This is a genomic window from Halomonas dongshanensis (assembly GCF_024790395.1).
In the GTDB taxonomy this organism is placed as follows: Bacteria; Pseudomonadota; Gammaproteobacteria; order Pseudomonadales; family Halomonadaceae; genus Vreelandella; species Vreelandella dongshanensis.
Map to the genome: position 1 here is coordinate 1 of NZ_JAJISC010000010.1, position 57,103 is coordinate 57,103.

Annotated in this window: 54 protein-coding genes and 1 tRNA gene (1 of these 55 cut by a window edge); 18 read left to right on the top strand and 37 right to left on the bottom strand. The window is 60.6% G+C overall.

The window, feature by feature from the left end; all coding sequences use genetic code 11:
* The 5 genes from LLY24_RS17420 to LLY24_RS17440 all read left to right on the top strand — a co-directional run.
* The coding region (locus tag LLY24_RS17420; RefSeq protein ID WP_259037585.1) for a YadA-like family protein at nt 1-4,166 on the top strand (4,166 nt) is incomplete at its 5' end.
* A gap of 10 nt (nt 4,167-4,176) precedes the next feature.
* The gene (locus tag LLY24_RS17425; protein ID WP_259037586.1) at nt 4,177-5,001 is read left to right on the top strand and encodes an OmpA family protein; all 825 of its coding nucleotides are present in this window, start codon (nt 4,177-4,179) and stop codon (nt 4,999-5,001) included.
* A gap of 110 nt (nt 5,002-5,111) precedes the next feature.
* Complete coding sequence (locus LLY24_RS17430; RefSeq protein ID WP_259037587.1) at nt 5,112-5,480, top strand: hypothetical protein; 369 nt, start codon at nt 5,112-5,114, stop codon at nt 5,478-5,480.
* 66 nt (nt 5,481-5,546) lie between these two features.
* A complete protein-coding gene (locus LLY24_RS17435; protein WP_259037588.1) occupies nt 5,547-5,855 on the top strand; it encodes a DUF6447 family protein in 309 nt (102 codons plus the stop codon).
* A gap of 60 nt (nt 5,856-5,915) precedes the next feature.
* A complete protein-coding gene (locus LLY24_RS17440) occupies nt 5,916-6,884 on the top strand; it encodes an SH3 domain-containing protein (protein ID WP_259037589.1) in 969 nt (322 codons plus the stop codon).
* A gap of 145 nt (nt 6,885-7,029) precedes the next feature.
* On the opposite strand, the gene LLY24_RS17445 is transcribed toward LLY24_RS17440, so the two are convergent.
* Nucleotides 7,030-7,845 carry a M48 family metallopeptidase gene (locus tag LLY24_RS17445; RefSeq protein ID WP_259037590.1) on the bottom strand — a complete coding sequence of 272 codons (816 nt, stop codon included), beginning with the start codon at nt 7,843-7,845 and terminating at the stop codon, nt 7,030-7,032.
* Between the two features lie 95 nt (nt 7,846-7,940).
* On the opposite strand from LLY24_RS17445, the gene LLY24_RS17450 reads away from it, so the two are divergent.
* Entirely contained in the window at nt 7,941-8,804 is an 864-nt protein-coding gene (locus tag LLY24_RS17450; protein ID WP_259037591.1) for an ATP-binding protein, read from the top strand.
* Nucleotides 8,805-8,807: 3 nt separating this feature from the next.
* Here the strand turns inward: LLY24_RS17450 and LLY24_RS17455 are convergent, their stop codons facing one another.
* The 15 genes from LLY24_RS17455 to trmJ form a co-directional block, all read right to left on the bottom strand.
* Nucleotides 8,808-9,422 carry a hypothetical protein gene (locus tag LLY24_RS17455; RefSeq protein WP_259037592.1) on the bottom strand — a complete coding sequence of 205 codons (615 nt, stop codon included), beginning with the start codon at nt 9,420-9,422 and terminating at the stop codon, nt 8,808-8,810.
* A 237-nt stretch (nt 9,423-9,659) separates the two neighbouring features.
* The gene (gene der / locus LLY24_RS17460) at nt 9,660-11,063 is read right to left on the bottom strand and encodes a ribosome biogenesis GTPase Der (RefSeq protein ID WP_259037593.1); all 1,404 of its coding nucleotides are present in this window, start codon (nt 11,061-11,063) and stop codon (nt 9,660-9,662) included.
* Nucleotides 11,060-12,259: an outer membrane protein assembly factor BamB gene (bamB, locus tag LLY24_RS17465; RefSeq protein WP_259037594.1), complete on the bottom strand. Its 1,200-nt coding sequence runs from the start codon at nt 12,257-12,259 to the stop codon at nt 11,060-11,062. Before bamB ends, der begins: the two co-directional genes overlap by 4 nt.
* Nucleotides 12,259-12,915, bottom strand: coding sequence for a YfgM family protein (locus LLY24_RS17470; RefSeq protein WP_259037595.1), 657 nt, complete (start codon nt 12,913-12,915; stop codon nt 12,259-12,261). Before LLY24_RS17470 ends, bamB begins: the two co-directional genes overlap by 1 nt.
* A 43-nt stretch (nt 12,916-12,958) precedes the next feature.
* A complete protein-coding gene (hisS, locus tag LLY24_RS17475; protein ID WP_259037596.1) occupies nt 12,959-14,257 on the bottom strand; it encodes a histidine--tRNA ligase in 1,299 nt (432 codons plus the stop codon).
* 56 nt (nt 14,258-14,313) lie between these two features.
* Nucleotides 14,314-15,426 carry a flavodoxin-dependent (E)-4-hydroxy-3-methylbut-2-enyl-diphosphate synthase gene (ispG, locus tag LLY24_RS17480; protein WP_259037597.1) on the bottom strand — a complete coding sequence of 371 codons (1,113 nt, stop codon included), beginning with the start codon at nt 15,424-15,426 and terminating at the stop codon, nt 14,314-14,316.
* Nucleotides 15,427-15,434: 8 nt separating this feature from the next.
* Entirely contained in the window at nt 15,435-16,397 is a 963-nt protein-coding gene (locus LLY24_RS17485; RefSeq protein WP_259037598.1) for a RodZ domain-containing protein, read from the bottom strand.
* A gap of 48 nt (nt 16,398-16,445) precedes the next feature.
* Nucleotides 16,446-17,174, bottom strand: a complete 729-nt coding sequence (gene pilW, locus LLY24_RS17490) for a type IV pilus biogenesis/stability protein PilW (RefSeq protein WP_259037599.1) — start codon at nt 17,172-17,174, stop codon at nt 16,446-16,448.
* Between the two features lie 76 nt (nt 17,175-17,250).
* A complete protein-coding gene (gene rlmN, locus LLY24_RS17495; protein WP_259037600.1) occupies nt 17,251-18,444 on the bottom strand; it encodes a dual-specificity RNA methyltransferase RlmN in 1,194 nt (397 codons plus the stop codon).
* 81 nt (nt 18,445-18,525) lie between these two features.
* Nucleotides 18,526-18,951, bottom strand: coding sequence for a nucleoside-diphosphate kinase (gene ndk / locus LLY24_RS17500; RefSeq protein WP_259037601.1), 426 nt, complete (start codon nt 18,949-18,951; stop codon nt 18,526-18,528).
* Nucleotides 18,952-19,129: 178 nt separating this feature from the next.
* Nucleotides 19,130-19,456, bottom strand: a complete 327-nt coding sequence (locus tag LLY24_RS17505) for a HesB/IscA family protein (protein ID WP_259037602.1) — start codon at nt 19,454-19,456, stop codon at nt 19,130-19,132.
* Between the two features lie 30 nt (nt 19,457-19,486).
* The gene (locus LLY24_RS17510) at nt 19,487-20,653 is read right to left on the bottom strand and encodes an aminotransferase class V-fold PLP-dependent enzyme (protein ID WP_427854577.1); all 1,167 of its coding nucleotides are present in this window, start codon (nt 20,651-20,653) and stop codon (nt 19,487-19,489) included.
* Between the two features lie 86 nt (nt 20,654-20,739).
* A complete protein-coding gene (locus LLY24_RS17515) occupies nt 20,740-21,207 on the bottom strand; it encodes a Fe-S cluster assembly transcription factor (RefSeq protein ID WP_259037604.1) in 468 nt (155 codons plus the stop codon).
* 75 nt (nt 21,208-21,282) lie between these two features.
* Nucleotides 21,283-22,176 (bottom strand): serine O-acetyltransferase, encoded by an 894-nt coding sequence (cysE, locus tag LLY24_RS17520; protein WP_259037605.1) that lies wholly within the window; start codon nt 22,174-22,176, stop codon nt 21,283-21,285.
* A 183-nt stretch (nt 22,177-22,359) separates the two neighbouring features.
* The gene (gene trmJ, locus LLY24_RS17525; RefSeq protein WP_259037606.1) at nt 22,360-23,127 is read right to left on the bottom strand and encodes a tRNA (cytosine(32)/uridine(32)-2'-O)-methyltransferase TrmJ; all 768 of its coding nucleotides are present in this window, start codon (nt 23,125-23,127) and stop codon (nt 22,360-22,362) included.
* Between the two features lie 214 nt (nt 23,128-23,341).
* Between trmJ and LLY24_RS17530 the strand changes: the two genes are divergently transcribed.
* Nucleotides 23,342-24,136, top strand: coding sequence for an inositol monophosphatase family protein (locus LLY24_RS17530; RefSeq protein ID WP_259037607.1), 795 nt, complete (start codon nt 23,342-23,344; stop codon nt 24,134-24,136).
* A gap of 119 nt (nt 24,137-24,255) precedes the next feature.
* On the opposite strand, the gene secF is transcribed toward LLY24_RS17530, so the two are convergent.
* From secF to queA, 5 genes are all read right to left on the bottom strand, one after another.
* Entirely contained in the window at nt 24,256-25,179 is a 924-nt protein-coding gene (gene secF, locus LLY24_RS17535) for a protein translocase subunit SecF (protein WP_259037608.1), read from the bottom strand.
* 9 nt (nt 25,180-25,188) lie between these two features.
* On the bottom strand, nt 25,189-27,042 hold the full coding sequence (secD, locus tag LLY24_RS17540) for a protein translocase subunit SecD (RefSeq protein ID WP_259037609.1): 1,854 nt from the start codon (nt 27,040-27,042) through the stop codon (nt 25,189-25,191).
* Nucleotides 27,043-27,175: 133 nt separating this feature from the next.
* The gene (gene yajC, locus LLY24_RS17545; protein WP_259037610.1) at nt 27,176-27,502 is read right to left on the bottom strand and encodes a preprotein translocase subunit YajC; all 327 of its coding nucleotides are present in this window, start codon (nt 27,500-27,502) and stop codon (nt 27,176-27,178) included.
* A 72-nt stretch (nt 27,503-27,574) separates the two neighbouring features.
* Nucleotides 27,575-28,693, bottom strand: a complete 1,119-nt coding sequence (gene tgt, locus LLY24_RS17550; RefSeq protein WP_427854578.1) for a tRNA guanosine(34) transglycosylase Tgt — start codon at nt 28,691-28,693, stop codon at nt 27,575-27,577.
* A 52-nt stretch (nt 28,694-28,745) separates the two neighbouring features.
* Nucleotides 28,746-29,777, bottom strand: coding sequence for a tRNA preQ1(34) S-adenosylmethionine ribosyltransferase-isomerase QueA (gene queA / locus LLY24_RS17555; RefSeq protein WP_259037612.1), 1,032 nt, complete (start codon nt 29,775-29,777; stop codon nt 28,746-28,748).
* Nucleotides 29,778-29,889: 112 nt separating this feature from the next.
* On the opposite strand from queA, the gene LLY24_RS17560 reads away from it, so the two are divergent.
* Nucleotides 29,890-29,976, top strand: a tRNA-Leu gene (locus LLY24_RS17560).
* A gap of 122 nt (nt 29,977-30,098) precedes the next feature.
* Here LLY24_RS17560 and LLY24_RS17565 read toward each other — a convergent pair.
* Nucleotides 30,099-30,389 (bottom strand): DUF1330 domain-containing protein, encoded by a 291-nt coding sequence (locus LLY24_RS17565; protein WP_259037613.1) that lies wholly within the window; start codon nt 30,387-30,389, stop codon nt 30,099-30,101.
* Nucleotides 30,390-30,472: 83 nt separating this feature from the next.
* Here LLY24_RS17565 and ribBA point away from each other — a divergent pair, with 83 nt between their 5' ends.
* On the top strand, nt 30,473-31,573 hold the full coding sequence (gene ribBA, locus LLY24_RS17570) for a bifunctional 3,4-dihydroxy-2-butanone-4-phosphate synthase/GTP cyclohydrolase II (RefSeq protein WP_259037614.1): 1,101 nt from the start codon (nt 30,473-30,475) through the stop codon (nt 31,571-31,573).
* A gap of 142 nt (nt 31,574-31,715) precedes the next feature.
* Here ribBA and LLY24_RS17575 read toward each other — a convergent pair whose 3' ends face one another.
* The 7 genes from LLY24_RS17575 to LLY24_RS17605 all read right to left on the bottom strand — a co-directional run bounded on the left by LLY24_RS17575 (nt 31,716) and on the right by LLY24_RS17605 (nt 36,969).
* Nucleotides 31,716-32,273 (bottom strand): NUDIX hydrolase, encoded by a 558-nt coding sequence (locus tag LLY24_RS17575; protein ID WP_259037615.1) that lies wholly within the window; start codon nt 32,271-32,273, stop codon nt 31,716-31,718.
* 10 nt (nt 32,274-32,283) lie between these two features.
* Complete coding sequence (locus LLY24_RS17580; RefSeq protein ID WP_259037616.1) at nt 32,284-33,021, bottom strand: GntR family transcriptional regulator; 738 nt, start codon at nt 33,019-33,021, stop codon at nt 32,284-32,286.
* 87 nt (nt 33,022-33,108) lie between these two features.
* Complete coding sequence (gene pcaC / locus LLY24_RS17585; RefSeq protein WP_259037617.1) at nt 33,109-33,492, bottom strand: 4-carboxymuconolactone decarboxylase; 384 nt, start codon at nt 33,490-33,492, stop codon at nt 33,109-33,111.
* Nucleotides 33,493-33,531: 39 nt separating this feature from the next.
* The gene (locus tag LLY24_RS17590; RefSeq protein ID WP_259037618.1) at nt 33,532-34,038 is read right to left on the bottom strand and encodes a flavin reductase family protein; all 507 of its coding nucleotides are present in this window, start codon (nt 34,036-34,038) and stop codon (nt 33,532-33,534) included.
* Between the two features lie 20 nt (nt 34,039-34,058).
* Nucleotides 34,059-35,534 (bottom strand): aldehyde dehydrogenase, encoded by a 1,476-nt coding sequence (locus LLY24_RS17595; RefSeq protein ID WP_259037619.1) that lies wholly within the window; start codon nt 35,532-35,534, stop codon nt 34,059-34,061.
* Nucleotides 35,531-36,355 carry an alpha/beta fold hydrolase gene (locus LLY24_RS17600; protein WP_259037620.1) on the bottom strand — a complete coding sequence of 275 codons (825 nt, stop codon included), beginning with the start codon at nt 36,353-36,355 and terminating at the stop codon, nt 35,531-35,533. The genes LLY24_RS17595 and LLY24_RS17600 overlap by 4 nt, the downstream gene beginning before the upstream one ends.
* Before the next feature lie 14 nt (nt 36,356-36,369).
* Complete coding sequence (locus tag LLY24_RS17605) at nt 36,370-36,969, bottom strand: amino acid synthesis family protein (protein WP_259037621.1); 600 nt, start codon at nt 36,967-36,969, stop codon at nt 36,370-36,372.
* 461 nt (nt 36,970-37,430) lie between these two features.
* Here LLY24_RS17605 and LLY24_RS17610 point away from each other — a divergent pair, with 461 nt between their 5' ends.
* Genes LLY24_RS17610 through LLY24_RS17620 form a run of 3 tightly spaced genes read left to right on the top strand, consistent with a single transcriptional unit; the run spans nt 37,431 to nt 41,593 of the window.
* Entirely contained in the window at nt 37,431-39,008 is a 1,578-nt protein-coding gene (locus LLY24_RS17610) for a BCCT family transporter (protein ID WP_259037622.1), read from the top strand.
* Nucleotides 39,009-39,030: 22 nt separating this feature from the next.
* Complete coding sequence (locus tag LLY24_RS17615) at nt 39,031-40,074, top strand: LLM class flavin-dependent oxidoreductase (RefSeq protein WP_259037623.1); 1,044 nt, start codon at nt 39,031-39,033, stop codon at nt 40,072-40,074.
* Nucleotides 40,075-40,129: 55 nt separating this feature from the next.
* Entirely contained in the window at nt 40,130-41,593 is a 1,464-nt protein-coding gene (locus LLY24_RS17620) for an NAD-dependent succinate-semialdehyde dehydrogenase (protein WP_259037624.1), read from the top strand.
* A gap of 56 nt (nt 41,594-41,649) precedes the next feature.
* Here the strand turns inward: LLY24_RS17620 and LLY24_RS17625 are convergent, their stop codons facing one another.
* From LLY24_RS17625 to purU, 8 genes are all read right to left on the bottom strand, one after another.
* Complete coding sequence (locus tag LLY24_RS17625) at nt 41,650-42,267, bottom strand: helix-turn-helix domain-containing protein (RefSeq protein WP_259037625.1); 618 nt, start codon at nt 42,265-42,267, stop codon at nt 41,650-41,652.
* Between the two features lie 188 nt (nt 42,268-42,455).
* Nucleotides 42,456-43,238: an IclR family transcriptional regulator gene (locus LLY24_RS17630; protein WP_259037626.1), complete on the bottom strand. Its 783-nt coding sequence runs from the start codon at nt 43,236-43,238 to the stop codon at nt 42,456-42,458.
* Between the two features lie 23 nt (nt 43,239-43,261).
* Nucleotides 43,262-43,954, bottom strand: a complete 693-nt coding sequence (locus LLY24_RS17635) for an aminomethyltransferase family protein (RefSeq protein ID WP_259037627.1) — start codon at nt 43,952-43,954, stop codon at nt 43,262-43,264.
* Nucleotides 43,955-43,957: 3 nt separating this feature from the next.
* A complete protein-coding gene (locus tag LLY24_RS17640; RefSeq protein ID WP_259037628.1) occupies nt 43,958-46,906 on the bottom strand; it encodes a 2Fe-2S iron-sulfur cluster-binding protein in 2,949 nt (982 codons plus the stop codon).
* Nucleotides 46,903-47,199, bottom strand: a complete 297-nt coding sequence (locus tag LLY24_RS17645; RefSeq protein WP_259037629.1) for a sarcosine oxidase subunit delta — start codon at nt 47,197-47,199, stop codon at nt 46,903-46,905. The genes LLY24_RS17640 and LLY24_RS17645 overlap by 4 nt, the downstream gene beginning before the upstream one ends.
* Before the next feature lie 16 nt (nt 47,200-47,215).
* Nucleotides 47,216-48,454, bottom strand: coding sequence for an FAD-dependent oxidoreductase (locus LLY24_RS17650; RefSeq protein ID WP_259037630.1), 1,239 nt, complete (start codon nt 48,452-48,454; stop codon nt 47,216-47,218).
* A 33-nt stretch (nt 48,455-48,487) separates the two neighbouring features.
* Nucleotides 48,488-49,393 carry a bifunctional methylenetetrahydrofolate dehydrogenase/methenyltetrahydrofolate cyclohydrolase FolD gene (gene folD / locus LLY24_RS17655; protein ID WP_259037631.1) on the bottom strand — a complete coding sequence of 302 codons (906 nt, stop codon included), beginning with the start codon at nt 49,391-49,393 and terminating at the stop codon, nt 48,488-48,490.
* Nucleotides 49,390-50,256 (bottom strand): formyltetrahydrofolate deformylase, encoded by an 867-nt coding sequence (purU, locus tag LLY24_RS17660; protein ID WP_259037632.1) that lies wholly within the window; start codon nt 50,254-50,256, stop codon nt 49,390-49,392. The genes folD and purU overlap by 4 nt, the downstream gene beginning before the upstream one ends.
* A 532-nt stretch (nt 50,257-50,788) precedes the next feature.
* Here purU and glnT point away from each other — a divergent pair.
* The 6 genes from glnT to LLY24_RS17690 form a co-directional block, all read left to right on the top strand.
* The gene (glnT, locus tag LLY24_RS17665) at nt 50,789-52,123 is read left to right on the top strand and encodes a type III glutamate--ammonia ligase (RefSeq protein WP_259037633.1); all 1,335 of its coding nucleotides are present in this window, start codon (nt 50,789-50,791) and stop codon (nt 52,121-52,123) included.
* A 45-nt stretch (nt 52,124-52,168) separates the two neighbouring features.
* A complete protein-coding gene (locus tag LLY24_RS17670) occupies nt 52,169-53,083 on the top strand; it encodes a class II glutamine amidotransferase (RefSeq protein ID WP_259037634.1) in 915 nt (304 codons plus the stop codon).
* 2 nt (nt 53,084-53,085) lie between these two features.
* Nucleotides 53,086-53,763 carry a GltB/FmdC/FwdC-like GXGXG domain-containing protein gene (locus LLY24_RS17675; protein WP_259037635.1) on the top strand — a complete coding sequence of 226 codons (678 nt, stop codon included), beginning with the start codon at nt 53,086-53,088 and terminating at the stop codon, nt 53,761-53,763.
* Between the two features lie 43 nt (nt 53,764-53,806).
* Entirely contained in the window at nt 53,807-55,132 is a 1,326-nt protein-coding gene (locus tag LLY24_RS17680; protein WP_259037636.1) for an FMN-binding glutamate synthase family protein, read from the top strand.
* Between the two features lie 352 nt (nt 55,133-55,484).
* On the top strand, nt 55,485-56,816 hold the full coding sequence (gene amt / locus LLY24_RS17685; protein ID WP_259037637.1) for an ammonium transporter: 1,332 nt from the start codon (nt 55,485-55,487) through the stop codon (nt 56,814-56,816).
* Between the two features lie 100 nt (nt 56,817-56,916).
* Nucleotides 56,917-57,103, top strand: partial view of a RidA family protein gene (locus LLY24_RS17690; RefSeq protein WP_259037638.1) — the 5' portion only. 170 nt of this gene lie beyond the right edge of the window; only the first 187 of its 357 coding nucleotides appear in the window; its start codon is at nt 56,917-56,919; its stop codon lies off the right edge, out of view.

The following is a 57,103-nucleotide window of genomic DNA, read 5'->3' on the forward strand; positions in this document are numbered from 1 at the left end:
TGGGCGGTAATAACCCCATCCTAGTGAGCGGCGACAGCGGCACTATCGAAGGACTGACCAACGTCGATCTCGATGGCGCCGACTTTGCCAATGCAGGCCGCGCCGCTACGGAAGAGCAACTGAGCCTCGTCAACGATACCGCCAATGCCGGCTGGAACCTGACAGGTGAAGGTGCAGACGCAGTGAACATCGGGCCGAACGGCGCGGTGGACTTCCAGGGCGACCAAAACATCAGCGTAGCGCAGCATGGCGTGGATCAGGATGGCGTGATCGACATTACCCTCGAGCGTGATCTTGATTTAGACAGTGTGACCACTGGGGACACGGTGTTGAGCAACAGCGGCGTAGCGGTGGGTAACGATGTCACCCTAGGCAGTACAGGGCTCGAAATTGCCGGTGGCCCGAGCATGACCACCGGTGGTATCAACGCGGGCGGTTTGGTGATCACGAACGTCGCCCCCGGCGTGGATGGTACGGATGCAGTGAACGTTGACCAACTCGCCAACCTGGCCAACACCCCCATCACCTTCGGCGGCGATACAGGCGAGACCGAACGTCTGCTGGGCGAACGCCTGGATATCGTGTCCACCAACGGCAACCTCAGTACCGAAGTCACCGACAACGAAACGCTGGAAATTGCGCTGAACGATGACCTAGTGCTCGACAGCGTCACCACCGGCGATAGCGTTTTGGACACCGACGGCCTGACTGTCGATGACGGCACCGGTAACCGTACGCAAGTGGGTGCAGGCACCATCGACATAGCGGATGCCAACGGCACCACCACCATCGGTGGCAATCAGATTACGGTGGGCGGTAATAACCCCATCCTAGTGAGCGGCGAGAGCGGCACCATTGGTGGTTTGACCAACACCACCTTCGACCCGAACAACTTCACTGGCGGTCAAGCAGCGACGGAAGACCAGTTGAGCCAGGTAAGCACTGACTTAACGGCGGAAGGCCTGAACTTCGTAGGCGATGATGGCCAAATGGTACACCGTGATTTGGGTGAAACCCTATCGATCACAGGTGGCGCAGATCTGGACGAACTGAGCGAAGGCAACATTGGTGTAATCCAAGATGGCGAAGGTGGTCTGTTGGTCGAGCTGGCGAAGAACATTGACCTGGGAGAAGACGGCAGCTTGGCAATTGGCGGCACGACGGTCCATAACAACGGCCTGTCCATTGTCGATGGCCCGAGTGTCACCGTAAGTGGTATCGATATGGCCAACAACCGAATCACTAGCCTCGCCCCTGGCGTGGATGGCAGTGATGCGGTGAACGTCGATCAGTTGGGTGAGGTTAGTGAAGTCGCCAACCGTGGCTGGAACGTCAGCGCCAATGGAGAAAATAGCCAGAATGTGGCTCCTGGCGACTCGGTCGATTTCTCGGATGATGGCAATGTGCTGGTCAGTAACGCAGTGGATGCCAACGGCAACCACACAGTCAATGTGGCACTCGACAGCGACCTGACCGATCTTGACAGCATCGGCCTGAACGGCCGTGATGGCCAGGATGGCCTGACCATCGTGGGTGGCGAAGGCGCACCTGGCGTAGGCGGCGCCGACGGCATTACGCGGATTATCTATACCGATGAAGGCGGCAATGAGCGTGAAGTGGCCACGATGGATGATGGCCTGAACTTCGCCGGTAATACAGGCGATAACATTGCTAAGAAACTAGGTGAAACATTGACTATCTCGGGTGGGCTGGAAGGGGCCGATGACGCCACCGGTGCTAACTTGCGTGTCGATAGTGCAGACGGCCGGTTGAACATCGTGATGGCGCAAGACCTGATCGACCTGAATAGCATCACCATCAACGACGGCCCGGTGATCAACGGTGACGGTATCAATATGGCCGACAACCGCATCACCAATCTCGCCCCTGGCGTGGATAGTGCTGATGCAGTGAACGTCGATCAGTTGGGTGCAGTCAGTGAGGTCGCCAACCGTGGCTGGAACGTCAGCGCTGATGGCGGTGATACAGAAAACGTCGCTCCTGGCGCTTCAGTAGACTTCGGCAACGATGATGGCAACATCGTTATCACCCGTGACGGTACCGATCTAACCTTTGATCTGGCCAAAAACATCGACCTAGGTGAAGACGGAAGCGTCACCACTGGTGACAGTGTTTTGGACACCGACGGCCTGACTGTTGACGACGGTGCAGGCAACCGCACACAAGTGGGAGCAGGTGCTATCAATGTAGCTGATGCTACCGGCACCACCGCCATCAGTGGTAACCAGATGGTGGTGGGTGGTGAAAACCCCATCCTGGTGAGCGGGGATAGCGGCACCATCGGCGGTCTAACCAATACTACCTTTGATCCGGATAACTACACTCCTGGTCAAGCGGCGACCGAAGATCAGCTTGGGCAGGTATACGGTGTCGCTAGCATGGGCTGGTACGTTAGCGCCAACGGTGAAGAGGAGCCGACTAATGTGGGCCCAGGCAATACGGTGGACTTCAGCAGCGATGGCAACGTCGTGATTGATCGTGAGGGTACTGACCTAGCCTTCAGCCTAGCCGATAGCATTACTTTGGGCGAAGGCGATAGCGCAGTCACCGTGGATGGTGAGAACGGTAGTATTAGCACTGGTGATACCGTATTGAACGGTGGTGGTGTTCAAGTGGGCGATAGCGTCAGTCTGGGCGATACCGGTTTGGTGATTGCGGATGGTCCCAGCGTGACCATCGAGGGCATCCATGCTGGCGACCGGGTGATCACTAATGTGGCACCGGGTGAGATCAGCGAGACCAGCACCGATGCCATTAACGGTAGCCAGTTGTGGCAGGTTCAGGATATCGCCAATGCAGGCTGGAACCTGAGTGGCTCTGGCGAGAACTCGGTCAATATTGGGCCGAATGGCACGGTGGACTTCCGTGGCGATGCAAATATCACAGTGGCTCAGACTGGGGAAGACCAGGGCGGCGTGATCGAAGTGGCTCTGAACGACTCCATTACTCTGGGTGAGGGCGATAACGCCATTACTGTAAATGGTGAAAATGGCAGCGTGACCACTGGCAATACCGTACTGAATGGTAACGGCGTTCAAGTGGGCGATAACGTTAGCCTGGATGAGACTGGCTTGGTCATTGCCGGTGGCCCAAGCGTAACGGTTGGTGGTATCAACGCCGGCGGTATGCAGATCTCCAATGTAGCCAGTGGCCTGGGTGGCCGGTCTATCGATCAAATCAGCGGTGATGACCTGCGGAATGCCGTGAACGTGGGCGATCTTCAGCAGGTGGCGGGTGATATCGGTAGAGATGTGGCGGCGGCCAGAACCGAAGTGGAGGCGGGCAGCAATATCAGTGTCAGCCAAACAACCGGGGAAGATGGTCAAACTATCTATACCGTAGCCACTGAACGCGAGGTGGACTTCGACCGTATCGATGTCGGTAGCGTCACGATTGACCAAGGTAATGTCGATGAAAATGGCAATACCATTATCGCGGGAGTGGGCCGTGGTGAGATCAGCGAGACCAGTACCGATGCGGTTAACGGTAGCCAGTTATGGGACGTGACGCAGGAACTTGGTGATATCCACACTTCGCTGGAAGGCGGCATGGACTTTGCTGCTGATGAAGGTGAGGCGGTGAACCGTAGGCTGGGTGATACCGTTGCTATTACCGGTGATGAAAATATCACGACGCGGACCTCTGGTGATGGCGTGCAGGTGACCCTGAACCGTGACTTGGATGTCGATAGCGTAACGGCTGGTAATACGACGATCAGTGACCGGGGTGTGACTATCGCGGATGGCCCGAGCATGACCGTTGATGGTATCGACGGTGGCGGTATGCGGATCACCAATGTGGCACCAGGTATAGACGCTAACGATGCTGTAAATGTTGGGCAGATGATGGAGCTCAATCAGCGCTTTGCGAATGAGATCGTTAATGTTCATGGTCGTATCAGTGATGTAGAGCGTAACGCTAATGCAGGTACGGCAAGCGCGCTTGCAGCTTCTACAGTGCCCCAGGCATGGATGCCCGGTAAGAGTATGGTGGGTGTAGGTGCTGGTACCTATGAGGGCGAGTCTGCCATTTCCGTTGGTGTATCTCGCCTTTCAGACAATGGCCGCTGGGTCATCCAGGGCAAAGTAACGGGTGACTCGCAAAGTAACTTTGGCGCTGGCATTGGTGCTGGCTGGCACTGGTAAGGAGAAGGTAGTGAATAACGCTTATCGTACGTTTAAAACAGCAGCCCTTGGGGCTGCTGGTATCGCCGCAACTTTGATGCTTTCTGGATGTGTCAGCCCGCCAAACAACGACCGTACCGATATCCGTGAAGCAGGGGATGGATTCCCTGCATTGGATAGCAACTGGTATGACGGTGGTCGCTTTGTGAAGCCACAAAATATTTTGCGTATTCGTGAGGGGCAGACCAAGGATCAAGTGCGTCAGCTAATTGGCAACCCACACTTCAGTGAAGGTTTTTTTGGCGTTCGCGAGTGGAACTATGTCTTTAACCTGTATACCGGGGAAGTAGGCGGTAACTATATTACCTGCCAGTATCAGGTTGAGTTCGACCGTGATATGGCACTGGAGAGTAGCCGTTGGCGCGATGCGCAGTGTCCGGATCTATTGCTGCCTATTGAACGCCAGGAAGAGCTCAATGGTGAGAAGTTGATATTGTCAGGCGATGTGTTATTCGACTTCGACAGTGACCAGCTTTCCTTGGAAGGGAAGCGGGCGCTGGACCGTGTTACCCAGGCAATTCAGGATGGGTTTGAGTCTCCTGAACTACTGATTGTGGGCTATACGGACCGTTTTGGTAACGATGCCTATAACCTCGGCCTTTCGCAGTCACGCACCTTGACGGTAGCTGATTACCTGGCTGGAAAAGGTATGCGCCGTGATGACATGCGAACAGCGGGCTTGGGCTCATTGGATCCCGTAGTCGAATGTCCCGGAGCAACGCCGACACGCAGTGTTACAGACTGTCTGCGACCTAATAGACGGGTAGAAATCACTGTAATTGAGCGCGCTCTATAGCAGTGAAGAAACTGAATGAGGATGGCCTACGAGTGTTAGGTCGTTCTCATTGTTGTCATGGTGGACTTTTTAATAAGCTTACTTGTTGATAGTTGCGAGGAAAGATTAGGGTGAAGTTTATAGGCTATATTACGACCTTTGTGCTTGCGGTGGCAGTTGCTGTTACGCTGTCGGTCTTTAGTTTAATGACGTTAGCCGCACAGGATGAGTCTCAAAGAGGGCACGTTGACCAGGGGCAGGTGTGTGTTGCTACCAGTGATGAAGAAGCACTTGGTTGCCCTGACGGTGGTTTGTTTATGGCGCGTTTGCCGGTTACTGGGGAAGATATTCAAACCCCATTAAGGTTGGAGAACAGGCTGTTAAATACGATGGCGTTATATTGTGATACCAATCACGAAATTCATCGCACGCAAACCGGTGTGATCTGTGTGTTGACCCATGAGCGTATCAGCGCTGCGGCATCGGATGAAGATGCATAATCATTACTAGAACAGCGCTAAGCATAAACGCTAGCTAGTAGTAGCAATTAGTAGGTAGAGGTCGATATGAGCAAGCATCAACGCAGTCGAAATACCAAGCAACCTTCAGGTCAGACAGAGCAGCCCGATATCAGGACCAAGGAAGGAGCTCCGCAGGGCAGTGCACAGCCATCCAGCCCAACAGTAACAATTGATGGAATGATGTATACGCTGGAGAGCCTGGGCCAGAAGGGCCGGGAGCAGTTGCGTAATGTGCGTGTCACCGACCAGGAAATTCAGCGTTTGCAAGACCAGTTGGCGATGATCCAGACAGCACGCAATACCTATGCTCGCTTGTTGTCTGAGGCAATTAAGAATGCCGCACCAGTAGGATGATACTAGCGCCTTGACGGGCTGATCTTAAAATTATTCGGCATGCTAAGGCATGCCGTTTTTGTGCTTCAGGTGGACAATAATATGCGGATGGGTATTTGGTGGGGAGTTGCGTGGTTAGGGGCTGCTTTGAGTGCCAGCTCGTTAGTATATGCCAACTATAGTACGGGGCTGGCTGAGTATAGAAAAGGGAATTTCGCCTCTGCAATCCATGAGTGGCGTATGGAGGCTGAGCGTGGTGATGGGGAATCCCAGTTTGCGTTAGGCCAGATGTATGAGGCGGGTAGCGGAGTACGTGAGAATCTGGAAGAAGCCTATAAATGGTATCGGCTAGCTGCCGATAACGAGGTGCTGGATGCTCAGGTGCGCTTGGCCGAGCTGTTGCTGAGTAGACGAATCGATGGCCGTGGTGTGGAAGATGCGGTGGAGTGGTTGGAGCGTGCGGCGACCAATGGGCATATCGATGCTCAATTCCAGTTAGGATTGTTGAACCTTGAGGGATATGGCACTGAGGAAGATGCAGCGCAAGCGGCACGCTGGTTCGAGCTGGCGGCAGAGCAGGGGCATATTTCAGCGCAGAATAATATCGGTAGTATGTACGAAAGTGGTCGTGGCGTTGAGCAGGATTTCTCGCGTGCCTTTGCGTATTTCACTCAGGCCGCGCGTCAGGGAGATCCCATGGCACAGAATAATCTAGGAGCACTGTATGCCCGTGGACGTGGAGTAGAGCGTAATCATGCATGGGCAGTGTTTTGGTACACCGCAGCTGCACGCAGTGGTAACGATGTGGCTAAGGGAAATATTCAGTCTAGTTTGGACTATCTTGAGGAAAGTAGCATCGCTGCCACGCGGGTTAATGTTCGTTCAGGGGCAGGGACTCAGTATCCTTCAATAACACAACTTGACCGGGGGGAATCGGTTTACGTATTAGGAGAAATGGAGGAATGGAGTCAAGTCTATTTTGAAAATAGCGGTGAGCCCCAGTTAGGTTGGATATCATCACGTCTTTTACAGTCTTCAAATGCTTATTAGTTATAAGCTAGCCTATGACATTTCTTGTAACTATTATGTGAAGACGATGTGGTAATGATCTTCTTAGACGTTTTCCCATCCTTAAACGGATGGGAAAACTAAGCAGTGAGAACCTCAAATATATGATAAAACTTTAGATGTGGCCTCAAGAACGCTGGCAGTTAGGCGCGCGCCCTTGGGCGCGTGCCTGCTCGTAGGTCGCCATTGCTTGATCCATATTGGCCTGTAGGCCCTGAATGCGCTGTCCCTGGCTTGGGTGGGTCGACATCCAGGCGGGCGGTTCGCCGCCACTGGAGGCGGCCTGCATGTTCTCCCATAGCGTAACGCTTTCGCGCGGGTCGAAGCCGGCCTCGGCCATCAGCTGCAGGCCGATGGCATCGGCTTCGCTTTCGTGACGCCGCGAGAAGGGCAATGCGATACCATATTCGGCGCCCATACCCAACACCCCCATGAGCTGCTGGCCCGCCGGTGTTTGCATGCCCGAGGCGCTGGAAATCACCGAGAGCCCAAGCGATGTCGCGCTCTGCGTCGAGGCGCGCTCGTTAGCGTGGCGTGCCAGCACATGACCGATCTCGTGGCCGATGACCGATGCCAACTGGTTCTGGTCGGTGGCGATGTCCAGCATGCCAGTATTGACCCCCATATAGCCGCCGGGCAGCGCGAAGGCGTTAGGCTGGTCAGCGCGGAAGACGCGGATCTGCCAGTCCTGGTTACGCTGGTCATCGGGCAGTACATCGATGATGGCTTCGGTGATGCACTGCACGTAGCGATGGCTTGCCTGGTCGGCAGTGGGGATGTCGCGTTGATACTGAGCGAACGCCTGCTGGCCCATCTCGTTGAGCTGGCTATCGGGGAGCAGTAGCAGCTGCGAACGGCCAGTGGGCGAAGTGGAGCAGGCCGCAATGGAGGCGCAGAGTGTGGTGACGGCTGCCGTCATGGCAAGGGGGCGAAGCCAACGCATGATAGAATTCCTTTGCTGGTGATATCCCTGGACACGATAACCGCTCAAGACGGTAACGCAATCCACCTTATGATAACGCACGTTGAGGCACGAATATGGATGCTGAATTAACGCAGCGCCTGCTGCGCTTGCTCGATCAGGCCGAAGCTTGGCTGCCTCCGGCGGCCGAACCCGTTGACTGGAGCCATCATGTAGCTGCGCTATGGCAGCGCTATCCGCTAGGTGGGCGCTTGGTTCCAGTGCCGCCGCGCGACGCCATGACCATGGACGATCTGCTTGGCATCGAGCGGCAAAAACGCGCGCTGATCGACAATACCCGCGCTTTCTTACAAGGTCTACCGGCCAACCATGCGCTGTTGTGGGGCTCGCGCGGCAGCGGTAAATCCTCGATGGTGCGTGCGCTGCTCAATAGTCTGAGCGGCGAAGGTCTACGCTTGGTGCAGGTCGACCGTCACGATCTAGCGGCGCTGCCGCTACTGGTCGAGCAGCTTCGCCATGTGCCACACCGCTTCGTGGTCTACTGCGACGACCTCTCCTTCGAAGGCAACGACGACGCCTACAAGGCGCTTAAGAGCGTGCTCGATGGAACCCTGACCGGACCGCCCGAAAACGTGCTGCTCTACGCCACCTCCAACCGTCGCCACCTGCTGCCGGAGTCGATGGCAGACAATCAGGCGACCCAGTTGATCGGTGAAGAGCTTCACCATGGCGACGCCGTGGAGGAGAAGATCTCGCTCTCCGACCGCTTCGGCCTGTGGCTGGCCTTTCATCCGTTCAATCAGGCGAGCTACCTCGACGCCTGCGCCCACTGGGTCAAGCGCTTGGGCCGTGACGATGAGTGGACCGATGCTGCACGCGACGAGGCCATTCGTTTTGCCACGCTACGTGGTGGGCGTAGCGGGCGCGCCGCTTGGCAGTTTGCCGCCCAATGGGTCGGTCAAGCGCGCCTTACCGACTGAGCGTTAACGAACCGGGGTGAGCTGGCCGTCGGGGCCGACGTTGAGGCGAATCGTCGGCGTCAATAGCCCGGAAGGCAGCGTCATCCCCAGCCCACGCAGATCCCCTGGGGTAATGGCAAGCTCGCTGCCTGCCGGTAGCTCGCCTTGGGAGGCCAGCTGGTTGACCAGATTGAGCATGGGGCGCATACGCTCGCTGTTGGTCGCCAGCAGGTCGAACCCGACAGGTAGGCGCAGGTTGGTGTCGTCGCCGGGGGTGAGCGTCACGTCCTGCTGGTAGTTACCGCTGACGGGCTCGGTGCCCGGCATGTCGAGCGTCCAGCGAAACCCCGACATCTCCACCGGCGGCATGCCTGCAGGAAGGCCAAGGCCCATGGCAAGCGTTGCCTGCACCGGTAGACTACCGGCGCCGAGGCTCGATAGCAGCAGGCTGCTGAGGTCGTTGGTATCGAGCCCGGCGTTGATCTGATAAGGCCCCACGCGCACGTTTTCGACGCCAAGCGAGGTGACCGCAAGACGAAAGGCAAAAAGCCCGGTTTGCGGCAGCGCCAAGCAGCCGGAGAGCAGGGCGGCAAAGCCAAGGGTGGCGAGCCAGCGCCATCGACGAAGCAGAGAGTGCATCGAATTCCTCCCGAAAGGAGAGCGTTGAGGGAAAAGCGCGGCTATTTGAGGGCCGCGCCTGCGGCGTGTCAAGATAATTTGGCAGTGGCCCCGAGGCGGTGGCATCGAAGCGCCATTGACCAGCGTATCGGATGGCGTATCGGGCAGCAAAACGCCCGCCAAATGGCGGGCGTCGAAGGCCTACGATAACGTCGCTGAGGCGTAACTGAGAGTAACTGAAACATAGCTGAAACGGCCTTAGCGGCGGCTCTTACGCGCCTCCTTGGTGCGGTTGAGCTCGCGTTTCTTGGCCTTTTCCTTGTCGCTGGCGCCTGCCATGGGATCGAAGGGGTTGCTGCCCGAGCGGAACTCGAAACGCATGGGCGTACCGCGCACCTTCAGCACCTTACGGAAGGTGTTGATGAGAAAGCGCTTGTACGCCTCGGGAAGGGCGTTGGTCTGGTTGCCGTGGACCACGATGATCGGCGGGTTGCTGCCGCCCTGGTGAGCCATACGCAGCTTGATGCGGCGACCCTGGACCAGGGGAGGCGGATGCTGGCTAACGGCGTCTTGCAACAGCGTCGTCAGGCGGTTGGTCGACCAGTGGGCGTTGGCGGCGTTGAAGGCGCGCTCGATGGAGGGGTAGAGGTCCCCCACGGCGGTGCCATGCAGCGCCGAGATGAAGTGAAGCTCGGCGTAGTCGGCAAAGCCCAAGCGACGTTTGACGTCGGCGCGCATCTTCTCCTTGGCTTCGTTCTCGAGGCCATCCCACTTGTTGACCGCAAGCACCAGCGCGCGCCCTGTGGTGAGCACGTAGTCGAGCAGATGCAGATCCTGCTCGACCAGCCCCGTGCGCGCATCCAGCACCATGATCGCGACGTGGCACTCCTTGATCGCGTCCAGGGTCTTGATGATCGAGAACTTTTCGGCAATCTCGCGGACGTTCTTGCGCCGCCGAATACCCGCCGTATCCACCAGCACATAGGGCTTGCCGCGCCGCTCGAAGGGAATCTCGATAGCATCGCGGGTGGTGCCCGCTTCATCGAACACCACCACGCGCTCTTCGCCGAGCAGGCGGTTGACCAGCGTCGACTTGCCCACGTTGGGGCGGCCGATGACGCCGATACGAATGCCCTTGGTACCGGTATCGGCGGGAATGCTCTCGTCGCGCTCGGGGAAGGGCGAGAGCACTTCGTCGATCAGGGTGGTGACGTTGCGTCCGTGGGCGGCGGCAATCGGGTAAGGATCGCCCAGGCCCAGCGACCAGAAGTCGGCCATGGCCGAATGCTCTTCCAGGCCGTCGGTCTTGTTGACCACGAGCCACGTCTTCTTCTGGTTGACGCGCAAGTGGTTGGCGATGGCTTCGTCGGCCACGTTCAAACCCGCACGAGCGTCGACCAAAAACAGCACGATATCGGCCTCGTCGATGGCGGCCAGGGACTGCTCGGCCATGGCGGCATCGATACCCTCCTCGTCGCCGCTGATGCCGCCGGTGTCGATTACGGTATAGACCTTGTTGCCTAGCAGACCGTTACCGTACTTGCGATCGCGAGTGAGGCCGGGAAAGTCAGCCACCAGCGCGTCACGCGAACGCGTCAGGCGGTTGAACAGAGTCGATTTTCCCACATTGGGACGCCCGACCAAGGCAATGACAGGTGTCATGGACGTACTTCCAGGGTTTCCAGGCGACCGTTGTTCGCCAGGACATGAATGGTGTTGCCGTCGGTCACCGGCGGGACGCTAATGCCCGAGCGGTGAACGCGCGTGCGCCCAACGATCTCGCCGGAGGTCGCGTCTAGCAGGTGCACGTAGCCTTCGAAATCGCCGAAGACCAGGCGGCCATCGACGAAAGCCGGTGAGGTGAGCCAGCGGTCTTCGAGGTCGCTGTTGCGCCAGAGCTCCTGGCCACTGGAGGCGTCCAGTGCCACGACCACGCTCTCATCGGTGGTGACGAACAGCGTGTTGCCGATCAGCACCGGCGTCGAGCGGCTAGAGAGGTTGCTCTCCCACAGCAGGCCACCGCGGGTCGCTTCCACGGCCACCAGACGGCCGTTGTAGCTGGTCACGAACAGGCGGCCATCGGGGCTCAGCGTGGGCTGCCCGGCGAGATCGACCAAACGCTCGACTTCGCTAGTACCGCGCGGTGTCGCCACCTGCATTTCCCACAGCGGTTGGCCACTACGGTTGTCCAGGGTGACTAAGCGGCCGTTGGCGAGTCCGGCAAAGGTGACCGGATCGATGACCATCGGCGTGCCGGTACCGCGCAGGGTCAGTGCAGGCTGGGAGCTGGTATAGGCCCAGCGCTCTTCACCGCTTTGACGATCGAGGGCGATGATCTGCCCATCGACGCTCTGCACCAACAGCAACTGCTGGTTGGCCTGCGGGGCAGCGAGCACCTCGCTGGACACCCGAGAGCGCCAGCGTACGCTGCCGTCACGCTGACTCAGCGCGATGATTTCACCGTTGCGCGTGCCTAGATACACGTCGCCCGCAATGGCGGTCAGGGCGCTCGAGATCGGTGTTTCCAGATCGATTCGCCAGCTGCGCTCACCGGTGTCGGCGTTCATCGCCATGACGATGCCGTCGGCGTCGGCGGCGAAGACGGTGTTGCCTTCGCGTGCCGGGGCGATGGGGTAGCGGGCTCGGCCGAGGCCGTCACCAACGCTTTGGCGCCACTCGCTTTCGAGCGTAGAGGTTTCATTGAAGGAGGTCAGCTCCTTCGGCGTATAGGCCGACTCGCCCTTGCTGGCACAGCCTGCCAACAGCATAAGCGCGGCTAGGCCCAGGCCTGCGGTGAGCGCGCGGTTACGCGAAGAAGAAGTGGAGCGGGCCGTACGGGATTGCCATAGGGTGATCATTACATCGCCTCCTCAGCGCCAAGATCGTCCAGCTTGAACTGCACGCCGTATAGCGGCTGGTCATGGGTTTGTGCCAGTTCGATCGCTTCCTGCCAGGCCGTGCGGGCCTCGTCGCTACGATCAAGGGCGGCATAGGCGTCGCCTCGCGCCTCGGCCTGCTGCGCCGAAAGCGCGGCGCTGATGGGTTCCTCGAGCAGTTCGAGCGCCCGCTCGGGGTTGCCTGCGGCGATCTCTACCCGCGCCAGACGTAGCCACGCCAGGCTCTGCAGGTAACGCCGCGAAGAGCCCTCGGCTACCCGCGAAAGCGAGTCGCGAGCGGCGTCGTAGTCGCCCTGCTGGGCAGCCAGACGCGCATCCTGTAACAGCGCCAAGTCGGCGTAGAGGGTCTTGCCGTAGTCATCGGCAATCTCACCGGCGAGCTCGTGCGCGGTGGCGCGCTGCTCGTCGGCGAGGGTGGGTTGGCTCGAGAGCGCCATCAACTGCTGATAGCGCGCCGAGGCGGCGGCGGCTTGGCCTTCCTGATGGTTCTGCCAGGCGTGCCAGCCGAATACGCCCGCCGCTGCCAGAGCAACGCCCGCGATCAGCGAAACGCCGTTGTCTTTCCACCAGCGCTTGATGACGTCCAGCTGTTCTTCTTCGCTTCTCAGATCCGCCACGGGCGGTCTCCTCTATACATGCGAGCGCCGATGCGCTCAGCGATCAACGGGTTGCCAGCTGCGTGGCGAGGGTATCGATAAGCTCGGCGCGGGCGAGCGTTTGCTGCTCGCGCTCTTCGCGCAGGTACTTGAGCGCTACGCTATCGTTGGCCAGCTCGTCTTCGCCCAGCAGCAGCGCCAGCGTCGCGCCGCTCTTGTCGGCTTTCTTGATGCGGCTTTTGAAACTACCGCCACCGGCGTGCAACTGCACGCGCAGCGCAGGCAGCGCTTCGCGCAGCTGCTCGGCAAGCAGCAGGGCCGAGGCGGTCGCGGCGTCGTCCATGGGCACGAGGTAGACATCGACGCCGCCAAGGGCCTCGGCGGGCACCAAATCCAGCGTATCGAGCAGCAAGATCAAGCGCTCGATGCCCATGGCGAAGCCCACCGCCGGGGTGGGTTTGCCACCGAGCTGCTCGACCAGGCCATCGTAGCGGCCACCGGCACAGACGGTGCCCTGGCTACCCAGCGCTTCGGTCGTCCACTCGAAGACGGTGCGTGAATAGTAGTCGAGCCCGCGTACCAAGCGTGGATTGACCACGTAGCCGATACCGGCGGCGTCGAGCATCGCCTTGAGCTGGTCGAAGTGCGCACGCGATTCGGCGTCGAGGTGATCGAGTAGCTGCGGCGCGCCGTCGAGCATCGACGCCATGGCCGGATTCTTGGAGTCCAGGATGCGCAGCGGGTTGCTGTGCAGGCGACGCTGGGAGTCTTCGTCGAGCAGCTCGGCGTGCGCCTCGAAATAGGCGATGAGGGTGTCACGATAGGCCGCACGCGCCTCAGTCGAACCCAGCGAGTTGAGCTCCAGGGTGACATGGTCAAGCAGCCCCAGCTCCTTCCATAGTCGCGCCGAGAGCAGGATCAGCTCGGCATCGATGTCCGGACCGTCGAAGCCGTAGGTTTCCACGCCAACCTGATGGAACTGGCGATAGCGTCCTTTTTGCGGGCGCTCGTGGCGAAACATCGGGCCTTGGTACCAAAGCCGCTGGGTCTGGTTGTGCAAAAGCCCATGTTCCATGGCGGCGCGCACGCAGCTGGCGGTGCCCTCGGGACGCAGGGTGAGGCTGTCGCCGTTGCGGTCCTCGAAGGTGTACATCTCTTTTTCGACGATATCGGTGACTTCGCCGATGGAGCGGGCAAACAGCGCCGTTTGCTCGACGATGGGCGTGCGAATCTCGTCGAAGCCGTAGCGCTGCATCAGGCGCCGCACGGTCGCTTCGAAAAACTGCCAGCGGGGACTATCGCTGGGCAGCAGGTCGTTCATGCCACGAATGGCCTGGATTTTCTTGGTCGCGGACTTGCTCAAGGGGGTCTCCTGATCGTACCGGGCGCGTAGCCGGGCATCGCATCCCTGGGGCGTCGTTAGACGCGGGCGATAGTATCTTTCTCTTTTTGCTGTTTTTCGCGAATCTTGTCGCGAATCAGCTTCTCCAGGTCGTCGACCAAGTGGTCGTTGCGCAGCTTGCTCGCTGGCTTGCCATCGATATATACCAGGTTAGCGGGGTTGCCGCCGGTCAGACCGATGTCGGTCTCCTTGGCCTCGCCCGGGCCGTTGACCACGCAGCCAATGACCGAAACGTCGAGCGGCGTGGTGACGTCCTCCAGGCGCTGCTCCAGCTGGTTCATTGTGCTGATGACGTCGAAGTTCTGACGCGAGCAGCTCGGGCAGGCGATGAAATTGATCCCCTTGGCGCGCAGCTTGAGGCTCTTGAGCATGTCAAAGCCGACCTTGATCTCCTCGACCGGATCGGCGGCAAGCGAAACGCGGATGGTATCGCCAATGCCGTCCATGAGCAGCATGCCAAGGCCGATGGAGGATTTGACCGTACCCGAGCGCAGGCCACCGGCTTCGGTGATGCCCAGGTGCAGCGGCTGTTCGATGCGCGTGGCGAGATCGCGGTAGGCGGCCACGGCCATGAACACGTCGGAGGCCTTGACGCTGACCTTGAAGTCGGGAAAGTCGAGGCGATCGAGGTAGTCGATGTGGCGCATGGCCGATTCGACCAGCGCCGCCGGGGTGGGCTCGCCGTACTTCTTCTGCAGATCCTTTTCGAGCGACCCGGCGTTGACGCCGATCCGAATCGGAATGCCATGCTCGCGTGCAGCGCTCACGACCGCCTTGACGCGATCTTCACGGCCAATGTTGCCGGGGTTGATGCGCAAGCAGTCGACGCCGAGCTCGGCCACCCGCAGTGCGATCTTGTAGTCGAAGTGAATATCCGCCACCAGCGGTACCTCGACCAGGCGCTTGATCTTGCCGAACGCTTCGGCGGCGTCCATATCGGGCACGGAGACGCGCACGATGTCGGCACCGGCGCGCTCGAGCTGCTGGATCTGACCCACGGTGGCCTCGACATCCAGCGTGTTGGTGTTGGTCATGCTCTGCACGGCGATGGGCGCATCACCGCCCACGGCGACCTTGCCAACGTGAATCTGACGAGAAGGGCGACGCTTGATGGGAGAAGGGGCGTGCATATGACGGGTCACTCTCCAAGGGTGAATCGGGCGACGTTGTTGGCACCGGCGCGGGCGGCGAGATCGACCGTCTCGCCCTGATAGATGAGCTCGACGCCGGAGGCGTTACCCACGGTCAGGCGAAAAGGCGGCTGGCCCTCTACCGAGGCGGTCGTGCCCGGGGCCTGCAGGCCCACGAAGACGCGTTGGTTACCGGCATCGAAGATCTCGGTCCAGGACTGCTCGTTGAAGGTCAACTCCAGCGTGTTGGCGCCTGCGCTAGCAGCGCTCTCTTCACTGGCGTCATCGTCGTTTGCGGCCTCTTCGTCAGCGGCGGCGGTGTCTTGCGCGTTTGCCAAGACGTCAGGATCTTGCACGATGGGCGGCGTGCTTTGGGTATCGATGCCTTCCATCGCCTCGTCTGCCTCACCCGCTTCGGGCGGTGGCGCCGGCGCATCGACGGGCGCGCTCGTGGTCGGCGGTGTGGTCGGCGCGCCGGTCTCGGGGGCGACGCTTGGCGTTGGGCTCTCCTCTTCCATCGTGGGCGAAGACCCCATGCCGGGCGGCTCGTTGCCGCCACGGCTTTGCCACCACATCACCGTAAGGCCAATCAAGGCAGCGATGATGATCAGCGTTACCAGTTTGAACAGCCAAGCGCCCACGCGCGAGGGCGGGCGCGTGACGGCGACCGGGGCGAGCTTGCGTTCGGGTTCTACGCTGCCGTGACGGGCTTGGTAGGCGTCGAGTACCTGGCGGTCATCCATGCCGAGGTATTTGGCATAGGTGCGTAGGTAGCCACGGCGGTAAGCGGGTACGGGAATTTCGTCGTACTGATCGCGTTCGAGACCGTCGATGACCGCCGGGCGCAGGTTGAGCGCGCGCGCCGCCTCGGTGAGCGAAATGCCTTTTTCTTCGCGCTGGCGCGAGAGCAGCTCACCCGGTGAGGCGCTGGTAGTGGGAGTGACGCTATCGTGTGACTGTGTTTCGCTCATGGCTGAGCATCCTTCATCAAATAAGCGGTGAAACAGGGCGTCGTAACGTTAAAAATGGTCGAGCTGCTGGCGGTAGTGGTCGGCCGCCGTGGTGTCGCTACGTGCGGTGGCGATCTCTACGGCCATCTCCAGTGCCGGGCGGTCCGCGCCTGCCAACTGGAGGTAGCGCTGTAGCGGCGCCCAGGCCTCGACGTAATTGCCCTGGGTAACTTCCAATTCGGTCAACATCCAATAGCCGCGCGAATAGCGCGGGTCGATCGTCAGTGCGCGCTCGAGGCTTTCGCGAGCGCGCTGTGTCTGTCCAAGTGCGGTGTAGCACTGGCCCAGGTTGGTAAATAACTGGGCGCGATTAGCGTATTGTGTGTCTTGGGCGGCGAGTTCGAGCTGCTCGCAGGCCTCGGTATAGCGGCTATCGGCATAGAGAAAGGCCGCGTAGTTATTGCGCGTACGGGTAAGCGAAGGCGCGGCGTTAAGCGCTCGACGAAAGGTCGCATCGGCAAGCTCGCCTTCGCCCTGCTGCTGGTAGACCAGCGCCAGTGCCTGTAAGGCTTCGCCATGGTGCGCATCGAGCGAAAGCGCGCGGTCGAGCGCATCGCGGGCGCGACCGACGTTACCCTGCTCGAGGTAGGCAGCACCCAGTTGGGCATAGGCGTCGGCGGCCTCGCGTTGATCGCTTCGCTGGGGTGACGAGGCGCACCCGGCTAGCGCCATGCTAGCCAGTGTCAGCAGCAGTAGCGGCAAGCGTCGCGATGTGCCGAGCCCCCAACAACCGATCATTTATGTCCTCTCGTTCACAGCGTAAAAAAACGTGTCCATCAAAGCGCTGTGGCAAACGGAAGTCAAGAAGCCCCCGTCAGTCTGCATCCAATTGAATGGATTGAATATAGCGTGCGTGACGCTTGGTGCGATCTTTCACCCGGCCAACCAGCTGACCGCAGGCGGCGTCGATGTCGTCCCCGCGAGTGGTACGCACCGTGGCGTTGTAGCCAAGGTCGTAGAGCCACTGCTGAAAACGCATGACCTGGTTGCGTGACGGCTTTTCATAGCCGGAGTGCGGGAAGGGGTTGAACGGAATCAGGTTGATCTTGCACGCCAGCTCCTTTAGCAGCGCGGCGAGCTGCTCGGCGTGCTCCTGCTGGTCGTTGATGTCTTTGATCAGGGTGTACTCGATGGTGATCTGCCGATTCTCCGGCGACTTGGCCAGATAACGATGGCAGGCATCCAGCAGTGCACGGATGTTGTACTTACGGTTGAGCGGCACCAGTTCGTTGCGCAACTCGTCGGTGGCGGCGTGCAGCGAAATGGCCAGGCTCACGTCGATCTCGTCCCCCAGCTTGTCGAGCATGGGCACGACGCCGGAGGTGGAGAGCGTGACGCGACGCTTGGATAGGCCGTAACCGTCGTCGTCGAGCATCAGCTTCATCGCCGGGACGACGTTGTCGAAATTCAAAAGCGGCTCGCCCATACCCATCATCACCACGTTGGTGACCGGGCGATTGGCGGTATCGCGGCGCGGGCCCACGCTTCGCTGGGCGACCCACACCTGGCCGATGATCTCGGCGGCGGTAAGGTTGCGCTGAAAGCCCTGTTTGCCGGTGGAGCAAAAGCTGCAGTCCAGCGAGCAGCCCACCTGCGAGGAGACGCAGAGGGTGCGGCGCTTGCCGTTCTCGGCCGGGATCAGCACGGTCTCGACGTAGCTGCCATCCTCCACTTCCAGCACCCACTTGCGCGTGCCATCGGAAGAGGTGCCTTCGTAGACCACGCCCGGCCCACGAATCTCTGCCACCCGAGCGAGTTTGTCGCGCAGGGCCTTGGAGAGATTGGTCATGGCGGCGAAGTCGTCGCAGCCCTCGTGGTGAATCCACTTCATCACCTGGGCGGCGCGAAACTTCTTCTCACCGATGGCGAGAAAGAACGCCTCCATCTGCCCACGCGACATGCCGAGCAGGTTCTGGCGCTCGGGTGCGGCAGCGCTCGCTGGGCTTTGGGCCTCGCGGTGCTGAGCGTCGGCGGTGGGGGCAGGCGTATGTTGGGCTACGGTGGTCATGGCGATTGGTGTTCGTCGAAGAGGCGGGGGCAGGGCCCCCGCAAAAGTGGCCGGCAACGAGACGTTGAAACGGCGACGCGCTTAGCGCGGGCAGATTTCGTCGTTGCCGAAGAAGTAGTTGATTTCACGCTCGGCGCTTTGCGCAGAATCGGAACCATGGACAGCGTTGGCGTCGATTGTTTCCGCGAAGTCGGCGCGGATGGTGCCTGGCGCTGCTTCTTTGGGGTTGGTGGCACCCATCAGTTCACGGTTCTTGGCGATGGCGTTGTCGCCTTCCAGCACTTGAACCACGACCGGACCAGAGGTCATGAAGCCAACCAGATCCTTGAAGAAGGGGCGCTCTTTGTGCTCGGCGTAGAAACCGCCCGCTTTCTCGTCGGATAGGTGCAGCATCTTGGCTGCAACGACTTTGAGACCGGCTTTTTCGAAGCGGGCGATGATCTCACCGATGGCGTTCTTGGCGACGGCATCGGGCTTGATGATGGAGAGCGTACGTTCAGTTGCCATGCAAAAAATCTCCTGGAAGGGGATGTAGCAAAAACCGCCGCCACGGTGGCCCGGGCGGCGCAGAGAAATACGGGTCAGCAAGAGCGTGGCGAACCACCGGCTGCCGAGTGGGCGCGATTATAGCGCCTAAGCGGGGGGATGAATACCGCGCGAAGATGAATAGCGGCGCGCCCTGTGGCTAGACGGTAAAGCTCTCGCCGCAGCCGCACTCGTCCTTGACGTTGGGGTTGTTGAAGCGAAAGAAGCGGTTGAGCCCTTCGCTGACGTAGTCCACTTCGCTACCGTCGAGCATGGTCAGCGCGTCCTGGGCGACGAAGACGCTAGCGCCGTTGTCGTCGAAGCGTACTTCACCGTCGTGTGTGTCATCGGCAAAGTCGAGTACGTAGCTGTAGCCCGAGCAGCCGCTGGGTTTGACGTTGACGCGCAGGCCAAGGCCGGTGCCGCGCTCGGCTAATACACGCCGGATCTGGTCGGCGGCGGCGGGGGTGATCGAAAGCGTTGCCATGGGGTTCCTCCTCTAGACAATCGTGACCGCTCAGCGGGGACGCAAACCGCTGACCGCGTGGCGAATAAGGGTAAGGGCGTGGTCGATATCGGCCGTCTGGGTAAAGCGGCCAAAGCTAAAGCGCAGTGACGCCAGGGCGAGTGCGCGCGGTACACCCACCTCCAACAGCACGTAGGAGGGATCGACGCTGGCCGAATTGCACGCCGAGCCGGTCGAGACGGCGACATCGCGCAGCGCCATGAGCAGTGACTCCCCATCGACGTCGGCGAAGGCCAAGTTGACGATGTTGGGTACCACCTCGGCCTCGGCCTCGGGCGAGTTGAGACGAGCGCCCGGCACCTCGGCAATGCCAGTGAGAAAGCGGGCGCGCAGCTGGGCAATGCGCGTTTGTTCGGCTTCGGCTTCTTGGGCGAGCAGGGCAAAGGCTTCGCCCATGGCGGCGATCTGATGGGTCGGTAGCGTGCCCGAGCGCATGCCGCGCTCGTGCCCGCCGCCATGAATCAGTGCCTCGATACGCATCTCGGGGCTGCGCTTGACGTAGAGCGCCCCCACGCCTTTGGGGCCATAAGCCTTATGCGCCGAGAGCGACATCAAGTCGATGCCTTGGGCCACTACATCGAGAGCTATGCGCCCGCTCGCCTGGGCGGCATCGGTATGAAAGCAGGCGCCGAATTCATGGGCGACGGCGGCGAGCCCGGCAATATCGTTGATGCTGCCGAGCTCGTTGTTGACCGCCATCAGCGAGACCAGTGCGGTGTCGTCGCGCATCGCCGCGCGTAGCTGCGCAGGTTGAATACGGCCATCCGCTCCCGGCGCAAGCCAGGTCACCTCGAAGCCTTCGCGCTCAAGCGCCTTAGCGGTGTCGATGACGGCCTTGTGCTCGATGGTCGAAGTGACCAAGTGCATACCGCGTTCGCGATTGGCGCGCATGAAGCCGGTGAGGGCGAGGTTGTCGGCCTCGGTGGCGCCGCTGGTCCAGACGATCTCGCGCGGGTCGGCATTGATTGCATCGGCGACCTGGCGGCGCGCCTGCTCGACCGCCTGTTCGGCCTGCCAGCCCAGCATATGGCTGCGTGAGGCCGGATTGGCGAACAACTGATCGACGGTCAGGTAGCGCTGCATCACCGCGGCCACGCGCGCATCCACCGGGGTGGTGGCGGCGTAGTCGAGGTAGATGGGAAGCGGGGGTGTGGTCATCGTCATGGTCAGCCGTTATGAAGTAAAGCCAATGTCTGCAGCCAGTATAGGCACAAGGAACAAGAGATAAGCGGTTGAAGGAGTGGTCAGCTCGACGAGGCGAGTACGCCGGTTTCCAGGTGGCGCTGCTGGCGCGTGGCGACCTGAATCACATCCGGGCGCTGCATCAACTGGGCCAGGGTCACGTCATCGAGGAAGTGGCGAATCTGGCTCGACAGGTCGCACCACAGGTGGTGGGTCAGGCAGGTGTCGCCCTGCTGGCAGTCGGACAGGCCCTGGCAACGCGTGGCATCCAGCGTTTCACTGACCGCATCGATGACCTGGGCGACGCTGATCGTCTCGGGCGGCTTAGCCAAGCGGTAGCCGCCGCCTGGGCCGCGCACGCTGCTGACCAGCCCCGCTCTACGCAGGCGCGCGAACAGCTGCTCCAGATAGGAGAGCGAAATCTGCTGGCGCTGAGCGATGTCGCTCAGGCAGGTAGGGCAGTGCTGGGCGTTCAGCGCCAGATCCAGCATGGCGGTCACGGCGTAGCGGCCCTTGGTGGTCAGACGCATGTCGGGTACCTCGGCGCTGCTCGAAAGCGCTCAACGCAAGTGTGCCGCCATTATGTGAAAGACCAAGTAGTGTGGTCAACCATTACCCCGCGTCGGCGGCTCGTGATCCCTCGACGTTGTCTCTTCCAGCGAGGCTTTTTCCGACGACGCTTTTTCCGCTGAGGCTTTAGTGCCCCCGCAGACACTAGAGGCTTCATCAAGCACGCTGGCGAAATCTTCGCTGCGAAGCTCGGGGAGCTGGCCATCGCGGTAGCTGGCGTCGAGCTTGCGCAGGGTCGAGCACATACGCTCGATGCGCTCGTCGACCATCTGCATGTGATCGAGCATGGCCTGCATCGAGCGGGCAACCGGGTCGGGCATGTCCTGGCTCACGCCATAGGCATCGAAGCCGAACTTCTGTTTGATCGCTTCGCGCCGGGCGGGATCGACCTCCAGCGCCTCTTCGACGTCGGGTTCGGCGCGCTGGACGATCTTGCCGGGAATGCCCACCACCGTCGCGCCCGGCGGCACTTCTTTTGTCACCACGGCATTGGAGCCCACCTTGGCGCCTGCGCCGACGACGAAGGGCCCTAGAATCTTGGCGCCTGCGCCGACGATCACGCCGTCGCCAAGGGTGGGGTGGCGCTTGCCTTTGTTCCAGCTGGTGCCGCCTAGGGTAACGCCATGGTAGAGCGTAACGTCGTTGCCGATTTGGGCGGTCTCACCGATGACCACCCCCATGCCGTGGTCGATAAAAAAGCGACGGCCGATCTGAGCGCCAGGATGGATTTCGATGCCGGTGAGCCAGCGCGCCAGCGTGGAGTTGGTTCGCGCCAGCCATTTGATGTTCTTGGTCCACAGCCAGTGATTTACCCGGTGCGCCAGCAGCGCGTGAAGCCCCGGATAGTTGGTGAGGACCTCGAAGAAGTTGCGCGCCGCCGGATCGCGGTCGAAAACGCTGTTGATGTCCTCACGGAGGCGATCGAACATGAAAGGTTCCTTGAAACGAAAAGGCGGCGGCGGAAAACCTGGCGCAACCGATGCACAGAAGATTGGCGTACAGCGTGGCAGCGGCGTTTAAAGTGAATCACTCAACGTGGGGGCGCGTGTTACCGGCTTCAAGCCTACGCCCTCTTCCATCGGGGCTTATTCCTCTGGGAGTATGCCCTGAGTCTAGTGGTTGGCGCCGCTGCCTGCTTTATTGCTAGCCGCTTTCTCCGTGGCCGAGAGAATGCCGCGCAGAATGTTCATCTCCATCTTCTCGACCCGGGCACGCAGGTAAAGGCGGCGCAGTCGGGCCATGAGCTGGCGCGGCTGGGCAGGATCATGAAAGCCGACGGTGACTAGCGTACGCTCCAGATGCTCGAAGTAGCGCTCGAGCTCGGCATGCGTGGCAGGCGCTTCCTCGGTATCCGGTGTTTCTTGTGCAGACGGCTCTTCCTGTTGGGCAAGCCAGGCCATACGGCACTCGTAGACCATTACCTGTACGGCGGCTGCCAGGTTGAGCGAGCTGAAATCGGGGTTGGTAGGAATGTGCACGTGAGCGTGGCAGCGCTGCAGTTCGGCGTTGCTCAGGCCGCTGTCCTCGCGCCCGAACACCAGCGCCACGCGGGCATCTTCACTTTGGCACTCCTGGGGTAAGCGCTCGGCCAGGGTGCGCGGCGTGACCATCGGCCAGGGCAGGGTGCGCGAACGGGCGCTGGCCCCGACTGCCAGGGTGCAGTCGGCCACCGCCTCTTCGAGGGTCGGGTACACGCGGGCGTTATGTAGCAGGTGATCGGCGCCTGAGGCGCGCGAAATGCTCTCCTGGGTGATGACGTCGCAGCGCGGCGCCACCAGCGCCAGATCCGTAAGGCCCATGTTATGCATGGCGCGGACCACGCCGCCGATGTTGCCAGGGTGGCTGGTGCCGATGAGGACGATGCGAATACGCTCAAGCATGATGAGACCCGGAAATGACCTGAAGATGAAAAGACCCGAAGGCGATGCGCGGGAAGTTTAGCATGCCCACGTAGCGTGGCCGAAAGCGCTCTGCTAGAATTGCCGCCCAATTGACGCTCGATCTGTTGGCACTGGGTACGTGAGTGCTGGCGCTTGGCATCGAGGCTTAGCGCGTCAACCCCGTTCTTTAACATCACTGTCACAAGGTCCGATCATGAGTCCGATGATCCAGTACACGCTGCGCGCCGCGCGTAGCGCCGTCGAACATTTTTTGCGTATCCGCGAGCGCATCGAAAACGCGCACGAGGAGTCCAACCTCGACCGCCTGCTCGAAGACGCCGCGCGCAAAGCCGAAGGCACCATCGTCCACCAGCTGGAGCGTGGCTACCCGCAGCATGGCGTTAGCGGTCGCTACACTCCGTTCAAGGCCGGTGAAGGCGAAGGCGCCGACATCGTATGGAAAATCGAACCGCTCCACGGCTACTCCGCGCTTTCTGTCGCGGGTAAGGGCTTCGCCCTGTCGGTGGTGTGCTTGGTCAAGAATCGCCCCGAGCACGCGGTCGTGATCGCACCTTTCAGTGATGATGAATTTCTCGCCAGCCGCGGCCGCGGCGCTCAGCACAATGGCAAGCGTATGCGCGTGAGCAAGGCCAGTGCCATTGGCGCGACGCGCCTCTCCATGAGCCTGCCCGAAAGCTGGCTTCGCCCGCGTCACCTGCCGACCTACCTGACCCTGATTCAGCAGCTAGCCCCCCAAGTGGATACGCTCTTCGCTACCGGTAGCGGCCTGCTCGATATTCTCGAAATGGCCAGCGGTCGTACCGATAGCGTTTTCGTCCTGGGTCTCGAAGAGCAGGATCTTCAAGTCGGTAGCTTGGTGCTCAAAGAAGCCGGTGCGCTTAGCGGCACACCCAGCGGCCAACCAAGCCTGCAGGCGGAGGGCCAGCTCATGGCTGCCAATCCGCGCCTCTACAAGGCGCTGCTCAAGCAGCTGGCGCCGCACGTCTAAGCGCTAGCCGCCTATAGAAGACCGTGCAAACAAAAGCCCCTGGCGAGTCATCCTCGCCAGGGGCTTTGCTTTTGCTAAGCGCAGCCGTCGTTCGCTAACGGCTGCGCCAAGAGCGCCGGTTAGGGCAGCTCCTCCTCTTCATCGTGCGCTTTCTTGGTCGGGATTAGGTCTTCGCGGCTGAGCTTGAGCGGGATCAAGAGCGCCCCCGAGATGTAGATCGACGAGAACGTGCCCACGCCGATGCCGATGAGCAGCGCGATGGCGAAGTTCTGGATCATGTCGCCGCCCAGCACCAGCAGCGCTAGCAGTACCAGCATGGTGGTGCCAGAGGTCGCCAGGGTGCGTGAGAGCGTGGCGTTGATCGCTTCGTTGAAGATCTGCGCCATATCGTCGATGCGTGACATGCGGATGTTCTCGCGAATGCGGTCGTAGACGACGATGGTGTCGTTCAGCGAGTAGCCGATGACGGCAAGGATCGCGGCCAGCACGGTCAGGTCGAAGTCGAGCTGGAACAGCGCGAATACGCCCACCACGATCACCACGTCGTGCAGCAGCGCGAGCAGCGCGCCGATGGCGAACTTGTACTGGAAGCGAAAAGCGACGTAGACCATTACCACGCCGAGCGCGACGAGCAGGCCAAGGCCGCTCTGGTCACGCAGCTGATCGCCCACCTGAGCGCCGACGAACTCAGCGCGCACCAGATTGACGGCGTCGCCATCGGCGCGAAGGATATTGGTCACCTGGTTGCCAACGTCGGAATCGAAGGCCTGCTGCAGACGGATCAGAATTTCGTTGGATGCACCAAAGGTCTGTACTGAGACGTCTTGAAAGCCACTGCCTTCGAGTAGCTGGCGCACGGTATCGAGCGAGGGCGCGACGTCATAGCGCACCTCGACCAGGGTGCCGCCGGTGAAGTCCAGGCCCAGATTGAGCTGCATGAATAGCACAGCACCAATGGAGATGACCAGCATGAGCGCGGAGGCGATGAACGCCAGCTTGCGCCGCCCCATGAAGTCGATATGCAGTTGTGATAGGGGTTTCATGGCCACCTCTTAAATCCAGAGCTTGGCGACGGGCTTCTTGCCATAGGTCAAGTTGACCATGGCGCGAGTGACCATCAGTGCGGTGAATAGCGACGTCAAAATGCCGATGGAGAGCGTCACGGCAAAGCCCTTGACCGGTCCGGTGCCGATGGAGAACAGAATCACCGCCACCAGTAGGGTGGTGATGTTGGCATCGACGATGGAGGTGAAGGCACGCTCGTAACCGGCGTGAATCGCCTGTTGAGCGGATAGACCGTTACGCATCTCTTCGCGTATACGCTCGAAGATCAGCACGTTGGCGTCCACCGCCATCCCCAGCGTCAGGACGACACCGGCGATGCCGGGCAGCGTGAGCGTCGCACCCAGCAGCGACATGATCGCCACCAAAAGCGTCAAGTTGAAGGCGAGAGCGATATTGGCAAAGAGGCCAAATACCTTGTAGCGCACCAGCATGAAGAGCACGATCAAAAGTAGGCCTACCTGTACCGAGAGCAGGCCGCGCTCGATATTCTCAGCACCCAGGCTCGGGCCGATGGTGCGCTCTTGGGCGAAGTAGATCGGCGCCGCCAGTGAGCCCGAGCGCAGGAGTAGTGCCAACTCGCCCGCTTCGGTGGGCGAGTCGAGCCCGGTGATGCGGAAGCTGTTGCCCAGCGCACTCTGAATGGTGGCAAGGCTGATGATGCCGCGCTCGACGTAGGGCTCGCGGATGGTGATCTGCTCGCCGGTTTCAGGGTCGACGGAGACGGTGTCTTCGCTACGGTGCTCGATGAACAGCACCGCCATATTACGCCCGAGGTTGGTGCGCGTGGCGCGGTTCATCAGCGTGCCGCCGGTGCCGTCGAGGTTGATGTTGACCTGCGGACGACCGTTTTCATCGAAGCTGCGGCTAGCGCTGGAGACGCTGTCGCCGGTGATGATGACATCACGCATCAGCTCGGCGCTGCGCGAGGCGTCGTTACGAAACGCGAGCGTTTCGGTTTCGTTGCTGGGTGTGTCGGGGCGCGCTTCTAAGCGGAATTCGAGGTTGGCGGTGGCGCCGACGATGCGCTTGGCCGCCACGGTGTCCTGCACGCCGGGCAGTTCGACCACGATCTGGTTAGGGCCTTGGCGCTGCACCATGGGCTCGGCAACGCCAAGCTCGTTGACCCGGTTGCGCAGGGTGGTCAGGTTCTGGTTGACGGCGTAGTCCTGAATTTCGTTGACCTGTTGATCGGTCAGCGACATCACCAAGCGTGCGGCACGACCGTCGCCTTCGTTGGTGTACTCGAAATTGGGAAAGTCGCGGCTGATCAGGCGGCGAGCCGTATCACGATCTTCGGGGCTGGCGAAATCGACCGACAGCGTACGGCCCTCCACCTCGGTATTGCGGTAGCGAATACGCTCGCCGCGCAGAAGCTCACGAATAGCGCTGGCATTGACTTCCAAACGCTGGGTGAGGGCTGCTTCCATATCGACTTCGAGCAGGAAGTGAACGCCGCCCCGCAGGTCGAGCCCCAGGGTCATGGGTGATGCGGAGAGCGATTGCAGCCAAGCGGGTGTGGCCTCGGCGAGGTTGAGCGCGACGGTGGCGTCGTTGCCGAGCGTTTGGGCAGCGATATCGCGGGCACGCAGCTGGTCGTCGGCGTGATTGAGGCGAATCAGCCACTGATCGTTGAGGGATTCGACGGCCTTGATGCCGATGCCTTGCTCGGTCAGCGCGCTTTCCACCGCATCGACCTGGCGTTCGTCCAAGGCGCTGCCCTGGGCGTTGCTGAGCTGAATGGCGGGGTCTTCAGGGTACAGGTTGGGAAGCGAGTAGATCAGACCAGCGGCCAGAACGACCAAAATGATCAGATACTTCCACAGGGGATAACGGTTGAGCATGCAGGCCCTGCCTTCAATGTGAAACGGAGTGCCGCGTTCAAGACTGCTTGCGCGCGGCAAAGTTCACCATCGTATAGACCATGTCACCCCTGCCGAGGGGGTTGGCACGGTAACGGCAGGGGTGGCGTGAGACTTAGATAGACTTAATGGTACCTTTGGGCAGGACAGCCGCCACAGCGCTCTTCTGAACGTTGACTTCGGTGCCGTCAGCCACTTCCATGGCGATGAACTCGTCGCTCACCTTGGTGATGCGACCTACCAGACCACCGCCGATGACGATCTCGTCACCTTTGTCCAAGCCGCCGATCAACTGGCGATGCTGCTTGGCGCGTTTGGCCTGCGGACGCCACAGCAGGAAGTAGAAGATCAGCACGAAACCGACCAGCATGACGATCTGGGCGATGCCGCCACCGGCCGCCGCTTCCTGCGCGTGGGCGGGTGAGATGAAGAAGTCCAGCATGGTAGACACTCCTGATGAGAGAGGTTGGGGGGTAAACGTTACCCTCGGGCGCACCCAGGGTGCGCCCGAGGCTCAATTCGGGGCGGGAGGCACCGGCAGGCCGCGCTTGGCGTAGAAGCCTTCCACAAAGGTCGTCAATGTACCCGCTTCGATAGCCGCGCGCAAATCAGCCATAAGACGCTGGTAATGGCGCAGATTATGGATGGTGTTGAGCATGGAACCGAGCATTTCGCCGCAGCGGTCGAGGTGGTGCAGGTAGCTTCTTGAGAAGTTCTGGCAGGTGTAGCAGTCGCAGCCCTCTTCGAGCGGACGAGTATCGAAGCGGTGCTTGGCGTTACGGATCTTGACCGTGCCCTCGGCGGTGAACAAATGGCCGTTACGCGCGTTACGCGTGGGCATCACACAGTCGAACATGTCCACGCCGCGGAGCACGCCTTCCACTAGGTCTTCGGGCTTGCCTACGCCCATGAGGTAGCGCGGTTTGTCATCCGGCATCCAGGTAGGCAGGTAGTCGAGCACCTTGATCATCTCTTCTTTCGGCTCGCCGACGGAAAGCCCGCCGATGGCCAAACCGTCGAAGCCGATCTCCAAGAGCCCTTTGAGCGAGCGTTCGCGAAGCTCGGGATGCATACCGCCCTGAATGATGCCGAAGAGCGCCGAAGGCGAGTCGCCGTGGGCCGTGCGGGAGCGCTTGGCCCAGCGCAGCGAGAGCTCCATGGATTTTTCGGCTTCCTGAAACGTGGCCGGGTAGGGCGTGCACTCATCGAAGATCATGACGATGTCGGAGCCCAGCGAGCGCTGCACCGCCATCGACTCCTCCGGGCCCATGAACACCTTGCTGCCGTCCACCGGCGAGCGAAAATGCACGCCCTGCTCGGTGATCTTACGCATCTTACCTAGCGAAAAGACCTGGAAGCCGCCGGAGTCGGTGAGGATCGGTTTGTCCCACTGGGCGAAGTCGTGCAGATCGCCGTGGGTTTCGATGACCTCGACGCCGGGGCGCAGCCACAGGTGGAAGGTGTTGCCGAGGATGATCTCCGCACCGATCTCCTTGATCGAGGCGGGCGTCATCCCTTTGACCGTGCCGTAGGTGCCCACCGGCATGAACGCGGGGGTCTCTACCGTGCCACGGGGAAAGTGCAAGCGCCCACGGCGGGCGCGGCCATCGTCGGCAAGGCGCTCGAAGCGCATAAAGCATTCGTTTCGCATGAGTATCTCGTGATCGAACGGCGCAGCGCAGCGGCTAGCGCGTCAGGAACATGGCATCGCCGTAGCTGAAGAAGGCGTAGCGCGCCTCAACCGCCTCGCGGTAGGCGTGCATGATGGTGTCGTAACCGGCAAAGGCCGAGACCAACATCATCAGCGTCGATTCGGGCAGGTGGAAGTTGGTGATCAACGCATCCACGCAGCGCCACTGGTAGCCGGGGTAGATGAAGATGTCGGTATCGCCGGAGAAGGGCTCGATCTGACCATCGGCGCTGTGCAAGCAGGCGCTCTCCAGGCAGCGCACACTGGTGGTGCCCACGGCGATGACCCGCTTGCCCGCTGCCTGCGTCGCGCGAATCTGCGCGCAGGTGGCGTCGCTTACCTCCACCCACTCGCTGTGCATGTGGTGCTCGCGAATGTCGTCGACGCGCACCGGCTGGAAGGTACCTGCGCCTACGTGAAGGGTCACGAAGGCGCTCTGCACGCCTTTTGCCGCCAGCTCATCAAGCAGCGGCTGGTCGAAGTGCAGCCCTGCCGTGGGCGCGGCCACCGCGCCGTCGCGGCGAGCGTAAACGGTTTGATAACGCTCGCGGTCGGAGAGTTCGTCGTCACGGGTGATGTACGGCGGCAGCGGCATATGGCCGTGTGCTTCCAGCAGCGCGATCATCGGCGTCTCACCGAGAAAGCGCAGCTCGAAGAGCGCCTCTTGGCGGCCCTCCACCACGGCGTGAATGCCGCCTTCGAAGATCAGCTCGGTGCCGGGTTTGGGCGACTTGCTCGAACGCAGATGAACGAGCCCGCGGTGCGCGTCCAGCGGCCGCTCCAGCAGCATCTCGATCTTGCCGCCGCTGGCCTTATGGCCGTGCAGGCGAGCAGGAATCACGCGGGTGTCGTTGAACACCAGCAAATCCCCTGGCGCCAGCAGCGAGAGCAGGTCGGGAAAGCGGCGGTGGGTGAGCGCCCCGCTACTGCCTTCGACGCACAGCAGCCGACAGTCGCTGCGCTGCTCGGAGGGGTAGCGTGCAATCAGCTCCTCGGGAAGCTCGTAGTGGAAGTCGGCGCGTTGCATGGAAGGCTCGTTCATCGGTGGGCAATCAGGCGCATAGGATAGCGCGTCGCAACGTTAAAGTCAGCGCATACGATTGACCTGCGTAGGTATCTGCGTATAATACGCCACCATTGCCGGTATGGCGGAATTGGTAGACGCAGCGGATTCAAAATCCGCCGCCTTTACGGGTGTGTCAGTTCGAGTCTGACTACCGGCACCATATATATCAAGGGCTTAGCGTTCATCGCTAGGCCCTTTTTAGTTTCTGATCGGCCGAAAGTGTCAACAAAGTGTCCACCGGTATCGGCTGCCTTTCTGTTTGTCTTCGTTCCTACCTGCGTTTTACACCCCTTCCACGATCATGATATCGACGTCGGCTGCGCCTTGGCGGGCGGCTTTGGCGGCTTGGTATTCGGGCGAGTGGTAGCACGCAAGCGCTTGTTGGTAGCTTGAAAACTCCATGACCACGCTGCGCTCGGCCGTAGGGCGGCCTTCTAGGCTGACGTTTTGGCCGCCTCGGGCGAGGAAGGTGGCGCCAAATTGCGTCAATGCCTTGGCCGCCAGCGCTTGGTATTCGGCATATTGGCCGGGGTTGGTCACGGTCACACTGGCGACCCAGTAGCCTTTGGACATACGACTTTCTCCTCATGGGTTTTGCGTATTATGGTATGCCATAATACCTTTGACTGCTGACTAACGACAACGGATCACACGCTATGGCACTCGACCGTATCGAAGACCTCATCGAAGACATGCGCTTAGGCCGGATGGTCATTCTTCTCGACGACGAAGATCGTGAAAACGAAGGCGACTTGATTCTCGCTGCCGAGCACGTAACGCCTGCGGCGATCAACTTCATGGCGACCCACGCCCGTGGGCTGATCTGCCTGACGCTCACGGCGGCGCGCTGCGACCAGCTGAACCTGGCGCCCATGGTCGAACACAACGGCGCTGGATTCGCGACGGCGTTCACCGTTTCGATCGAGGCGCGCGAAGGCGTGACGACAGGCATCTCGGCCGCTGACCGCTCCACCACCATTCATACCGCCATCGCCCCAGATGCGCACCCGCGTGACTTGGTGCAGCCGGGCCACATCTTTCCTCTGCGCGCCCGCGAAGGGGGCGTATTGAGCCGGGCCGGGCACACCGAGGCAGGGTGTGATCTGGCGCATCTGGCGGGCAAAGAGCCTGCGGCCGTCATCGTCGAGATCATGAACGAGGATGGCACCATGGCGCGACGCCCGGAGCTCGAAGCCTTTGCCCAGCGCCACGGCATCCGTATCGGCACCATTGCCGATCTGATTCAGTACCGGCTCAACACCGAGAAAACGGTGGTGCCGACCGGCCAGGAGCCCCTACAGACGATTCACGGCAACTTCACGCTGCATACCTACGAAGACACCATCGACGGCGATACGCACCTAGCGTTGACCATGGGCGAGATGTCGGCCGAGGCGCCGACGCTGGTGCGCGTGCACGTTATGGACCCACTGCGTGATTTGGTCGGCGCCGAGCATCAAGGGCCAACGACCTGGTCGTTGTGGTCGGCGCTCGAAGCGGTGGCGGCCGCCGGTCATGGCGTGGTGGTGGTACTTGCCAGTAACGAGTCGTCGCAGAGCCTGCTGTCGCGCGCGACGCGTCTCAACTGCGCTCAAGAGCCGCCCAAGCGTCGCTACTCCAATACCGGAACGGGTTCGCAGATACTTGCCGATCTCGGCGTGAGTAAGCTGCGCCTGATGGGCGCACCGCTGAACTATAAGGGGCTGGCAGGCTTCGACCTGGAAGTGATCGAGGTGGTTGCCCCGCCGGGAGAGTGATGCAAAAAGCGCAAGTCCAGTAAGCGTAGGCCCGGTTCAACGCAGAGCGTTTGAACCGGGCTAGGCAATTGATGGGGTGAACGTCGTCTAAGCAATAGGACGCCACCTGCGTTAAAAGACATTTTTGATAGTAAAGCGTCTCTTAGCGCATGAAATGAATGGTGCCACGCTCCATGCTGCCGGTATAGATGCCGTAGGAGCCGCCGGCGTTCTCGTCGATGTAGCGCTCGAGAATTTGGCGAATGGCGGGGTAGAAGATCTCCTCCCAGGGAATCTCTTCGGGGGCGAACCAGCGTACGGCGAGGGTTTCGTGGCCCGGGGCTTCGGTCCACTCGCGCAGCCGCGCGCGGTAGATGATGTAGAGCTCGTTGGTCGGCGGCACGCTAAAGATCGAGTAGGGTGAGAGGATGTCGGTCTGGATGCCGGTCTCTTCCCATACCTCGCGGTAAGCCGCTTCCTCGACGCTCTCGCCGCGCTCCATAAAACCGGCAGGTAGTGTCCAGGTGCCAACGCGCGGGGGAATGCCGCGCTGGCAGAGCAAAAGCTGCCCCTGCTCTTCGATGATCGCGCCAGCGATCACCTTAGGGTTGTCGTAGTCGATATAGCCGCAGGCACTGCAGCATAGGCGCTCGTGAGTATCGCCTGCGGGAATGCGGTGGGCGAGCGGGGAGTGGCCACAGCGAGGGCAGAAAAGTGCCATAAGGGTCACGCTACAAACCGTTTTCGACCCGCAGCGGGGGCGTGATGGGCTCGGGCGTTTCGCCGTTTTTGGCTGCCATGGCCGCCAGCGCCGTTCGCGCTGCCGCACGAATGTGCTCCACGCACGCCTCGTGGGCGGCCGCTGGGTCGCGGGCCTTGATCGCATCGACGATGCGCACCATCTCGCGGAAGCTCTCGATGTAGCGCTCCTTTTGCGAGATAGAAGTAGCGCGCAGGTAGCTGATGCGCGCCTGTAGCTGGTTCAAGAACTGCCCCGCTACGCGATTGCCCGCACCTTCGTAAAGCACGCCGTAGAAGTCGCTGACGGCCTCGACGATCTCGGGCGTATTGCCCTGGCGCAGGGTCTCTTTAAGGATTTCCCATACGCGATCGAGCTCCGCCATCTGGCGACGATTGGCCTTTTGCGTGAAGAGCTGCACGACCATGCTTTCGAGCACGCAGCGCAGCTCGTAGATGTCGCGGGCATCTTCGAGGGTGATCACCGCCACGCGCGGGCCGCGATTGCCTGCTTGCTCGACCAGCCCCTCGGCCTCCAAGTGGCGCAGTGCCTCACGCACCGAGGTGCGGCTAACGCCCAGGCGCTCGCACAGGTCGCGTTCGACCAGGCGGTCGCCGGGGAGAAGCTGGAAGCTCATGATCGCCTGACGCAGCTTCTCCAGCACCATTTCACGCAGGGTCGGCTGGTCGCGGGTTACCCTCAGGCTATCGTCGAGTGGCTGTCGTTTCATGGCATCCTTCCCTGGTGAGTGAGAGTAGCGCGGCGTTGAGTCACACTCTTTATGTGAGTCAGACCCTTAGGTTTGTGAATCAGGCCCTTAGGTGAGTTCGCCCATTTCGGTGAGCACGTCGCGGGCCTGGCGGAACGCGTCGATTGCAGCGGGCACGCCGCAATATATCGCCGTCTGCAGCAGCACCTCACGAATCTCCTCGACGCTCAGCCCATTGTTGATAGCGCCGCGAACGTGGAGGCGTAGCTCGTGGGGGCGGTTCAGGGCGGTGATCATGGCCAAGTTTATCACGCTACGATCACGGTCGCTGAGCCCCTCGCGGTTCCATATTTCGCCCCAGCAGTACTCGGTGACCAGCTGCTGCAGCGGCCGCGTGAAATCATCGGCGTTGCGCATGGACTGGTCGACGTATTCGGCGCCGAGTACGCGGCGCCGTTTGGCGAGCCCCTTATCGAAACGTTCCTGTGACATCGAAACCTCCTTCTATAGCGCTTGTGCTGTGCCGCTGGATTATACCGCCGCCGTCATCAGGCGCAGATTCTCCGGCAGCTGATCCATTTTACCCCGGCAGTAGAGTAGCGGGTTGGCCGCACTCTCATCGATCCAGATGTTTTGCACCTCGCCAACCAGGATGGCGTGGTCGCCGCCAGGATACTCGTTCCACAGCGAACACTCGAGGTAGGCCGAGGCACCGTCGATCAAGGCATTGCCGTGAGCCGAACGATGCCACTTCACCCCGGCACTCTTGTTGGGGTCCTTGCTGGCGAACTGATACGCAATCGCCTGCTGCTCGTCGCTTAGGATATGAATGGTGAAGCGTTTGCACTGCTGGATCACCGGGTAGGAGACCGACGTCAGGCTTGGGCACACCAGCACCAGCGCCGGATCCATGGATACGGCGGAAAAAGCGCTGGCGGTGAAGCCCACCATCTGGCCTTCATCGGTGAGGGCGGTGACCACGGTAACGCCTGTGGGGAAGGCCCCCAGGGCCTGCTTATAACGTTGTGAATCGATCATGATGGGTTCCTCCTTCGCGCTCAACGCATGACGAATGGGTCGGGCATGGGCTCTGACGAAAGGTTGATCCAGAGCGTTTTGAGATCGGTGTAGTCGTAGACGGCGTCGATGCCGCCCTCACGGCCGTAGCCGCTGGCGCCAAAGCCGCCGATGGGGGCCATGGCCGATACCGCGCGGTAGGTGTTGACCCAGAGAATACCGGCCCGCACGTCGCGCGACAGGCGGTGCGCTCGGGCGATGTCGCGGGTCCAGATACCTGCCGCAAGGCCATACTCGGTATCGTTGGCAAGGCGCAGCGCCGAGGCTTCGTCGTCGAAGGGGATAACCGCGACCACCGGACCGAAGACCTCTTCCTGCATGATCGGCAGGTCGTGGCTATCGCAGGCCAGAATGGTGGGCGTGTAGTACCAGCCTTGATGGCACTCGGGACGCTCGCCGCCGTGAATCAAGCGGGCGCCGTCGGCCTGGGCCTGGGCGACCATGCGCTCGATGCTGGCAAGCTGGTCCTGCGTGGCGATGGGACCCATCTCGGTATCCGCAACTGCCGGGTCACCGATCTTGATGGTGGCGGCGCGCTCGCGCAGCCGCGTAATGACCTCGTCATAGATACTGCGTTGGACCAGCAGACGCGAACCCGCCACGCAGCTCTGCCCCGAGGCGGCGAAGACGCCAGCGACCACGCCATTGATGGCGCTATCGAGATCGGCGTCCTCGAACAGAATGTTGGGCGACTTGCCGCCGAGCTCGAGCGACAGCTTAGCGAAGTTCTCGGCGCTGTTGCGCACCACGTGACGAGCTGCCCCCGCACCGCCGGTGAAGGCGATTTTGCGCACCAGGGCATGGCTGGTCAGGGCGGCACCGGTGGCACCAAAACCGGTCACCAAATTGACGACACCCGGCGGAAAACCGGCTTTTTCGACCAGATGCATAAGGCCGATGAGGCTTGCCGAGGCGTGCTCGGAGGGTTTGATGACGATGGTGTTGCCCGCCGCGAGCGCCGGCGCCAGCTTGATCGCGGTGAGGTAGAGCGGGCTATTCCAGGGAATGATCGCCGCCACCACGCCGAGCGGCACGCGCAGCGTGGCGCCGAACATATCGGGCTTATCCAGCGGTAGGGTTTCGCCCACCACTTTGTCGGCAAGACCGGCGTTGTAGTAGAAGAACTCGGGTAGATAGCCGAGTTGGCCGCGGGTCTCGCGGATCAGCTTGCCGTTGTCGCGGCTTTCGAGCTGGGCCAACTCCTCGGCGTTTTCGGCGATCAGCTCTCCTAGGCGGTAGAGCAGTTTGCCGCGCGCCGTGGCCGTGAGTTTGGACCACGCTTCGCCTTCGAAAGCGCGCTGGGCAGCTTTGACGGCTCTGTCCACATCTTCGGCATCGGCTTCGGGCAGGCGCGACCAGCACTCACCCGTGGCGGGATTGCGGCTATCGAAGGTGGCGCCGGTGAGGGCATCGACCCAGGCGCCATCGATATACATACGTAACGTTTCCACGCTCATGAGTGAGCCTCCTCTAGTACGTCATGGGGAGTGGCAAAAAAGCGCAGGGCGAGCGCGTTGACTACCCCAGGTGACTCTACCGGCACCATGTGGCGCTGGCCGGGGAAAACGTGCACGCCCGCCTTGGGCAACCGCTTAGCAAGACGCTTGGCCATGCTGGGGGTCGAGCCCGGATCGAGCTCGCCGGTAGCGACGAGCGTTGGCGCCCGAAGGTTCTCCAAGCGCTCGACGCCATAGGTGTCTTGGGTGCCGAACAGGGCATAGCTGCGGGCATAGCCCACCGGATCGTTCTGGCACACGGTGCGATGAATGGCGGCGACCGTTGCCGCGTGTTCCTGACGAAACGCTGGGCTGAACCAACGCTCTAGCGCTTCGTCGATATTGGCCTCGGGCCCTTGCTCGATGGTCTGCTGAATGCGCTGGGCGATACCGGCGCGCTGGCTTGCATCGCGCTCGAAAACGCTGGAGAGAATCATCAGCGCGCTGAGGCGTTCGGGCGCATTGAGAGCAAAGGCGCGCGCCACCAGCGCCCCCATGGAGAAGCCCAATACCGCGACCTTGTCCACGACGAGGTGATCGAGCAACTCGACGAGCTGGCGTGCATAGTCGTCGAGCGTCGCACCTTCGCCGGGCAGCGGGCTGCCGCCATGGCCGAGCATGTCGTAGGCGATGACATCGTGCTGGCGCGAAAGCGCGGCAAACTGGGCCTGCCACATGGTGGCATCGAGCCCCACGCCATGGATGAGCACCACGGGGGTGCCCTCTCCCTGGCGCCAGTAGCGGGTTCCGGCGGGGCTTGAGTGGGCGTTGGCGAGCTCCATGGGGTCTCCAGATGTTAGCGTTGGTTGGACTGCTCGGCCTCGGCCGCCAGCTCTTCGAGATCCTTGTAGCGGTTGCCGATACGCGGATGCAGACGGCCACCGTCGGCGGCGCCAAGGGCTACGACGATCTCGTTCTGGCGCGGGGCGTCTTCGATGCGCAGTTCAAGCGTGATGTAGTGGGAACGCAGCCCCTCATCGTGCTTGTGCATCATCGGAATCTGAATCGATGTGCCCGGAGCGCCGCGCTTATTGGTAAAGCTCAGGTAGCTCTTGGCGCCGACGGCGTCGCGGTAGTGGTTACCAAAGCGCAGGGTATGGATGATGGCGGAGGCGTGCTCGATTTCGCCCTCGGCGCCAATCACGGCTGCCTTGCCATAGGCTTCGATGGTGTCACCATCGATCTCATCGAGGATGATGCCGACCAAGCGCTCACCCAGCTCCGAGCAGCCGCTGCGGATCTCGGGAGCAAGATCGTCGATGAAGCCGCGCCCGTACCAGGGGTTGGTCATCACTGCCGCAACACCCACCATGGTGACCGGCTTCTCGCCCTCTTTCCCGCCCTCAATGAAGGTCGTTTCCCGATAGGTGACGATTTTTCTGACTTCAAAGCTCATCGCAATCTCCTGGAAGCGGCTGCTGCCTGATAGCCCTGGCCGCCGTGGTTGGTGCATCGCCGTGGTTAATCCAACGCCGTGGTTGATTCGCCGCCGCAGCGAATGCAGCGCAAAGGGTAATCATCGATCTGAGCGCCTTACCCATCTCTTGGTATACCATAATACAGTATTTCTTATGCGGTATAAAAGAGCACCGGTCAATAGACGTTGGTCGGTTAGACTTAAGTTTAAATTAAAATAATTTATTGAAATATAAACACTTAATTTCATATATAAATTTAAATTAGATTTTTTTCTGAGCATAAACATTATTTTGTTGAATCCCATATTATGGCATACCAATATGTGCAGCGAGCCGATCACCTCTCCCTTTCCCCTCGGACGATGTCATCGGCGCGTTGAACGCATGGGCGTATTGCATCACTACGCCTCCAAGACAATGAGAACCCCGGAGAGCTTTCATGCAAGACTCTCGTTCCAGTACATCCAACCGTGGCGTATTCGCGGGCGTCGACAAGACCATGGCCATTGCATCAACGGCCATGGTCGTGGCGTTCGTCCTCTTCTCCATTTTGCAGCCCTCGCTTGCCAACACCATCTACCTGAGCATCAAGGCCTTCATCGAGCAGCAGCTCGGCTGGTACTACATCTTGGTGGTCAACGTGGTGCTGTTCGTGACCGTCGGCATCATCGTTAGTCCATTCGGTAAGCTGCGTTTGGGGCGCGACCACGAACGCCCCGAGTTTTCCAATTTCACCTGGTTCGCCATGCTCTTCAGCGCGGCGGTCGGCACGGGGCTGCTGTTCTGGAGCATCGCCGAGCCGCTCAACCACCTGCAGGGCAACCCCTATATCGAAACTGCAGGTATCGCGCCCAACACGCTGCCTGCCGCGCAGACGGCGCTGACGCTGACGATTTTCCATTGGGGTCTGCACGGCTGGGCGATCTACATTCTGGTGGGCGTCATCCTGGCCTACTTCGCCTATCGGCATGATCTGCCGATGACCATTCGCTCGGCGTTCTATCCCGTGCTCGGCGAGCGCATCCACGGCCCCATCGGCCATGCCATCGACCTGCTGGCAATCTTCGCCACGCTGTTCGGCACGGCGACGACCCTGGGGCTTGGGGTGTCGCAGATGAACGCCGGACTCAATAGCCTTTTTGGCCTGGAGATCTCCAGCACCAACCAGGTATGGCTGGTGCTCGCCGTAACGGTGGCTGCCACGGTATCGGCGGTATCGGGGCTGAAGAAGGGTATTCGTCTGCTCAGCGAGTGGAATATCCACGTGAGCCTGATTCTTTTCGCCTTCTTCGTGCTGGCAGGGCCCACGGTGTTTCTGCTTACCGTCTTCACCACCAGCCTTGGTGACTACGCGAGCAACATCATCAGCATGGGCTTTTGGACCAACCCCGACCCCGAGAGCCAGTGGCAGGGCTGGTGGACGCTGTTCTATTGGGGCTGGTGGCTCTCCTGGGGCCCTTACGTTGGCATGTTCATCGCGCGTATCTCGCGTGGCAGAACCATTCGCCAAGTCCTGTTGGGCGGCATGGCGGCGGCCGTGCTCGGCGCGACCAGCTGGATCGTGATCTTCGGCGGCACGGCGCTGCATCTTCAGCTCTTCGGCGGCGTGGATCTGGCAAGCGTTGCGGTCGACGACATCACCACGGTGCTGTTCCAAACCATCGCCGCGCTCGATGTGCCATGGGCCACCGTTCCCATGATTGGCCTAGCCACACTGATGATCATCACCTGGTTCGTCACCTCGGCCGACTCCGGCACGCTGGTCATCTGCACCATTCTGGCCAAGGGCAGCCCGCACCCGCCGCAGCTCTATCGCGTGATCTGGGGCCTGGGGCTAGGCGCCACCGCTGCCGTACTGCTCATTGCAGGGGGGCTTGAAGCCCTGCAAACCGCGGCCATCGCCGCTGCACTACCGTTCTCCGTCGCGCTCCTGGTCATGTGCTACTGCATGATCAAGGCACTGCGCGGAGAGAGCGCCGATCCCACCGTGGCGGCTCGGCTGAGCCAACGCGATTAATCCCGTCGTAGGAGAAGTGAACATGCAGTTTTCTCTATTCGTGCACATGGAACGCTATAGCGATCAGCCTTCACATCGTCAGCTTTTCGAAGAGCTGTGCGAGCTGGTGAAAATCGCCGAAGCGGGCGGCTTTCGTACGGCGTGGATCGGCGAGCACCATGGCATGCAGTACACCTCATCGCCCAGCCCCGTTGCGCAGCTGGCTTACCTGGCGGCCAAGACCGAGAAGATTCGCCTTGGGGCGGGCACCTTCGTGGCACCCTTCTGGGACCCCATTCGCTTGGCAGGCGAGGCCGCACTGCTGGACGTGATCAGCAACGGCCGTTTGGAGTTCGGCATCGCTCGAGGCGCCTATCAGTTCGAGTTCGACCGGCTGGTCGATGGCATGTCCGCCGCCGATGGCGGTAAGGCGCTGCGTGAAATGATCCCGGCGCTGCAGGGGCTGTGGGCGGGCGACTACGCCCACGAAGGCGAGGTGTACAACTTCCCCATGACCACCAGCGTGCCGCAGCCGGTTCAAGGGCCGCGCCCGCCGATCTGGATTGCCGCGCGCGATCCCAACTCGCACGACTTCGCGGTCAAGAGCAACTGCAACGTGATGGTCACCGCGTTGATGAAGGGCGATGAAGAGGTGGAGGACCTGGCCAACAAGTTCAACGTCGCTTGCGCCAACCATCCTGATGTCTCGCGCCCCGACCTCATGCTGCTGCGTCACACCTATGTTCACGAAGAGAGCGACCCCGAAGGCTGGCGTAAAGGCGCCGAGGCGCTGAACCTGTTCTATCGCTACTTCCTTGCCTGGTTCAAGAACGACCAGCCCGGTAAAGGCGGCTTCTTCGATCCGGCGCCCCCCGAGGCGGTGGCCGACAACCCCGAGTTCAGCCTCGAAAGCCTGCGTCGCAACATGATGGTTGGCACGCCTAGTGAGATCGTCGAGCGCCTGAAACAGTACGAGAAACTGGGCTTCACCGAGTACAGCTTCTGGACCGACAACACCTTGCCGTTCGAAGAAAAAAAGCGCTCGCTGGAGCTCTTCATCCGTGAGGTCGTACCGCACTTTCGTTGAGCCTCGCTTGCGATCACACGCGATACCGCTCTGAGCCAACTCGGGAAGATGACACATGACATTAACGCTTAACGATCCGAGCCTTCTGCAGACGCACGCCTATATCGACGGGCAGTGGGTCGAAGGCACCGATGGCGCCCGCTTCGACGTCCTCAATCCGGCCACCGGCGAGCGCATCGCTCAGGTGGCAAGCGTCGGCGTTGCCGAAACCCGGCGCGCCATCGAAGCCGCCGAGCGTGCTTTGTCCGCCTGGCAAGCCAAGACGGCGAAAGAGCGCAGTACGCTGCTGCGCCGCTGGCACGACCTGATGCTGGCGCACCAGGAAGATCTGGCGCTGATCATGACCAGCGAGCAGGGCAAGCCGTTGGCCGAGGCGCGGGGCGAAGTCGCCTATGGCGCCTCCTATATCGAGTGGTTCGCCGAAGAGGGGCGACGCACCTACGGCGACGTGATTCCCTCGGTTGCCAACGACCGCCGGCTGCTTGCCATCAAGCAGCCGGTGGGCGTGGTCGCGGCCATCACGCCGTGGAACTTCCCCAACGCCATGCTGGCGCGTAAGGCTGCTCCGGCGCTGGCGGCAGGCTGCACGTTCGTCATGAAACCTGCCTCCGAAACGCCGCTTTCGGCGCTGGCCATGGTGGTGCTCGCCGAGCGCGCGGGTATTCCGCCGGGCGTGATCAACCTGGTCGCGGGAGAGCGCTCCTCCGAGATCGGCGGTGAGCTGACCGCCAACCCACGGGTGCGCAAGGTGTCGTTCACCGGGTCGACGGCGATCGGCAAGCTACTGCTCAAGCAGTGCGCCGATACGGTCAAAAAGGCCTCGATGGAGCTTGGCGGCAACGCCCCGGTACTGATCTTCGATGACGCCGATCTCGACGAAGCCGTTGCTGGCGCCTTGGCCTCCAAGTACCGCAACGCCGGGCAGACCTGCATCTGCGCCAACCGTATCCTCGTTCAGAGCAGTATCTACGACGTCTTCGTCGAGAAGTTCACCGCGGCCGTCGAAGGGCTGAAACTGGGTAACGGAACCGAAGAGGGCGTCACCATCGGGCCGCTGATTCACGCTAAAGCGGCGAAGAACGTTCACGCCATGGTCACTGAAGCGCTGGAGCAGGGCGCCAAGGTAGCCACCGGCGGGCAGATCGACGAGCGCGGCGAGTGTTTCTACACCCCCACGGTGCTGACCCATGTCAACCGCGACATGCGCGTCTTTCGCGATGAGATCTTTGGCCCCGTGGCGCCGATCTTCCGCTTCGAGGACGAAGCCGATGCCGTCGCCATGGCCAACGACACCGAGGTGGGCCTGGCTTCGTACCTCTATACCCGCGATCTCGGCCGCGCCTGGCGCGTCTCCGAGCGCCTGGAGTACGGCATGGTCGGCGTCAACGAGGTCGGCATCTCCAGTGAGGTCGTTCCCTTCGGCGGCATCAAGGAGTCGGGGCTTGGCCGCGAAGGCTCCAAATATGGCCTCGATGACTACATGGAGATCAAGTACATCTGTATGGGGGGATTGAGCTAAGGGTAACGGGCGAGGCGTCATGGGCGCCTCGTCTCTGTTTGGGGCTACGTTATGGTTCAGCGCTGCTCATCGTCATCGTAGTGAATGATCGAGAGTAGCCGGATGGGGACTTCGAGCAGCGTCTCAGGGCCATGGGGCACGGCGGCATCGAAAGCTAGGCTGTCGCCTGGACCCATGGTGTAGAAGTGCTGGCCATGGCGATAGATCAAACGGCCTTCGAGTAGGTAGATGAACTCGTGCCCTGCGTGGCTGAAGTTGGGGAATACTTCGCTGGCATCGTCCATGGTGATCAAGAAGGGCTCGTAGCGCTTCTTGGGCCCCTGGTTATAGCTCAATAGCTGGTAGGTGTGCCCCACTTCGGTGCCGGTGCGTACGACCTCAAGCCCCTCGCCCGATTTGACGTGCTGTGCACCGCGCCCGCCCAGATCGAAGTCGCTGAATAGCTGCGAAATCGGCAAGCCCACGGCGGTACATAAACGGTGCAGCGTATCCAAACTGGTCGACACCTGGGCATTTTCGACTTTACTGACCATGCCCTGGCTGACCCCAGCGATACGCGCGACATCGGATATCTTATAACCCTGTGAAACGCGTTTGCGCTTGAGTGCTCGGGCGATGTGCTGCTCCATGCTCAGGCGCGTTTGTTGTTTGTCAGTGGTGATCTTATCGTTCATGGCCCCGCCAGCTTCCCTAACGCCTGGTGAGGGCGCGTACGTCGATATCACACGGCATTGCTGCCGTGGACAGCATAGCGGTTCGGCTTGCTGAGTGCATCATCGCTGCTTTCTGCCTCTGCCCACGTTGATGTGACGGGCGCGTCTTCACCTATCCGATACACTTTCACCTTTTCCTTTCGCCCCCCTCAAGCGCTCTGCGCCTTACCCAATTCAAACGAGATCTTCTCAGCCGTTCTGGTCAGCTGCGCTGTGAGTCCTTGGCGGTAGCGTTCGTCGCCCATCAGGGTATCGGGACCAGAAACGTTGATGGCTGCAACGACTTGGCCCCGGTAGTTGCTCAGGCCCGTGGCGATCGCCGTAGCGTAGTCCGAACGGTGTACTACCTTGCCGTTGCGGCGGTCGGCGGCGATCACGCTCTTGAGTTCGGGAAGGGTGCGCGGCGCCGGGGGCGGATAGTCATCCAAGCGCACGTCGCGGTAGAGCGCGTCGAGCTGGCGCTCGCTGAGATCCGTCAGCAGCACGCGGCCCATGGCGCAGCTATGGCACGCGATGCGGGTGCCTATGGGCACGTTGACCGATAGGCGCTGGGAGGCAAAAGCGCGATGCACGTAAACGGCTTCGCGGCCTTCGCGCACGCTAAGGTGGCACGACATCGACACGCTATCGCGCAGCTCGCTCAGGTGCGGCATGGCGATCTCCACGATGTCGCGACTGGCGAGGTAGTTGAAGCCGTTGGAGATGACCTGCGGCCCCAGCTGATAGGTGTTTTTGGCCACTTTATCCAGGTAGCGCATCTCGGTCAGGGTCGTGACGATACGGTAGATGGACGAGGTGGTAACACCCAGGGCATCCGCGAACTCTTGAGTCGTCAGCACGCGTCGGCGCTGGTCGAAGAGTTCGATAATTCGTAGCCCCCGCTGTAAGGCGGGGACCGTATAGTCGTTCTCTTTTCCGCTTAGGTACGCCATATGAGCGCCTCCGTATGCGTCGATCATCCCGCAATGGCGAGATAATCCATCAGCCCAAGACGCGCGCCGTCGAACTCGTCGATGGCATCTTCCAGCACCGACCAGAGGTAGGTAGCGGAGGCGCTATCCATCAACAGATAAAAGCAGGGGCGTGATGCGGTGCTGGCGTTGATCACGATGGCGTTGATTCGGGCAACCGAGGTCTGCGCCACGCCTCCCACGGGGAAAGCTGCTGGCGAGAGGTCGACGCCGCAGAGCTTGGCCATGACCTCGGCGACGCAGTGTCCCGTCAGCGCCAGCCAGCCGTGGGTATCCTGGCGGGGAAGCAAGTAGCAGCCGGGCCCTGGCCTCAACGGCTGCTCGCTATCGGCCCAGGGCGAAGGCGTCAGGCTTGGGGCACCGAGCAGCAGGAACTCGCTGGCAGAGAGCTGGGCGATCAGGCTTCCCTCCGGCTGAAAAGAGGCGGTATTGGGCCGCTCGGGAAGGCAATACCCCTGTTGTATCAGCGCCTGAGCGGCGTTAGGGCCGCGCAGGCCCAAGCGCGGCAGGGCACTTGCGTCCAGCAGGGCGCAGCGGTCGAGCTGACCGCGCCTTGCGTTGGCTGCGTCGGGCGTTGCGGCGGCAAGGGTATAGCCGTTGAGATGCACAACGTCGTCATCGGCTTTCAGGGTAGGCGTAAGCGGCGTTCGTTTGGCGGTGAAGATCGCGTGGGGCATGGCTCACAGCTCCTGACGCTGGTTGTCGGGATCGAAGAAAGGCAGTGCAACGACGTCTGCCGTCACCGTTTCTCCCCCTTCGGTACGAATGGTGATGCGCTGACCGGGCTCGCCGCGCTCTGGGGCGGCATAGGCCAGGCCGATGATGGCGTCGAGCGTGGGCGAGTATTCGCACGAGGTGACGTTGCCGCTGATGCGTTCACCCTCCAGTACCAAGTGGCCTTCCAGTGGTTTGGCGCTGGTAGAGGGGAGGCGAAAGCCGACCAGCCGCCGCAGAGGAGGGTGGCTGTGTAGAATGTCCACCGCGCGGCGGCCGACGAAGAAAGGCTTGGTGCGGTTGACCGCCCAGCCCATGTTGATCTCGAAGGGATGACTCATGCCATCGGTGTCCTGGCCGATGATCACGTGACCTTTTTCCAGGCGCAAAAGGCGCTGCGCCTCCACGCCAAAGGGACGCAGTTCAAGATCCTTGCCCGCTTCCATCAGCGTATCCCAGAGGTATTCGCCGTAGCGCGAAGGGACGTGCAGCTCAAAGCCGAGCTCGCCGACGAAGCCGACGCGGAGCAAATAGGCGGGCGCCTCCCCGATGAAACCTTCGCGCAGCCCCAGATAAGGGAAGGCCTCGGCGGAGAGGTCGACGCCCGTGCAAACCCGTTCCAATAGCTGTCTTGCGAGCGGCCCCGCGACATTGACGGCGGCATAGGCCGAGGTAACGTTGGCGATATCCACGTCGAGGCGCCACTGAGCGTTCCACTGCAGCATGCTCTGATAGACGCGCCCAACGCCGCTTGTGGTGGCGGTGACGTAGAAGTGATCCTCGGCAAGCCGACAGGAGACGCCATCGTCGATCACCACGCCCTGCTCGTTGGTCATGGCAGCGTAGCGCGTACGTCCAATGGGCTGCTTGAGAAAGCCGAAGGTATAGATGCGGTTGATGAACTCGGCGGCATCCGGGCCGCGTACTTCGATACCGCCCAAGGTGGAGACATCGATGATGCCGACCTTTTCGCGCACGTGGCGCGCCTCCTCCTGCTGGCAGCGCAGGCGCTCCAGCGTCCCCGCGCGGCTGGGGTAGTACGCCGGACGTTGCCAATCTCCGGCGGGCATCATGTGTGCCCCAAGTTCGACGTGGCGGCGATGCATCGGCGTTTGCCGGAAAGGATCGAAGTGACGCCCGGCCAAATGCGCCAGGGTCTCGGCGGCAAACGGCGGCCTTGCCGTGGTGACGCCGGTGTCGCTGACGCTTCGTTCGGTGGCTGCGGCCACCAAGCGCGCGGTCGGCAGCGCCGAGTGACGCCCTTGAGAGGGGCCCATGCCCACGGTCGAGAAGCGTTTGACCAGCTGGACATCGCGGTAGCCGTGGCGCGTGGCATTGATGATATCGGCGATCTGCAGATCCTCGTCGAAATCGACGAACTCCTTGCCCTTGGGGTGAGCGAACATCGGCCAGGGGTAATTGACCTGCTCGAGCGCTCCCTTGGGCGCATCGAGTACATCGACCTGATGGCCGAGGTCTCGCAGCGCCTGAGTGGCGGCGCGGGCGCCATCGTGGACGACCCGATCAAGCGCGTGGAAGCCGTTGGCCGAGCCTGCCACATAGAGACGTTTGGGGAGCCCAGAAATAGCGAATTGGGCCGTCTCATCGCAGTAGCTGAGCTTGCCTCCGGCTTGGCACAGAAGCTGATAGGCGGGCATGTAGCCTGCGCTCATGCAGACCACGTCGCAGGCGATGTCGGTACGTGCCTCGCCGACTTCTCCGCGTCCGGCAATCGGGCGCAGCTCGACGCCGGTCACGCGGTGATGTGCCTTGGCGTGGTGGGCCTCGAAAATGGTGTGCTCGCGATAGCGCGCGATCCCCTGAGCCTCGACGGCATCGCCTAGCTTTGTCTCGTTGGGCGCGGCGCGCATATCGACCAGCGCGGCCACCTCGACGCCCTGCTCGACGAGATCCAGGGCTGCGAGGTAGCCATCGTCGTTGCCTGTTAGCACGACGGCGCGCTGGCCGGGTTTGATGGCGTAGTGGCGCATCAAACGCTGTGCGGCGCTGGCGAGCATGATGCCGGGCAGATCGTTGTTACGGAAGATAGCGGGCTGATCGAACGCACCCGAGGCAACGATGCACGCTTTAGCGCGCACCTTGTAAAGGCGCCTGCCCTGGATGACGGGCAGGTAGTGGTCCTTGAACCAGCCATTGCAGGTGGCGTTACACAGCAGACGAATGTTGTCGTGCGCCTCCACTTCAGCCACAAGATCGTCAAGAAGCCGTTCTGAGGGCGCCGTGTCGGTGGCGAAGCGAGCGTAGGTGAGCGCGCCGCCAAGCTCGGGCTCTTGCTCGATGAGCAGCACGCGGGCGCCCCCATCGGCAGCCGTGAGCGCGGCCTTGAGACCTGCAGGGCCGCTGCCAACGACGGCTACATCAGCGAACAGATAGGCCTTGTCGTGGTAGCCCGCGTCGGCATCGAGATCAAAGACGCCCAGCCCTGCTTTCTTGCGAATCAGCGGCTCCCAGTACTTCCACACTCCTTTAGGCTTGTAAAAAGCGCGGTAGTAGAACCCGACCGGCATGAACTTGGCCAAGGCGCCTAGCTTCATGTCACGGTCGGCATCGAGGCTACCGGCGTAGTTCTGGCCGTAGACGCTCAAGCCCTCGGTTAGCGGCTGTGTATCGGCCAGCACGTTGGGCTCATCGGGCAGCTGTACCAGCGTATTGGCGTCCTGGCCTGCAAGGGTTAGCGGGCCACGCGGGCGGTGGTACTTGAACGAGCGCGACAGCAGATAACGGCCGTTGGCGATCAGCGCGCTGGCAAGGGTATCCCCCGCGTAGCCAGCATAAGGCGTGCCTTCGAATTGAAAGCGTCGTGGCGCTTGGCGATCGATCCGCCGTCCCATGGGGGCTGCAAGGCGGTCGGTGGCGGTATCATGCAAAGCGGCGGGCGGTTCATAGCGGTTCATGGACGCGCCTCCGTGGCAGTGAACGTCACGCGATGGGTAAATATTTCCTTGGGATCGAAGGTGCGCAGGACCTCATCGGTCACGGTATGGCGCTCGGCCAAGAACCAGTAGCTGCTAGCGACGTGCATCCACCACTCGGTGACCACACCGGCGGTATTGTCGCTGTAGAAAACGTAGTCGGCCCACTCGCGGTCACTGCAGGACTCAGGCGACGGCATTTCCTTGAGTTCGCCGCCGTAGATAAATTCGCTGATATTGCGTGGCCCGTTGAGCGGGCAGTGCATGAGCTTCATGGAAGTTGCCCTTAATTCAGTGGCTGGCGGCAGTGGCGCCCATCTCGTTGATTTGGCGGAAGTGGTCGAAGCGCTCCAAACAGAAGGGCGCGATCAGCTCCGGCGTTTTGCCGGTGGCGATCAGCTCGGCCATCGTTTTGCCGCAGATCGGCGTCGCCTTGAACCCCCAGGTGCCCCAACCGGCGTCGAGATAGTAGTTTTGCACTGGGCTTGCACCCATGATCGGGCTGTAGTCCGGCGTCATATCGGTAATACCGGCCCACTGGCGCATGAGCTTGGCCTTGGCGAGAAACGGGAACATCTCGATCCCGCTGGTGATCAAGCTCTCTTTTAGATCGAGGGTCGAGCGGGTGTTGTAGAGCGGGTAGGGGTCGGAGCCGCCGCCGAAGACCACTTCCCCACGGCTGGTCTGCTGGACATAGCAGTGCAGCGCCGAGGAACTGACCAGTGGGTCGAGAAACGGCTTCACTGGCTGGGTCACCATGGCCTGGAGCGGATAACTCACAACCGGCAGGCGAAAGCCCGCCTTGCGTGCCATCGTCGAGCTGTGCCCGGCGACGGCCTGAATGGCGCAGCCGCAGCGAATCGCGCCGCGGTTGGTCTTGACCCCAGTCAAGCGGCCATTTTCGATCACCACGTCCTCGACGCTGGTCAGCTGGTGAATCTCCACGCCGCGCTTGGCCGCCTCCTTGGCGTACCCCCAGGCCACCGCATCGTGGCGCGCGGTGGCGCCATCGCGATGCCAAAGCCCCGCCAGCACCGGTAAGTGGCCTGGATCCAGGTTGAGCGTGGGAACCAGTTCGCGAATCTGTTGGCGGTCGATCATCTCCGTACGCCCACCGAAGTGCTTGTTGACCTCGGCGCGCTGGCGAAAGGCGCGCACGGCCCCATCGGTGTGAGCTAGCGTCAACTGGCCACGCTCGGAGTACATGATGTTGAAATCGAACTCATTGGAGAGCTGCTGGAACAGGCGAACGGATTCGCTATAGAACCGAACGCCCTCCGAGGTGAGGTAGTTAGAGCGAATGACGGCAGTGTTGCGTGCCGTGTTACCGCCGCCCAGGTAGGCTTTTTCGAGCACGGCCACGTCGGTAATGCCGTGGTACTTGGCCAGATAATAGGCGATGGCCAGGCCGTGGCCGCCGCCACCGATGATGACCACGTCATAGGAGGACTTAAGCGCCTTGGGGGGCGGAATGTCCACTTCGGCCGGGTAGCGCGAAGAGAGACCGTATTTGAGCAGACCAAATGGCATGGTAGGGCTCCCGGATCAGGTCGAAGGGTCAGATCAGAAAAGGGCCAGGCTTTCAGCGCTTGCGTGCTGCAGGCGCGTGGCCTTAAGGGTGTTGTGCATGAGCAGGGCGATGGTCATCGGGCCGACGCCACCGGGCACCGGCGTAATGGCGCTGGCGATGAGCGCGACGCTGGCGAAATCGACATCGCCGACTAGACGTGTCTTGCCGTCGTGCTGTTGGCGACGGTTGATGCCGACATCGATGACCACCGCACCGGGCTTGATCCAACGAGCGTCTACCATCTCGGGCCGACCAACGGCCACGACGACGATATCCGCCTGCCGGGCGAGGGCTTCGGGCGCAACGCTACGTGAGTGAATCACCGACACCGAGCAGTGCTCGGCGAGTAGCAGCGCCGCCATGGGTTTACCAACGATGTTGGAGCGCCCGATAACGACGGCGTGCTTGCCTGCAAGATCGCCGCACTGCTGTTTTAACAGCTGCAAGCAGCCCGTGGGCGTACAGGGGGCGAGGGCATCGCGCCCCTGGATCAGGCCGCCGACGTTCTCGACATGAAAGCCGTCGACGTCTTTGCGTGGGTCGATCGCTTGTAGCACCGCGTGCTCGTCGATGGTGGCGGGAAGCGGCAGCTGGACCAGGATGCCGTTGATCTCAGGGTCGGCGTTGAGCTTGGCCAGCAGCGTCAGTAGCTCTGCCTGCTTTAGGGTGTCGTCGAAGCGGTACTCGAAAGAGCGAATGCCCACGGCTTCGGCTTTGCGCATTTTATTGCGCACATAGACCTGGCTGGCCGGATCTTCTCCCACCAGCACCACGGCTAGCCCTGGAGTGATGCCCTCTTGGCGTAGCGCCTGGCTTTGGCGCTCGACGTCGGCAAGTACCCGCTCGGCGCAGGCGCGGCCGTCGATCAGCGTTGCGGCGGTCGTTTCTTGGGCGCTCATTGGAAAATCACCGTTTTGTTTTGATCCAGGAAAACGCGATGTTCCAGGTGATACTTAAGCGCCCTGGAGAGTGCGATGGTCTCGGTGTTGCGCCCCACGGCGACGAGATCTTCGGGACGATAGGTGTGATCGACGCGCTGCACTTCTTGGTCGATGATCGGTCCTTCGTCGAGATCGGAGGTGACGTAATGCGCCGTCGCGCCTATCAGCTTGACGCCGCGCTCGTGCGCCTGATGGTAGGGCTTGGCACCCTTGAAGCCGGGAAGAAAGGAGTGGTGAATATTGATGGCGCGGCCAGATAGTTGCTGGCACAGCTCGTCAGACAGTATTTGCATGTAGCGCGCCAGTACCACGAGCTCGGTTTGGGTCTCTTCGACGATCGCCATCAACGCCGCTTCTTGCTGCTTCTTGTTCTGCTTGTCCACCGGCAGGTAGACGAATCGAATGCCCTCGCGCTCGGCCATGGGGCGCAGGTCCAGATGGTTGGAGACGACGGCGGTGATATCCATCTTCAACTCACCCTTGCCGACCCGATACAGCAAATCACTCAGGCAGTGGTCGAACTTGCTCACCATCAGCAATACGCGCATGGGCGATTCTGAGCTGCGAATCTTCCACTCCATGTCGTATGCGTCGGCGATACCTTGGAAGTCGTTGCATAGCGTTTCGATGGCCGGTGCGCTGCCTGCATTGAAACGAAACTTGGCACGCAGGAAGAAACGTTCGAGTTCCTCGTCGTCATATTGAGAGAGTTCACTGATATAGCAGTTGTTCTCACTCAGATAAGAGCTAACGGCGGCAATGATGCCCGAGCGGGCAGGGCAGGAAACGCGAAGAATGTAGCTGTCGTCTAACGGGGTCACCTTTTCCTCCTGGAATGCCTTGATGAGACACTGGAATTTATTTAAATCGATGTTTTATATTGGTTTTATTTTACATTAGGCATCGATTTGAGAGTTCGTTTATTCCCCTGGGGAATTTTATCTTCCGTTTGGTCAAGCAAGTTGCCTGCCAACTGGGCGCATATCGGCTGAAAATTAAATATAAAAATTTAAATCCATAAAAAAACATGAGATTAGCGGTAAGCATTTTTTACATACTTAGTGATTCATATATAAAAACTCTTATTCACTTTTATTTAATGCACTTGTTTGGTGATTTTTTATTAAAGATGCACGTTAAAAGTGCGAGCGAGGATGTTTGTGTTGCATTCTTTAGTAGACGCAAAGGCCAATAAATTTGTAATTAAAAAAATTAAAAATATTTAAATCATTAGTTTAGCTGTATCTCAAAGAAGGTTTTCAGCGCTCTAGAAGACAACTTGGCATACCAAGTGCTTTTCTTTTCGAGAAATATACTTTCTTGGAAGGAATTATTGAGGGTGAGGGTAATCCTATGACGCCGGAAGCCGCCGTTAAGTACTTGAATGATCACGATATACGCTATTTGCTCGCACAGTTTGTCGACATCCACGGAGCCGCCAAAACCAAATCCGTACCGGCCAACTGCCTTATGGATGTGGTGGAAAAAGGCGCTGGGTTTGCAGGCTTTGCCGTGGCCGGGCTTGGAATGCAGCCCCACGGCCCTGACTTCATTGCGCGCGGCGATCTCGCTTCGCTGTCGCTCGTGCCTTGGCAGCCGCACTACGCGCGCATTGCGTGCTGTGGCTACGTCAACGATGTACCTCACCCGCTGGATAGCCGAGTGGTGCTGATGCGCCAGCTCGAACGCTTGAGTGATCGTGGCTGGACGCTCAATACCGGCCTCGAGCCCGAGTTTTCGCTGTTCCGACGCGGCCCGTCCGGCGAGCTATTGCCGGTAGATGAAAGCGATACCCTGGCCAAGCCCTGCTACGACTACAAAGGGCTCTCGCGCTCGCGTGAGTTTCTAGAGCGCTTGGTCGAAGCGCTTCAGCGCGTGGACTTCGATGTCTATCAAATCGATCACGAAGACGCTAACGGCCAGTTCGAAATCAATTACACCTACAGCGATGCCCTGACCTCGTCGGATCGCTTTACCTTCGTGCGTATGGCGGCCGGTGAAATCGCCAACGAGCTGGGTATGGTGTGCTCCTTTATGCCCAAGCCCCATGCCGCCAAGCCGGGTAACGGCATGCATTTTCACCTCTCGATTGCCGATGCCGAGGGTAACAACGTCTTCGGTGACGATAGCGACCCACAAGGGATGGGGCTTTCGTCTACGGCCTATCACTTCCTGGGCGGGCTTTTGCATCACGCCAAAGCGCTATGTGCCTTCGCCGCGCCCACGGTCAACTCCTACAAGCGCTTGGTCGCAGGCGGCTCGGCGAGCGGCGCTACCTGGGCGCCGGTGTTCATCGCCTACGGCGACAACAACCGCTCGGCCATGGTGCGCGTACCTTATGGGCGTTTGGAGTTCCGGTTGCCGGATGCGGGCTGTAACCCCTATTTGGTACACGCGGCCTTGATCGCGGCAGGGCTCGATGGAGTGGACCGCAAGCTCGATCCAGGTAAGGCGAAAAACGTCAATTTATACGAGCTCTCTCCCGCCCAGTGCCAGGAGAACGGCATCGGCATTCTGCCGCAGTCGCTGAAAGAGGCGCTCGATGCGCTCGAAGGTGACGGCGTATTGCGCGAGGGGCTTGGCAGCGAAATTTGCGATGAATTCATCAAGGTAAAGCGCGAAGAGTGGGCAGATTACAGCCGCCAGGTGTGCGATTGGGAAATCCAGCGCTACGCCGAATTTTTCTAGCGCTTAGACACGCGCGTGCGTTGATACATTCTGTGAGGTGACATCATGTGTGGAATTGTCGGGCTTTATTTGAAAAATCAGAAGCTTGAAAGCGATCTGGGAGCGTTGTTCGCGCCCATGCTGGAGGCCATGACCGACCGTGGGCCGGATAGCGCTGGCTTTGCCGTATACGGCGACGAGTATGCATCAGGCATCAAGCTTACCCTTCAAGGCGATGCGGCGATGGACTGGGAGGCGCTGGCTAAGCGTTTTGAGAGCACGCTGGGCCCCGTCGATGGTTGGTTCACCAATGCCGATGTGGGCGTGTTCAAACTGGGCGTCGATGAGCGTTTCGCGCTCGCTTGGTTAGCCGAGAACGCCCCCGAGGTGCGCGTGCTGAGCGCGGGTCAAAGCATCGAAATCCTGAAGGGGGTAGGGCTTCCGAACGACGTGGCTGAACGCTATGGCCTGGCGGGAATGAAGGGTAGTCACGCCATTGGCCACACCCGGATGGCCACCGAAAGCGCGGTGACGCTGGAAGGCAGTCATCCTTTCTCCACGGGGCTCGATCTGTGTTTGGTCCACAACGGCTCGCTCTCTAATCACAACTGGCTACGCAGCAAGCTCAAGCGCGCGGGTATCAGCTTCAAGACCGATAACGATTCCGAAGTTGCCGCTGGGTATCTGACATGGCGCATGGCAAAAGGTGACTCTCTCACCCAGGCGCTCAAAGGCGCTCTCAACGATCTGGATGGTTTTTTCACCTTTACCGTGGGTACTCAAGACGGCTTTGCTGTAGTGCGCGATCCCATCGCCTGTAAGCCCGCCGTCATCGCCGAAACCGACGACTATGTCGTCATGGCGTCGGAGTACCGCGCCCTGGCCAAGCTGCCGGGAATCGACAAGGCGCGGGTGTGGGAGCCTGAGCCTGGCAAGATTTATGTATGGGAACGCAGTGTGGCTAACGTGGAGGCAGCATAACGATGACGACCTATGATCTTTCGACCGATAGCCTACGCGCGCTCAATCAGGCCCTACATGAAGAAGAAATCAGTGCACGCGAATGGCGCATTACTCATCCCGACGGGGCGCACAACATCGCCTGCGGCGTCAACGACGCGCTGTGTATCGATATCGATGGTCATGTCGGCTACTACTGCGCGGGCATGAACCAAAAAGCCCAGATCACCATTCACGGTAACGCTGGCGTGGGCGTGGCCGAAAATATGATGTCGGGCTGCGTGCGGATCAAAGGTGATGCCTCCCAGTCGGCGGGCGCCACGGCGCATGGCGGGCTATTGGTGATCGAAGGCAATGCGTCGGCGCGCTGCGGCATCTCGATGAAGGGCGTGGATATCGTCGTTAAAGGCAATATCGGACCCATGAGCGCCTTTATGGGACAAGCCGGTAACTTGGTCGTGTGTGGCGATGCCGGTGAGGCTTTGGGCGATTCGCTGTACGAGGTGCATATCTACGTCAAAGGCGAGGTCGCCTCGCTTGGCGCCGACTGTGTGCAAAAGGAGATGCGCCAAGAGCACGTCGATGAGCTGGCGCAGCTGCTGAGCCGCGCCGGGCTCGATGACGATCCGGCCAGCTTCAAGCGCTACGGCTCCGCCCGCGAGCTCTATAACTTCAAAGTCGACAACGCCACCGCCTACTAAGCAGGGCGCGTTTAGGGTCAATGGAATTTCAGGAGCGTTCATTATGACCGATACAGTTTTCAACCCCGCCCTGCGTGAATCGGCAACGTTCGGGCGCGATGTCATCGCCGAGATTCAGCGCGCTGCCGATACCGGCATCTACGACATTCGTGGCTGGGGCGCCAAGCGTAAGGTGCCTCACTTCGATGACCTGCTGTTTCTTGGAGCGAGCATGTCGCGTTATCCGTTGGAAGGCTACCGCGAGAAGTGCGGTACCGAGGTGACGCTAGGCACGCGCTACGCCAAGAAGCCCATCGTCATCGATACCCCGGTGACCATTGCGGGTATGAGCTTCGGCGCGCTCTCTGCGCAAGCCAAAGAGGCATTAGGTCGCGGCGCTTCGGAAGTAGGCACCTCGACCACGACCGGCGATGGCGGCATGACCGCTGAAGAGCGTGGTCAATCGTCCAAGCTGGTTTATCAGTATCTGCCTTCGCGTTACGGCATGAATCCTGACGATCTACGCAAGGCCGATGCCATCGAAGTGGTGCTGGGGCAGGGAGCCAAGCCAGGCGGCGGTGGCATGCTGCTGGGGCAAAAAATCTCGGATCGCGTAGCCGCCATGCGCACGCTGCCCAAAGGCATCGACCAGCGTAGCGCCTGCCGTCACCCTGATTGGACCGGCCCTGACGATTTGGCGATCAAGATTGCCGAACTGCGTGAAATCACCGACTGGCAGGTGCCGATCTACATTAAAGTGGGTGCAACGCGTACCTATTACGATGTGAAATTGGCGGTCAAGGCCGGTGCCGACGTCGTGGTGCTGGATGGCATGCAGGGCGGCACCGCTGCAACGCAGGATGTCTTCATTGAGCATGTGGGTATTCCAACCATGGCAGCGATCCCTCAAGCCACCCAGGCACTGCAAGAGATGGGCGTGCATCGCGAGGTTCAGCTCATCGTGTCAGGCGGTATTCGTAACGGCGCCGATGTCGCCAAAGCCATCGCGCTAGGTGCCGATGCCGTCGCTATCGGCACGGCAGCGCTGATCGCTTTGGGCGATAACCATCCGCGCTTCGAGGAGGAGTACCGTAAGATCGGTTCGGCAGCGGGCTTTTACGATGACTTTCAGGAGGGTAAGTGCCCCGCCGGCATCTCCACGCAGGACCCCGCGCTCAGCCAGCGTCTGGACCCAGTGGCGGCAGGCAAACGCCTAGCCAACTACCTGCGTGTCATGACCCTGGAGGCGCAGACGCTGGCGCGTGCCTGCGGTAAATCGCACCTGCACAACCTGGAGCCCGAAGATCTGGTGGCGCTGAACGTCGAAGCGGCTGCCATGGCGCGCGTGCCGCTAGCGGGTACCAACTGGGTGCCTGGTCAAGCGTACTGATCCGCCACTTCACTCTATCACTTCACTCCATCCCTTCAATTGGGGTGGTTCTACCCCTCTCCTTCGCTTGGCCCTCATGCACGCATGGGGGCTTTTTTGTAATTTCAGCGCCGCTTCTTTGCTTTCATCGGCGCTTGATCTCGCCGTTTTATATTTGAAAACAGTAATTTAATCCTCTGCTTCGTTATGGGCTGTTGGCGTTGTGTTTTGCACCGCTTTAGGGAACCAAGCGTTTTCTCACGGGGTTAAGCTAACGGTGGATAAGAACTTTTATTTATTGGCACGAAACGTGCTGAGAGAACGGGAGGAACGCAAACAACAAAAGGATGTGACCTAACAAGGGGGCTTCACAATGAATGACAGCGTTTTGGAAATATCCTACGCCTTGGATACCTTTTACTTTCTCGTCTGTACGGCCTTCGTCATGTTCATGGCGTGTGGTTTTGCCATGCTGGAGTCGGGGCTGGTCAGATCGAAGAACACCGTCGAAATACTCACCAAGAACGCGCTGCTCTACTCGGTGGCGTGTATCGTCTACCTCATCATCGGTTACAACATCATGTATCCGGCGGCGCCGTTGAGCGGCTTTATTCCTGGTCTAGAGCTCTTCTTGGGTAGCGACAATACCCTGGCCGATATCGCCGCAGGCGAAGACGCGCCTTACTACTCGTCGATGGCAGATTTCATCTTCCAGGCCGTGTTTGCGGCAGCGACCATGTCGATCGTCTCCGGGGCCATCGCCGAGCGAATGAAGCTGTGGCCGTTTTTGCTCTTTGCCGTGTTCATGGTAGCGGTCATTTATCCGGTCAGCGGTTATTGGAAGTGGGGCGGGGGCTTTCTCGACGTGCTCGGTTTCCAGGATTTCGCCGGTTCAGTGGTGGTGCACATGGCGGGGGCATCAGCGGCGCTGGCGGCGGTACTGTTGGTGGGCGCGCGCAAGGGGCGCTATAGCGCCAACGGCCAGTCGCGAGCCATTCCCGGTGCCAATCTCCCCATCGCCATGCTGGGCATGTTCATTTTGTGGATGGGGTGGTTTGGCTTCAACGGCGGCTCGATGTTGAAAATCGCCAGCCTCGACGATGCCAACGCGGTAGCGCGTATTTTCGTCAATACCAACATGGCGGCAGCGGCAGGGATGGTGACGGCGGCTCTGCTGTATCGGCTCAAATTCGGCAAGGTCGACATGACCATGGTCATCAATGGCGCACTGGCGGGACTGGTTTCGATCACTGCCGAGCCCTTGATGCCGACACCCGAGCTGGCCGTTCTCATTGGCGCTGTGGGTGGTGTCGTTGTTGTCTTCTCGGTATTGGCGCTCGACCGCGTGAAAATCGACGACCCCGTCGGGGCTATTTCCGTCCACGGCAGCGCTGGCATCTGGGGCATCGTGGCCGTCGTACTAAGCAACCCTGACGCTACTCTGGCAACGCAGCTCGTGGGCACCCTGGTCATCTTTGCCTGGATGTTCGGCGCCAGCTTCCTGGTGCTCTGGTGCATCAAAAAGAGTGTGGGCTTGCGTGTCAGCGAGGAAGAAGAGCTCGAAGGCATGGACCTTCACGAATGCGGTATGTCGGCTTACCCCGAATTCGTTGCCTTCCAGGGCCAAGCAAGTGGCACACCTCACGCCACCCCCCGCGATGCCGTCGGTGACACCGTACCGCTCTCGAAACCGGCGCTGCGTTGATGCTAAGTACGATAGGCGGTCTGACACATGACATTACGCAAGCATTTCAAGGCTAACTATCGTACTCTTGAGACCCATTCCTATTTTAAAGAGAGACAACATGGGTGTTACCTATCAGGAAAGCAATGCACGCATGAGCCAAGTGGCGATCCACAACGGCACCGTATACTTGGCCGGTCAGGTACCTAGTGATGGTACTGCCGACATGGCAGGCCAGACCGAGCAGGTACTAGCGCGTATCGACCAGCTGCTGGCGCAGGCGGGTACGTCCAAGGAGCATCTGATCG

Coding starts and splice junctions, on each gene's coding strand:
- LLY24_RS17445 (WP_259037590.1), bottom strand. CDS start 7,845: ATGCGTTGGCTTCGCCCCCTTGCCATGACGGCAGCCGTCACCACACTC.
- ispG (WP_259037597.1), bottom strand. CDS start 15,426: ATGCACGCCCCTTCTCCCATCAAGCGTCGCCCTTCTCGTCAGATTCAC.
- LLY24_RS17645 (WP_259037629.1), bottom strand. CDS start 47,199: ATGAAGCTCATGCACTGCCCGCTCAACGGGCCACGCAATATCAGCGAA.
- der (WP_259037593.1), bottom strand. CDS start 11,063: ATGACACCTGTCATTGCCTTGGTCGGGCGTCCCAATGTGGGAAAATCG.
- LLY24_RS17635 (WP_259037627.1), bottom strand. CDS start 43,954: ATGCCCCACGCGATCTTCACCGCCAAACGAACGCCGCTTACGCCTACC.
- yajC (WP_259037610.1), bottom strand. CDS start 27,502: ATGCTGGACTTCTTCATCTCACCCGCCCACGCGCAGGAAGCGGCGGCC.
- LLY24_RS17530 (WP_259037607.1), top strand. CDS start 23,342: ATGAGTCCGATGATCCAGTACACGCTGCGCGCCGCGCGTAGCGCCGTC.
- trmJ (WP_259037606.1), bottom strand. CDS start 23,127: ATGCTTGAGCGTATTCGCATCGTCCTCATCGGCACCAGCCACCCTGGC.
- LLY24_RS17625 (WP_259037625.1), bottom strand. CDS start 42,267: ATGAACGATAAGATCACCACTGACAAACAACAAACGCGCCTGAGCATG.
- LLY24_RS17675 (WP_259037635.1), top strand. CDS start 53,086: ATGACGACCTATGATCTTTCGACCGATAGCCTACGCGCGCTCAATCAG.
- LLY24_RS17515 (WP_259037604.1), bottom strand. CDS start 21,207: ATGCGTCTGACCACCAAGGGCCGCTACGCCGTGACCGCCATGCTGGAT.
- cysE (WP_259037605.1), bottom strand. CDS start 22,176: ATGTTCGATCGCCTCCGTGAGGACATCAACAGCGTTTTCGACCGCGAT.
- LLY24_RS17485 (WP_259037598.1), bottom strand. CDS start 16,397: ATGAGCGAAACACAGTCACACGATAGCGTCACTCCCACTACCAGCGCC.
- LLY24_RS17610 (WP_259037622.1), top strand. CDS start 37,431: ATGCAAGACTCTCGTTCCAGTACATCCAACCGTGGCGTATTCGCGGGC.
- LLY24_RS17580 (WP_259037616.1), bottom strand. CDS start 33,021: ATGAAACGACAGCCACTCGACGATAGCCTGAGGGTAACCCGCGACCAG.
- LLY24_RS17680 (WP_259037636.1), top strand. CDS start 53,807: ATGACCGATACAGTTTTCAACCCCGCCCTGCGTGAATCGGCAACGTTC.
- LLY24_RS17595 (WP_259037619.1), bottom strand. CDS start 35,534: ATGAGCGTGGAAACGTTACGTATGTATATCGATGGCGCCTGGGTCGAT.
- LLY24_RS17455 (WP_259037592.1), bottom strand. CDS start 9,422: ATGCACTCTCTGCTTCGTCGATGGCGCTGGCTCGCCACCCTTGGCTTT.
- LLY24_RS17450 (WP_259037591.1), top strand. CDS start 7,941: ATGGATGCTGAATTAACGCAGCGCCTGCTGCGCTTGCTCGATCAGGCC.
- bamB (WP_259037594.1), bottom strand. CDS start 12,259: ATGATCACCCTATGGCAATCCCGTACGGCCCGCTCCACTTCTTCTTCG.
- queA (WP_259037612.1), bottom strand. CDS start 29,777: ATGCAACGCGCCGACTTCCACTACGAGCTTCCCGAGGAGCTGATTGCA.
- LLY24_RS17630 (WP_259037626.1), bottom strand. CDS start 43,238: ATGGCGTACCTAAGCGGAAAAGAGAACGACTATACGGTCCCCGCCTTA.
- rlmN (WP_259037600.1), bottom strand. CDS start 18,444: ATGACCACCGTAGCCCAACATACGCCTGCCCCCACCGCCGACGCTCAG.
- LLY24_RS17605 (WP_259037621.1), bottom strand. CDS start 36,969: ATGAGCTTTGAAGTCAGAAAAATCGTCACCTATCGGGAAACGACCTTC.
- tgt (WP_427854578.1), bottom strand. CDS start 28,693: ATGCGCTTCGAGCGCCTTGCCGACGATGGCCGCGCCCGCCGTGGGCGC.
- amt (WP_259037637.1), top strand. CDS start 55,485: ATGAATGACAGCGTTTTGGAAATATCCTACGCCTTGGATACCTTTTAC.
- LLY24_RS17600 (WP_259037620.1), bottom strand. CDS start 36,355: ATGGAGCTCGCCAACGCCCACTCAAGCCCCGCCGGAACCCGCTACTGG.
- LLY24_RS17510 (WP_427854577.1), bottom strand. CDS start 20,653: ATGACCACACCCCCGCTTCCCATCTACCTCGACTACGCCGCCACCACC.
- LLY24_RS17650 (WP_259037630.1), bottom strand. CDS start 48,454: ATGCCATTTGGTCTGCTCAAATACGGTCTCTCTTCGCGCTACCCGGCC.
- LLY24_RS17575 (WP_259037615.1), bottom strand. CDS start 32,273: ATGGCACTTTTCTGCCCTCGCTGTGGCCACTCCCCGCTCGCCCACCGC.
- pcaC (WP_259037617.1), bottom strand. CDS start 33,492: ATGTCACAGGAACGTTTCGATAAGGGGCTCGCCAAACGGCGCCGCGTA.
- secF (WP_259037608.1), bottom strand. CDS start 25,179: ATGAAACCCCTATCACAACTGCATATCGACTTCATGGGGCGGCGCAAG.
- LLY24_RS17615 (WP_259037623.1), top strand. CDS start 39,031: ATGCAGTTTTCTCTATTCGTGCACATGGAACGCTATAGCGATCAGCCT.
- LLY24_RS17620 (WP_259037624.1), top strand. CDS start 40,130: ATGACATTAACGCTTAACGATCCGAGCCTTCTGCAGACGCACGCCTAT.
- ribBA (WP_259037614.1), top strand. CDS start 30,473: ATGGCACTCGACCGTATCGAAGACCTCATCGAAGACATGCGCTTAGGC.
- ndk (WP_259037601.1), bottom strand. CDS start 18,951: ATGGCAACTGAACGTACGCTCTCCATCATCAAGCCCGATGCCGTCGCC.
- LLY24_RS17435 (WP_259037588.1), top strand. CDS start 5,547: ATGAGCAAGCATCAACGCAGTCGAAATACCAAGCAACCTTCAGGTCAG.
- glnT (WP_259037633.1), top strand. CDS start 50,789: ATGACGCCGGAAGCCGCCGTTAAGTACTTGAATGATCACGATATACGC.
- LLY24_RS17590 (WP_259037618.1), bottom strand. CDS start 34,038: ATGATCGATTCACAACGTTATAAGCAGGCCCTGGGGGCCTTCCCCACA.
- pilW (WP_259037599.1), bottom strand. CDS start 17,174: ATGATCGGTTGTTGGGGGCTCGGCACATCGCGACGCTTGCCGCTACTG.
- LLY24_RS17505 (WP_259037602.1), bottom strand. CDS start 19,456: ATGGCAACGCTTTCGATCACCCCCGCCGCCGCCGACCAGATCCGGCGT.
- LLY24_RS17670 (WP_259037634.1), top strand. CDS start 52,169: ATGTGTGGAATTGTCGGGCTTTATTTGAAAAATCAGAAGCTTGAAAGC.
- LLY24_RS17640 (WP_259037628.1), bottom strand. CDS start 46,906: ATGAACCGCTATGAACCGCCCGCCGCTTTGCATGATACCGCCACCGAC.
- folD (WP_259037631.1), bottom strand. CDS start 49,393: ATGAGCGCCCAAGAAACGACCGCCGCAACGCTGATCGACGGCCGCGCC.
- LLY24_RS17565 (WP_259037613.1), bottom strand. CDS start 30,389: ATGTCCAAAGGCTACTGGGTCGCCAGTGTGACCGTGACCAACCCCGGC.
- secD (WP_259037609.1), bottom strand. CDS start 27,042: ATGCTCAACCGTTATCCCCTGTGGAAGTATCTGATCATTTTGGTCGTT.